We start from the raw sequence: 56,304 nt of genomic DNA on the forward strand, positions 1-56,304 counted from the left end.
ACGTCGAAGGCGTTGGTCACGGCGCCCATCCTCGAATCCTTCGATCGGCATGCCGAAGAGCTCACCGCGCAGAGCGCCGAATTGTTCGTCTCCGAAGAGGCCCGCGAAGGCATGCTCGCTTTCCTCGAGAAGCGCCAGCCGAGATGGGCGCGCTCAGACGAGTCTTAGGACACCGCAGACTGTTCGGGTGACTGACCCGACAAGCGGTTGGCTTTCCATCGCGTGGGGAGGCGCTCGATTGTCTCGCCGGGAACGAACGCCAGATAGAGCACGAACATCGCGACGCTGAAGAACGCGACGTTCAGGTTGACCATGATCGTCAGGTGCATCACCACGCCCGCCGCCAACACCCAATACCGCCAGCGTCTGCTCCAGACGAGTATCGCCAGCGCCAGTTCGATCAACAGGGTGCCCCACGTGATGAGGTTGACCAGAATCGCGTTGGCGGCCAACCATTCCGGAGCGGGCAGCAAAGCCCATCGACCGTCGGTACCCCAGGCGTAGAAGACCGCTGAGCCGTCCACCCAGGTTTTGTTCGCCAGCTTCGCCTGGACGGTCACCAGGTAGATGATCGACAACTGGATCTGCAACAGCCGCACGGGCCATACCGCCCTGGTCTGGGCGGACCAGAACGCACCGGCTCGCCGTCGCTGGTCCAGCGACAGCGCTGCGCCGCACGACGAAAGCGCCAGAACCAGGGCGATGACGGTGAGGATGGAGTCCCCGGCGTTGAAGTAGTGCTCACCCCGCCGCAGAAACGATTGCAGCAGAACGAAAACGAGGACCGCCGCCACGCGGCTGTGCCATCCCACCGTCAACGCGATGGCCGACACCACCAGCAGCACCCACCCGGCGAGAAGAGCGTTGTCGCCCGGCCATATCTGGAAGACGCTCCACTGGAAGTCGGCGCGGGGATGCTCGGGCTCCACCCCTTGAGTTCCGAACACCGCCAGAAGATCGGGGATGAGCGTCAAACACCAGACCACGACGACCGACCCGAATCCCATCCGCACCAGACCCAGCGGGTAGACGGGCGCAGCGGTGAAGAAGAAGGCGTTCCAGCGGTCGACGCAGGAACCAAGCCCCGACCGCAACCGCTCACCCGCGCTCATCGAGCCCCCGCCAAATTCTCTTGGTACAGAAGTTTCGAGGCGGTCGGGCGTCGCGTCTCGCCCGACTCCTCACCCGGCGCCGTCAACGTCTCCGTCTTCAGCAGCATGGTGACGGCGACGGCCCGATCGTTCGGCTGACTCACCTCGCGGACCACCCAGTGCGCCAGCTGCCGCCTGAAGTCGGAGTCCAGTACGGCGGCATACCGCAGCAGCAGCCAGCGATCCCACCACCCGACGCCGCTGGCGCCGGGCTCGAAGGTCCACACCCGCGACTGGCCATCGGCGAAGCGCACCTGCACCTCGACGGTGTCCTGGCGCCTGCTCGGGTTGGCGTACATCGCCCAACTCTGGTCGAGTGCGGCGGGCACCGCGATCGGCTCGACGATCGGCAGCAGCTCACGCTTAATCGGAGAGTCGGGCAGGTTGCACACGACCCCGACGAGCACGAACAACACGATGCCCACGCTGATGGCCACCCTGCCCGCCGGTGAACTCTCGAACCGCTGCTGAAGGGAGTACGACCCGCCCAGGCTCGGGCGACGGTCCTGCTGCTCCTGCTGTTCTGGCGTCGCCGTCACCCATTCCCGCCCTTCCGTCGGAAACACCCTAAGTTCACCGTGCGGTTCTCGCCACGGCGCCGTGTCACCGGAAGGACCCCAAGCCTTGACCGCAGGCATAGTGTGAGGGCTGATGGCACGTACGGTTCTGGTCACCGGGGCGACGGGCACACTGGGCCACCGCGTCGTACCGGAGGCGATCGACGCGGGCCACGATGTCCGGGCGCTGAGCCGCAAGAGCCATGTCGGGTACACGGGCGTGCACTGGGCCCAGGCCGACCTGCTGACAGGCGCTGGCCTGGACGCGGCGGTCGACGGCATCGAGGTCGTGGTCAACTGCGCGACGCAACCGATCGGCGACAAGGACGTCACCGCGATGCGCAACCTCGTCGCATCGGCCCGCCGCGCCGGCGTCGCGCACATCGTGCACGTGTCGATCGTCGGCGTCGACCGCATCCCGCTGCCGTACTACCGCACGAAGCTGCGCGCCGAACAGGTCCTCGAGGCGTCCGGTGTCGGTCACACGGTGTTGCGGGCGACACAGTTCCACGACCTGATCCGCACGATGTTCGCACTGCAGCGGTACTCCCCCGTGATGTGGGCTTTTCGCGGGGTCCGGTTTCAGCCGATCGACACCGCCGACGTCGCGACGCGGCTGGTGGAACTGGTCGACACCGAACCCGCGGGGCGGGCGCCGGACGTCGGCGGCCCGGCGGTGCACACCCATGCGGAGTTGGCGCGCATGTATCTCGAAGCCACCGCAAGCCGACGCCGGGTCCTGGCGGTACCCGTGCCGGGACGAATCGGGAAGGAGCTGCGGTCGGGCGCCAACCTGGTTCCGCAGAACCCGGTGGGCACGGCCGGGTTCGCCGAATTCCTGGCGTCCCGAAATTAAGTTTGCCCGTCTAGATTCTTCGCCCCAGCGAGTCAGGGCACAGTTTGGCCTACTTGCTTGCATGTGCCACGGTTCGTCGTACGCTCGTATCCGATGAGCAATCCAGCGTCGCGGAGCGGTTCGATGCGTGCTGCTGACACCGATCGAATTCAGGTGGCACAGCTGCTCACTGATGCCGCCGCCCAGGGCCGACTTCAACTCAACGAGTATGAGGACCGTCTCACCAGGGCATATGCCGCGCAGACGTATGACGAGCTGGACCGTTTGTCGGCTGATCTGCCCGGCGCGATCACCCGGGGCCGCAGCGGCGGCCCGTGCCGGCCGGCGCCGTCGACGATGCTGCTGGCGATCATGAGCGGCTTCGAGCGCCGCGGCCGCTGGAATGTGCCCAGGCGGATGACCACGTTCGCCCTCTTCGGCGGCGGAGTGGTCGATTTGCGGTACGCCGACTTCACCTCACCGGAGGTGGAGATCCACTCGTACTCGATCTTCGGCGGCCAGACGATCCTGGTGCCGCCGGAGGTCAACGTCGACCTGCGCGGCGTCGGCGTCATGGGCACCTTCGACCGGTCCGTGGAGGGTGAGGGCTCGCCCGGCGCGCCGTGCGTGTGCATCCGCGGCTTCTCCCTGTGGGGGCGCGTCGGGGTCAAGCGCAAGAAGCGCAAGGCCGCCTGATTCGCACCGGCGCTCAGCGACGTCGGCGCGACCGCAGATAGTCGCCGACGACCGCGGCGCCCAGCCCGTCGAGGTCCGGCACCACCACGCGGCCCTCCACCCGCCGCGCCACCTGGTCGATGAACCGCGCCAGCCCCGGATCGTTGCCGAGCCGGAAGATCGTCACCTGCGCGCCGAGCGCGGCGACCTCGTCGAAGCCCTTGACCGTGTGGGCGATCGTCCGTGGATGCGGCGGGTAGTCAAAAAACACTGCCGGCCCGCCCTCGTCGCGGGGGTGATGTTCGAGGTGTGCGGTCGGCTCTCCGTCGGTGACGACGAGCACCACCGGCTGGGCGTTGGGATGACGACGCAGATGCCGCCCGGCCAGGGCGAGCGCATGGTGCAGGTTGGTGCCCTGCTCGTATACGCCTTCCAGGCCGGTGAGTTCGGCAGCCGTCACGGTTCGGGCATAGCGTCCGAACGCGATGATCTGCAACGCGTCCGATCGGAACCGGGTGCTGACGAGATGGTTGAGCGCCAGCGCGGTGCGCTTCATCGGCAGCCACCGGTTCTCCATCACCATGGAGAACGAGGTGTCGACCAACAGCGCCACCGCCGCCTGGGTGCGGGTCTCGGTCTCGGAGACCTCGACGTCCTCGACCGTGATGCGAATCGGCCGCTCGGCCACGCCCGTCCCGGCCTGGCGCAGCACCGCGTTGGTCAGGGTGCGCGTCACGTTCCACGGCTCGGTGTCGCCGAACGCCCACGGCCGGGTCGCGCCGGTCAGCTCGCCGGCCGCGCCGGCCCTGCGGGTGTCACGCTCACCGTGCCTACCCGAAAGCTGTTGCGCCACATCGCGTAGCGCCGTCTGTCCGAGCTGGCGCATCGCCTTGGGCGACAGCCGCCACTGGCCGTCGGACCCGCGGTCCAGGAACCCCTGATCCATCAGCGCCCGCTCCAGCTCGGCCAGTGTTCGCGCGTCGACGGCGGCGTCCTCGCCCAGCTGGCGGGCCAACATGTCGAGGTCGACGTCCTCCATCGTGGCGCCGGCATAACTCTGCGACAGCGCCTCGGCCAACTGCTCGAGTTCGGCGATGTCGGCCATCGCCTGAGCGCCGTCGCCCATGCCGAGCGGGTTGTCCCCGGAGAAGTTCTCCGAACCGCTCCAGTCCTCGCCGGGCCGGGCAGCCTGCAGGTGGGAGTCCAGGCGGTTCAACGCATTCATCAGTGAGGGCGAGCCGAATGCCTGTTGCGCCAACGCATCCAGTTCGGCGCGCTGCTCGGTGCTCAGGCTGTTGCGGAAGCGTTGGGCGGCCGCGGCGCGCTGGGCCAGCGAATCCAGCAGTTCGTCGACGTTGCGCGGGTTCTCCGGGAAGAACTCGCCGTGCTTCTTCATGAAGTCGTCGAAGTCCTCTTGGGAGTCCTCGCCCCTGGCGTGCTTGTCCAGCAGGTCGTTGAGGTCGTCGAGCATCTCGTTGACCCGCTGCCGGTCCTCGTCGGTGGCGTTCTCCAACGCCTGCTTCATGCCCGCGAATCGCTGGTCGAGCATCTCGCGGCCGAGCAGATCCTTGATCTGCTCGTATTTTTCGCGCCCCTCGGGGCTTCGCCAGTCGTAGTCCGACAACTCCTGGACGGCCTTGGCCGGCGACGGCGGCAGCGACTCGATGCGCATCTCGTTGAACCGGGCGTCGTCGTCCAGGGCACGGGCCAGTTCCTTGCGCTCGGCGAGGACAGCCTCGTCGAGGAGCTTCTTGACCTCCGCCAGCGTGCCGTCGAGGTTGTTGCGCGCCAACAACTCCCGGCGACGACGGTTGGCTTCGGCCGCGAGTTTGTCGGCGCCGCGCATGTTCTTGGTACCCCGCCGCAGCATCTCCGACAGCGCCCGCCGCGGCGAACTGCCCTCCATCACGTCCTGACCGATCTGCTCGAGCGCCTCGCGCAGGTCGATCGGGGGCGCCAGCGGGTCCGGCCCGCCGGTATATCGCGAATACCGCGATGTCCGTTTAGTCATGCCCCCACACTCCAAGTCGCCTCGCGTGTGAATCTGACGACGTTTTCCGGCTATTTCCGTCGTCAGATTCACATTTGGTGCCGCGCCACCTCGGCGGGCCATGTTCAGCCATAGGTTGTTTCGCCCTCGTCCGAGACCTTGTCGATCCGCTTGGCCAGATACAGCGCCTCGAGCGCCAACTCGACTGCGGCGGCCCGCTGTCCGTCGGTCTTCGCGTCGAGCCGCTTCTGGATCTCGGCGATCGCGGGCACTTCGGGCACTGCGGCCAGCACGTCACGCGCCGAGACCCGCTCACCGGTGGTGACCGCCGAACCGTTCTCGATCGCGACCACCAGCGGTCCGACGTCGATGCCGCCGAGCAGCCGCTGCGCGGTGTCCGCGGTGGCCCGCCGCAGCAGATGTTCGAGCACCGCCTGCTCGCGACCCTCCTCGCCGGACTCGAACTCCAGCTTGCCGCGCAGCACATCGACCACCGTGCCGAGGTCCACCACCCGGGCCACCGGCTCCTGCTCACCGAGTACCGCCGACCGGTGCCGCGCGGCCGCGGCGACGGTTTCGGCCGCGGCGATCGCGAAGCGCGCCGAGACCCCCGACCGCTGATCGATCGACCGTGACTCGCGCAGGTAGCGCGCGAACCGCGCCAGCACCTGGATCAGGTACTCGGGCACCTCGGCGGCCAGGTGCGCCTCCTGGGTGATGACGCCGACCTCCGCGTCGAGCTCGATCGGGTAATGCGTGCGGATCTCGGCGCCGAACCGGTCCTTGAGCGGGGTGATGATCCGGCCGCGGTTGGTGTAGTCCTCCGGGTTGGCGCTGGCGACCACGAGCACGTCGAGCGGCAACCGCAACGTGTACCCGCGGACCTGGATGTCGCGCTCCTCCATCACGTTGAGCATCGACACCTGGATGCGCTCGGCGAGGTCGGGCAGCTCGTTGATCGCGACGATGCCCCGGTGCGCCCTGGGGATCAGCCCGTAGGCGATGGTCTCCGGGTCGCCGAGGCTGCGACCCTCGGCCACCTTGATCGGGTCGATGTCGCCGACGAGGTCGGCCACGCTGGTGTCGGGGGTGGCCAGCTTCTCGGTGTAGCGCTCACTGCGGTGTCGCCATGCGATCGGAAGGTCGTCACCCGAGTCCGCTGCACGCCGGATGGACTCTGGGGTGATCGGGTCGTACGGGTGCTCGCCCAGCTCCGAACCGGCGATCACCGGGGTCCACTCGTCGAGCAGACCCGTCAGCGCGCGCAGCAGTCGCGTCTTGCCCTGACCGCGTTCGCCGAGCAGCACCACGTCGTGGCCGGCGATCAGCGCGCGCTCGAGCTGAGGAATGACGGTGTCCTCGAAGCCGAGGATGCCCGGCCACGCGTCACGTCCCTGTGCCAGAGCGGCCAGCAGGTTGTCCCGGATTTCTTGTTTGACGCCCCGCTCGCGATGGCCCGAGGCCCTCAGCTCGCCGACGGTGCGGGGTAGATCTTGGGGTTGAGTCACCACTCCAAGCTACGACTTGTCTCGCCCGCGTGCGGGTTCCCCATGCCAAGCCGCGTCCACTCAGCCCTTCGACGGAGGCAGGAGTTGGAACCCGTCGAGGATCGACTCGCTGTCGCGCTGATACGTCGGGTCCTCCGGGACCAGGGTCTGCACGGTCACGCTGACCGCGAAAGTCCGGTTCTGGGTGCGCATGACCGCGCCGAGGGCGACGGCCGGGTGCGGCGCGACGTTACCCATTGCGGGCATCTGGTAGTTGAACGTCCTGGCGGGCTCCCCACACAGCGAGCGCTCGGTCTCGCGCACGGCGGTGGCGCCGATGCCCGACTCGAGTGCGTCGCGCATGTTGGTGAATATCAGGCCCGCGTCCTGCGCACCCGGCGCGCTCTCGAGCGTCACCACGACGTTCGGCGTGAAGCCCTGGGCGGTCAGGTCGTCGTTGCGCATGGCGAAGCGGATCAGCTCCGAATCCATCATCGTGGTCCGCACCCAGCCCGGCGGCGTGGGGATCCTCATCACCGGCTCGTTGTCGTTTTTCGCCGGGATCGTCGTCAAAGGGTCGTCGACGACTTCGCACCGCGAGGAGTCGAGTCCGCCGGAATCGGCCGCCGCCGAGAGATCGTCACCCGCGACCGCGCGCGCGTCGTCGATGGTCCGCGTGCAGGAGACCAGCAGACCCGTCGCCAGCAGGAGAGCGATGGCGGCACGCGACGCAGTGGGCATGCTGTGCAACATAACCACCTCCCGACGTCTTCGGCGGAGATCAACCAGACATCAGTGCGCGAAGTGACGCGCCCCACTGAGGTAGAGCGAGATACCCGCTCTGGCAGCGGCTTCGGTGACCTGCTCGTCGCGAACGGAGCCGCCCGGGTGGATGATCGCCTTCACGCCGCCCTCGGTCAGCACCTCCAGCCCGTCGGGGAACGGGAAGAACGCGTCGGAGGCGGCGACCGCGCCGCGCACCCGGTCGCCGGCGCGCTGCACCGCGAGCCGAGCCGCGTCGACGCGGTTCACCTGGCCCATACCGACGCCGACGGTGGCGCCGTCCGCGGCGACGACGATCGCGTTCGACTTGACCGCCCGGCACACCCGCCACGCGAACTTCAGGTCCGCCAGTGTCGCCGGATCGGCGGGCTCGCCGGTGGCCAGCGTCCAGTTGAGCGGGTCGTCGCCGTCAGCGGTGAACTCGTCGCGCTGCTGTACCAGCAGGCCACCGCTGACCTGGCGGAACTCGGTGCCCCCCGGCTGCGGTTCGGACGCCACCAGCACCCGGATGTTCTTCTTCCGGGTGAGCACCTCCACCGCGCCGGCTTCATAGGCGGGCGCGATGATCACCTCGGTGAAGATGTCGGCGACGGTTTCGGCCATCTCGACCGACACCGCGGTGTTGGCCGCGATCACGCCGCCGAACGCTGAGAGCGGATCGCATTCGTGGGCCTTGCGGTGCGCATCGGCCACCGACCGCGACGAGATCGCGATACCGCACGGGTTGGCGTGCTTGATGATCGCCACACAGATCTCGGGGTGGTCGAAAGCGGCCCGCCAGGCGGCGTCGGCGTCTGTGTAGTTGTTGTAGGACATCTCCTTGCCGTGCAACTGCTCGGCCTGCGCCAGGCCCGGCCACCCGGCGTCGTCACGGTAGAGCGCGGCCTGCTGGTGGGGGTTCTCGCCGTAACGCAAGACGGCGCTGCGCCGCCAGGTGCCACCCACCCACGCGGGCAGCTTCTGAGCCGGCTCCTCCGGCGCGAGAACGGCGCCCATCCAGGAGGCAACGGCGACGTCGTATTCGGCGGTGTGCCGAAATGCCAGAGACGCCAGGATCTTTCGTTCGGCCAGGGTGAACCCGCCGGACCGCACCGCGGCGAGCACGCCGTCGTAGCCCAGCGGGTCGACGGCCACCGCGACGCTGGGGTGGTTCTTCGCGGCGGCCCGAACCATCGACGGACCGCCGATGTCGATCTGCTCGACGCATTCGTCGATGCTCGCGCCGGAGGCGACGGTCTCGGCGAAGGGGTACAGGTTGACCACGACGAGTTCGAAGGCCTCGACGCCGAGATCGGCCAGCGCCGAGACATGTTCGGGCTTGCGCTGATCGGCGAGCAGTCCGGCGTGCACGCGCGGGTGCAAGGTCTTGACTCGACCGTCGAGAACCTCGGGGAAGCCGGTGACCTCCTCCACGGGTGTCACCGGAACACCGGCGGCGGCAATGGTTTTCGCGGTCGATCCGGTGGACACGATGCTGACCCCGGCCTCGTGCAGACCGCGCGCCAGCTCGGCGAGGCCGGTCTTGTCGTAGACGCTGATCAACGCCCGCCGAATCGGCCGCTTGCCTTCGGTCATCCCAATGTCGCCTTTCGTCCCGTCCAGGTCACACCGCGGACAGCCACCGCGGCCAGTACTTCGGCCAGAAGCCGTCGTTCGACGACTTTGATCCGCTCGTGCAGTGTCGCCTCGTCGTCGTCATCGAGGATGGGCACCGCCTCCTGGGCCAACACCGGCCCCGTGTCGGTTCCCGCGTCGACCAGATGCACGCTGCACCCGGTCACCTTGACGCCGTACGCAAGCGCATCGGCGACCGCATGTGCGCCCGGAAAGGCGGGCAGCAGCGCCGGATGTGTGTTGATGATGTGGCCCATGAACCGCGAGAGGAAGTGCGGCCCAAGGATTTTCATGAAACCAGCCGAGACGATCAGGTCGGGCTCGTGCGCAGCGGTGGCTTCGGTGATCGCGGCGTCCCACGCAGCCCGGTCCGGGTAGTCGCGCAGGCGCACGGTGAAGGTCGGAACCGATGCGGCCGCGGCGATGTCGACGGCGGCGCAGTCGCGGTCCACACCGACGGCGACGATCGATGCGGGATAGTCGCCCGCGGTGGCGTCCAGCAGCGACTGCAGCAGCGACCCGGTCCCCGAAGCCAGCACCACGACCCGTGCAGGAACCTTCGGCGGTACGCGGAGGGGTTGCTGCACGCCTGGCAGCCTAATGGGTGCCGGGCGGGCCGTCGTCGTCCGCCATGAAGTGCTCTTCAGGGTCCTCGACGACGTCGTTCGCGGCGTCGTTCGCGGCGTCGTTCGGCAGGTCGGCGGGGGCCTCGACCTGGTCGGCTTCGGTGCCCGCGGTATCCGTGGTTTCGGCTTCGAGGGGTTCGTCGCCGACGACCTCGGTGGCGAGTTCCGGTTCGACATCGTCGGATTCCGGTTCGGGTTCGGGTTCGGGTGCCGCATCTGCCTCCGCCTCGGCCTCCGCGTCAGGGTCGACGTCGGAGTCGGGGTCGACGACCGCCTTGGGCGCGCGCGGCCTTCGGGCGATACCGCCGGCCATCACCACCGTCAACGCTCCGATCCCGGCGAACCAGAGGAACACCGCGGGCCCGAACGTCGTCTGGTCGACGCCGACGTCGCCGAAGTTGCCCAGCCGCCCACCGCCGGCGTAGCCGAGTAGCGCCATGGTGAGCGCCGCCAGAGCCGACGCGACGACCAGCTTGCCCAACGCCGGGCCCAGCGGAAGCGGACGTCGTGCGCACTGCTGCCCGACCGCCACCGCCGATGCCGCCGCGACGATGAGCAACGCCACCCAGACCGGGCCCAGCGGCGGCGAGGGCACCGCCGCCAGCACCGGAAGCGCCGGAATGTCGCCGCCGAACACCGTGAAGGAACTGAACGTGGCGAGCCCGACGTGTGCGCTGGAGCCGACGGCCACCGCGGCCGTTCCGACCAGTACGTTCGGGATGTACAACACCGACAGCACGGTCAGGCTGAACTGTCCGAACATGGAGTCGGTGATCGAGTAGAGCTCGTCCATCGTCGACCAGTGCACGATCAGCGAACCCGCCATCACCACACCCGACAGGCCGACGAGCGCGAGCACACCCGCGACCGCGGCGCGGAAAGCGTCCGGCAGCCAGGCGGGCAGCGAGAACCGAAGCGAGGTCGGAGCCATCAGCCGCGTGCCGACCCGGGACCCGACGCCCACCACGGCGCCGATCGCGTGCACGGCCAGCACGCCGCCGAAGGCCCGCAACGCGTGCGGGGTCTGCAGTTCGGTGAGCACCGAAGCGGCGTCGTGCACGACGGCCAGCGCGATCGCCGCGATCAGCAGCGGACCGCCCAACGCCGAGGCCACCACCCAGCGCGTCACGAACCACGAGGCGTTCGGGCCGGTCGCCGCGGCGGTCGTGCGGGCCGTGCCCCATACCATCGCCAGAGCGGGCATCAGCGGCATCACCCCGAGCTCGGCGCCGCCGATGGACACGGGCACCAGGTGTACGCCGAGCCACATGCTCGCGGTGGCCCCGAGCGCGCCGGTCATGTCGCTGTTGGCGATCAGCAGTTGCAGCAACACGATCGCCGCGATGACGACAAGCGCCACCAACGACGGCCCGAACGCGACCCGAAGCAGCTCACGCGCCTGGCGTGCGCCGACTGGCCGTTGATCCACTGGTTGAGCCGCTCCTGTGTCAGGCTGCCGTGCGGCGGTGACGCACGCGCGGCTCAGACTACTGGCTCACCTCAGGAAGGCGGCGGACCCGACTGCGAGGAAGACGACGGTTGTTGGGAAGCCTGAGCCGTCGCCTCCGACGCCTGCGAAGACGACGACGGCGGTTGACCGTAGGCGGGGAACCCGGTCGGCGGTGTCGGCGGACCCTGTTGACCCTGCTGACCCTGCTGCCCTTGGGGGTGGCCCTGCTGCGGGGCTCCGGGGTAGCCGCCGGTCGACGGGCCGCCCGGATAGCCACCCGGGTATGTCGACGGATATCCCGGCCGCTGCTGCGGTCCGCCGTGCTGCGGCTGGCCCTGCTGTCCGTAGTACGGGCTCGGTGCGCCGTACTGCTGATGCCCATAGGACTGGTCGTACTTCGGACGCGGCGCGGGCGGAGTGATGATGCCCGACTCGAACAACAGCGCGGCCACCGCGGTGATCGCCTGGAACAGCGAGAACGCGATGATCAGGTACAAGCCCCAATCGATCGCGGCACCGCTGGGCCGGTTGATCACTTCGGCGATGACGAGGAGGAACGCCGCGACCGCCAGCACCGCGTACACCGAGGTGTGGACGCCCTGCCGGGGCAGGAGCGCCGTTCCGGCGAGCAGTCCCGCGACGAGTGACGCCGCGACGGCGAGCACCAGACCGAACGAGCTTCCGCTGATGCTGCCCAGCCCCGGGAAATCCGACGCGGAGATGGTGAACAACGGCGCAAAGCTCGCGAGGTACACCGCCAGCCCCAGCAGCGCCACGGCGACAGCCAGGTACATCGGAAGCTTGCTCGCGACGTCGGACGCCGTCGATGAGCTCTCCGGCGCCCTGCCGAACTGTTGCGTCGGCGCCGAGAACTGGGTGGTCGGCTGGTGTGCTTGCGGGTATCCCGGGCTACCGGGTGGTCCTTGGGGGTACGACATGGCCTCTCCTGTGCTCGGGCGGGCTTTGAAAACCACGCTAGCGCACAGCGGCTCACGCAGAGACCAGCACCGGTTCGCCCACAGTGTCCTGTTCGGACCGTTCGATCTCGCGGACCAGCGGCAACACCTTCGCGCCGAAGTATTCGATTTCCTCCTGGAAGTGTAAAAAGCCTCCGAGGATCAGATCGACTCCGCGTTTGCGGTACGCCGCAATGCGTTCGGCGATCTGCTCGGGTGTGCCGATCAGCTGCGTGCGGAAGCCGTCGTTGTACTGCACCAAGTCCTCGAACGTCGAATCCGCCCACATGCCGCGCTTGTCCGCGGTCGAGTTGCCGGCCTGTTGGACCGCGGCGCGAAATCCCTCCACGGCGGGTTTGTTGGCCTTGGCGATGATCTCCCGCAGCGTCTCCTTCGCTTCTTTCTCGGTGTCGCGGGCGATGATGAAACCGTTGAGCCCGAACCGCACCTCGCGGCCGACCGTGCGGGCGTGCTCGCGGACGTCGACGATCTGCTCGGTCACCCCGTCGTAGTCCTTGCCGTTGGAGAAGTACCAGTCCGCAAAGAGGCCGCCGTTGCGCCTTGCGGCCGTGGAGTTACCGCCTTGGAACAGTTCCGGATTGGGCCGCTCGGTGGTGTTGAGCGGTTTGGGTTTGAGCGTGAAGTCGTGGATGCGGTAGAAGTCGCCGCGGAAATCAACGTCGTCCTCGGTCCAGATCTTGCGCAGCACCTGCAGGAACTCCGCGCTGCGCCGGTAGCGTTCGTCGTGCTCGAGCCACGGCTCACCGAGGTGGGTGAACTCGTCTTTGAACCAGCCCGACACCACGTTGACCGCGAACCGGCCGTTGGACAGCTGGTCGGCCGTCGCGCCGAGCTTGGCCAGCACCGCGGGCTGCCACAGCCCGGGATGCACCGCGGCGATCACCTTCAGTTTCTGGGTGGCCAGCAGCAGCGCCAGGCTGAAGCTGGTGGATTCGTGCTGATACTCGGCCCCGTAGCTGGCCTCGTAGCGCACCTGGCTCAACGCGTACTCGAACCCGTTGTTCTCGGCGGTCCTGGCGAGCTTGGCGTTGTACTCGTAGTTCCAGTCGGTGCGCTGCTCGATGTCGCTGGTCACCAATCCGCCACTGACGTTGGGCACCCAGTAGGCGAACTTCACGTGATCGGCGATGCGTTCGGTCGTCATGGTCTGACATGACAACAGCGACCTGCTTGCACGTCGCCGGTATCGCTCGCGGTGATGCAAACCCCGTGCTTGCCCCCCAGACTGAAACACGTTCTAATTCTCGGCATGGATTACGGGCTCGTACTGTTCACCAGCGATCGCGGGATCACCCCGGCGGCGGCGGCCAAGCTCGCCGATGACCACGGTTTCACCACGTTCTACGTGCCCGAACACACCCACATCCCGATCAAGCGCCAGGCCGCGCATCCGACGACGGGCGACGAGTCGCTGCCGGACGACCGCTACATGCGGACGCTCGATCCCTGGGTCAGCCTCGGCACCGCGGCCGCGGTGACGTCGCGGGTCCGGTTGTCCACGGCCGTCGCGCTGCCGGTCGAGCACGACCCGATCTCGCTGGCGAAGTCGATCGCCACGCTCGACCACCTCTCCGGTGGGCGAGTCAGCCTCGGGGTCGGGTTCGGCTGGAACACCGACGAGCTCGCCGACCACAATGTGCCGCCCGGTCGGCGGCGCACGATGCTGCGCGAATACCTCGAGGCGATGCGGGCGTTGTGGACGCAGGAGGAAGCCTCGTACGAGGGCGAGTTCGTCAACTTCGGACCCAGCTGGGCGTGGCCCAAACCGATCCAACCGCACATCCCCGTCCTCGTCGGGGCGGCAGGAACCGAGAAGAACTTCAAGTGGATCGCCCGGTCCGCCGACGGCTGGATCACCACACCGCGCGACTTCGACATCGACGAACCGGTCAAGCTGCTGCAGGACACGTGGGCGGCCGCCGGGCGCGACGGAGCACCGCAGATCGTCGCGCTCGACTTCAAACCCGACCCCGAAAAGCTTGCCCGTTGGGCCGATCTGGGTGTCACCGAAGTGCTTTTCGGCCTTCCCGACAAGTCGCCCGACGATGTCGCCGCGTACGTCGAACGGCTGGCAGGCAAGCTGGCCGCCCTGGTCTGATCAGGGTTTACCGAAGCCGGCCGCGCCGAGTGCTCGCTGTCCCGCGTCGCCGGTCACCGCGTCGACGAAGGCTCGCGCGAGTTCCCGCCGTGTCGAATCGGACAGCGTCGCAATCGGATAGACGTTGACCACGTCGGCGGCTTCGGGAACCGGCACAGCGGTGACGCGCGTCCCGGCGTCACGGGCGTTGGTGACATAAACGATTCCGGCGTCGGCCTGACCGCTGGTCACCTTGTTCAGCACGTCGGTGACCGACGACTCCTCGCTGACCGGGTTGAGATCGACACCAGCGGCCTGCTCCACTTTCCGTGATGCCGCCCCGCACGGGACCGCAGGGGCGCACACCACGGCGGTGATCCCAGGTCGGGTGAGATCACGTATTGCCTTGATCTTCTTGGGATTTCCCGGCGATACCACGATGACCATGGTGTTGGACGCGAAGTTCACCGGGTCACCGGCGAGCAGTCCGGCGTCTGCGACCTTGTCCATGTTCACGGTGTCGGCGGAGGCGAACACGTCAGCCCGCGCCCCCTGCGTCAACTGCGTGGCGAGGTCGGAGGAGCCGGCGAAGGAGAACTCCACCCGAGTGCCGGGGTGGTCCTTCTCGAACTGCGTGCCGATCTCGGTGAATGCTCTGTTCAGCGACGCCGCGGCGAACACCATGAGCGAATCGCGCTGCGGCCCTTGTCCGCATCCGGTGGCCAGGGTCAGCAGCAGTGCGGCCAGGAGCGAGAGAGGCCTCACGGCTGCTCCTCCCTGTGGTCAGGCCAGGCTGGCGCGGTTGATCTTCTCCGTCGGACGCACCGTGATCGCCGCGCCGAGCGGATCGCCGTCCGACATCAACGCGACGAGATCCTCATCCTCGGAGATGGCCAGGAACCGTGAGTCATCCGAATCGAGTCTGCCGACGATGATCCCGGTGCGGACCGGCCAGTCGTAGCGCACAGAGTAGGTCTCGATCGTCGCGCGCCCTTCCGGGCGCTCGGTCACCGGGACCGTCGGCAGCGCCGCGACGTCGGTGTCGAGGTGCTCGCTGTTGTTCGTCCGCCAGTCGGTAGGCAGCGTCGAATAGATGCCGACGGAGTATTTGCTCATCGTGCCGCCGTTGGCGCCCACGAAGCCGAAACATCCTGGCCGATCGCGCATTTGGGTGACGGTCTCGGCGATGGCGTGCAGCGAGTAGCTGTTACCCGGGCCACCGAAATACGGAAGGCCGCCGGTCACCGTCAGGCCCCGCGGGTCGTCGCCGTCGATGCCCAGCGCCTCGCAGGCGACGAACACCGGGAACGGGAAGCAGCTGTACAGGTCGAAGGTGGCGATGTCGTCGACGTCGATCTGCGCCACCCGCAGGGCTTCGTGTACGGCGTGCACGGTCGCGGGACTGGCCCCGAGGTCGACGCGGTCCAGCAGGTCCTGCTCGGTCATATCCGAATGCCCGTGCAGATACACCCATTTCTCCTCGGGCACACCGAGTCGGCGTGCGGCCGCCACCGACATCATGATCGCGGCGGCGCCCTGGTTGACCTGATCGCGCGCCACCAGCAGCCGGGGGTAGGGATCACAGATCATCCGATTGTCGTCGGTGACGGTGAGGATCTCCTGCACCGACCGTTCGACCGGTGACGATGAAAACGGGTTCTTCGCAGCGACTTTGGACAGTGGTGCGAAGAGCTCGGCCATCTGCCTGCGATATTCGGCAACGCCGAGTCCCAACCGGCTGCGGCGCGCGTTGTCCAGCAGTCCGTACTGCACTGCGGCGCCGGTCAATCCGTGCGATGCGGTGTACTCGGTGAAGTATCTGTGGATCTGGTGTCCGCGGTCCTCGAGCTGGCCCTCGACGTGTTCGGTGAAGTCGGGCTTGGCTTGTCCCTGTTCGGCGGCACGGCGCCAGTAGCGCGCCGTCGAACCCGGTTCCGAACCGATCACCATCGCCACGTCGAACTCACCCGCCGCGATGGCTTTGCCCGCTTCGGTGACGAGCTTCTGCGGCCCCTGCCCGCCGACCGGTTCGAGCACGACGCGTGCGGGATCGCCGCCGACGCGCCCCATCACCGAGCGCGGGTAGTTGTTCGACTTGCCCAGCGTCGCGGGCATCGGCCCGGAGATCTCGAACTGGCGCAGCGCGTACACGGTCTCGATGGCCTTGGCGGCCGCCGTGGCGTCGAGCCCGGTGTCGGCAAGCGCGGCGCGCACCGCCTCGGTCGCGAGGTCGACCGCCGACATGCCCCGATAGCCGGGATCGTCGATGCGCTCGGTGAACTGCCCGACGCCGACGATGACCGGGGTCCGGGAATCGACCATTACAGACCTCCTGACGACTGTTAATTCGTCAGGCTAATCGAGGACTAGAACGTGTTCCTAATCCTGCGGCCCACTTCACACCCCGCGTGGGCCCACCACAAGCCTCGCGTCGGCCGCCCACCACAAGCCGCGAGCGACCGCTTTTGTACGGCGAACAGCGGCGTGTCGACGTGCAGACGCGGTCGCTCGCGCAACGAAGGAGAGGCCCCCGAGGGGCTTCCCTAGAGGCTCTGCAGGATCTCCCGGGCCAGGTTCGCGGTCTCCGACGGGGTCTTGCCGACCTTCACGCCCGCGGCCTCCAGCGCCTCCTTCTTCGCGGCGGCGGTGCCCGAGGAACCCGACACGATGGCGCCGGCGTGGCCCATCGTCTTGCCCTCCGGCGCGGTGAACCCCGCGACGTAGCCGACGACGGGCTTGCTGACGTTGGCCTTGATGTAATCGGCCGCGCGCTCCTCGGCGTCGCCGCCGATCTCACCGATCATCACGATGACCTTGGTGTCGGGGTCCTTCTCGAACGCCTCGATCGCATCGATGTGCGTGGTGCCGATGACGGGGTCGCCGCCGATGCCGATCGCGGTCGAGAACCCGAAATCGCGCAGTTCGAACATCATCTGATACGTCAGCGTCCCGGACTTGGACACCAAGCCGACCGGACCCGGACCGGTGATGTTCGCCGGCGTGATTCCGGCCAACGCCTCACCGGGCGTGATGATGCCCGGGCAGTTGGGCCCGATGATGCGGGTCTTCTGCCCCTTCTCGACGTTATAGGCCCACGCATAGGCGGTGTCCTGCACCGGGATTCCCTCGGTGATGACGACCAGCAGCGGGATCTCGGCGTCGATGGCCTCGATGATCGCGTCTTTGGCGAACTTCGGCGGCACGAACACCACCGACACGTCGGCGCCGGTTTCCTTCATCGCCTCGGCGACAGTGCCGAACACCGGCAGCTCGACATCGTTGTCGTCAGAGTCCTTGTGCGACACCGTCGTTCCGGCCCTGCGTGAGTTGACGCCGCCGACCAGCTGCGTGCCCGCCTTGAGCATCAGCGCGGTGTGCTTGGTGCCCTCGCCGCCCGTGATGCCCTGGACGATGACCTTGGAGTTCTTGTTCAGAAAGATCGACATGGGTTGCGTCCCTTACTTGTTCGCCAGCTCGGCGGCTTTGTCGGCTCCGGCGTCCATGGTGTCGGCCTGGATCACCAGCGGGTGGTTGGCCTCGGCCAGGATGCGGCGGCCCTCTTCGACGTTGTTGCCGTCGAGACGCACCACGAGCGGCTTGTTGGCCTCGTCACCGAGGATCTTCAGCGCGTTGACGATGCCGTTGGCGACGGCGTCACACGAGGTGATGCCGCCGAACACGTTGACGAACACGCTCTTGACCTGCTCGTCATTGAGGATGACGTCCAGACCCGCGGCCATCACCTCCGCCGAGGCGCCGCCGCCGATGTCGAGGAAGTTGGCCGGCTTCACGCCGCCGTGCTTCTCGCCGGCGTAGGCGGTGACGTCCAGCGTCGACATCACCAGTCCCGCGCCATTGCCGATGATGCCCACCGAACCATCGAGCTTGACGTAGTTGAGGTCGTGCTCCTTGGCCTTGAGCTCCAGCGGATCAGTGGCGTCGCGGTCCTCGAACTCGGCGTGCTCGGGATGGCGGAAGTCGGCGTTGCCGTCGAGCGTGACCTTGCCGTCGAGCGCCAGGATCTGATCGTCGGGCGTGCGCACCAACGGGTTGACCTCGACCAGCGTGGCGTCCTCGGCGACGAAGACCTCCCAGAGCTTGGCGATCGTCACCGCCGCGGCGTCGAGCACCTCCTCGGGCAGGTGCCCCTTCTTGGCGATCTCGCGGGCGAACGCTTCGTCGACGCCCTTGGTCGCGTCGACGGGCACCCTGGCCAGCCGGTCCGGCTTGGTGGCGGCGACCTCTTCGATCTCCATACCGCCCTCGACCGAGCACATCGCCAGGTAGGTGCGGTTCGCGCGGTCGAGCAGGAACGAGATGTAGTACTCCTCGGCGATGTCGCTGGCCTCGGAGACCAGCAGCTTCTTGACGATGTGACCCTTGATGTCGAGGCCGAGGATGTTCTGGGCGTGGGTGAACGCGTCGTCGGCGGTGGCCGCGTACTTCACGCCACCCGCCTTACCGCGGCCGCCGGTTTTGACCTGCGCCTTGACCATCACCGGCTTGCCGATCTCCTCGGCGATCGTCTTGGCGTCCTCGGCGGTGTCGGTCACCCGACCGGGTGTGGTGGGCACGTTGTGCTTGGCGAAGAGCTCTTTCGCCTGGTATTCGAAGAGGTCCATTGGCTGTGGAACGTCCCTGTCTCTAGCGCGTCGATTGCGGAGTTGTTGGGCCGAAGGCTCGGAGGAACTTTATCCACACGCCCAGAACGCGTTGGCACCGCCCACCGGTCATGTGGTAGATCTCACCGCCCGGGTCCAGTGATACAAATCACAATCCTCCGCGGAATAGGCTCTCGGCTTGCAGCCGTCGTCGCGAGTTGGTTAACGTGCCTCTGGTCTCGATAACGCTTTGGTCACGACAGGCTTCTCGACAGGCATCCGAAACGTAAGGACACCCCAGGTTGGCTTCGCACCGTTCGTCCGGATCTCATCGCAGATCGTCGACGAACCGGCAAATCAGCCGCCGTGCAAGCGAATCGCCCGCCGAAGTCACCGACATCATTCCGTTCAACGAGTTCGGTGATCTCGATGACGTCGACTTCCGCGAGAACAGCGCTTTCGACCGCGAAGCCCAGGTCATCCACGCTCCCGAACTCGACGACCTGACCGACACCGACAACCTCGTCCCACTGCGTCTCGCCGTGCCCTCCGAGTTCCAGTCCGGACCCCGGCACGCGCGCCGTTCGCACGCCTACCGCGACAGCCACACCGACACCAGCGACGGCATGGACGCGACCGACGTCATCCGGATCGGCAGCCGCACGCCTGCGCACCGCAAGCAGGAAGTGCCCGTCAAGGGCCGCCTGATGGTCGCCGCGATGGCCGTCGGCGCCACCGCCGCGGGCGCGTACTCGATGGCCAATGCCGCGCACGAGAAGTCCTCGGAGACCGTCCTGGCCGTCGAGGGGTCCGCGATCGCCAACCCGCTCGGCGAGACGTCGGGCGGTATGCAGGTGGTCGCCGTGACGCCCGCCGCCAGTTCTGCGCTGCACACCGAGGAGATCCAGAAGGCGGCCGCGTTCGCCCAGGAGCGCGCCGAACGCGAAGCCCGGCTGCAGCGGCCGATGTTCGTGACGCCCACCACCGGCGTATGGACGTCGGGCTTCGGTTACCGCTGGGGCGCCCTGCACGGCGGCATCGACATCGCCAACTCGATCGGCACGCCGGTGCTCGCCGCCTCCGACGGCGTGGTCATCTCGGCCGGCCCGTACGCCGGTTACGGCAACATGGTCAAGCTCCGGCATTCCGACGGCACCGTGACGCTCTACGGTCACCTCAGCTCGTGGTCGGTGGAGGTCGGTCAGCGGGTCTGGGCCGGTGACCAGATCGCCAAGATGGGCAACACCGGTAACTCGACCGGGCCGCACCTGCACTTCGAGGTGCACCTGAACGGCACCGACCGCGTCGACCCCGTGGGTTGGCTGGCCAAACGCGGCCTGTCTTTCGGCAACTAGTCTGGCTGAGTGGCCGGCGACGACGACTCCGATCTGACACGTCAATCACCGTCGAGCGCGGAAACGGGCATCATCCGGCGCCACCCTTCCGGCGAGATCCCGACCGGCCAGGACCCCCAGACGAATATCATCCGCCGCCATCCGACCGGTGCGATCCCGGTCGCCGGCCCGCCCACGCAGATGGCGGACGGAGGCGCGACACAGATGTCGGACCGTCCCGCGCCCGAGACGAGTTATATCCCCCGGGCCAGGCCCGTGGCCGTGTCCCCGGCCGGATCGCCGCCGGCCAACCCGAAGACCGCGATCGCCACCGCGGTGACCAGCATCCTGACCGGTTGGGCCACCGCCGTCATCGCCACCGACCTGATCACCGGCTGGTGGCGCTCCGATCAACTGTTCTGCGTCGCGGTCGGCTTCCTGACCGCGATATCGGCGGCCGCTCTCATCGCCGGGCTGATCGGACTTCTGTTGCGCCGCTGGGTTAGCCGCCTCCTGGTCATGGTGGGGTCGATGGTGGCGCTGCTGATCTTCTCCAGCCTGTTTGTCGCCGGGGCCAAGCTGCCCGCCGTGGTGTACGCGATCCCGGTGCTGCCACTGGCCAGCATCGTGCTCGCCGCGCTGCCGGCCACCGGACGCTGGGAACGCTCCGGTTAGAGCTTGGTGATCGGCGCGTGGTTGTGCATGAGCTTGACCCGACCGGAGCTGCCGAAGTCGATCAGCGACATCGCCGACTCGCCCACGCCGCTCACCTCCTCCACGCGGCCCAATCCGTACTTGTCGTGCGTGACCCGGTCGCCGGGCTCGAGCACCAGCAGTGGGCGCTTGCCCGCACCCGACCGCGTCGGCGACGGTCTCGGGGTGCCGAACCGGCCCGCCCCGCTCACCGGTGCGCTGAACGACGGTGTCGGGTCGGTGCGCCGCCAATCGATCAGATGTTGCGGAATCTCCTTGAGGAAGCGGGATTCCGGGTTGAGCATCGGCTGGCCCCATGACGAGCGGACCTTGGCCCGGCTGAGGTAGAGCCGCTGCCGGGCACGGGTGATGCCGACGTAGGCCAGCCGGCGCTCCTCGGACAGCTCGGCGGGGTCGCCCAGCGCCCGCATGTGCGGGAACATGCCGTCCTCCCACCCGGTCACGAAGACGACCGGGAACTCGAGGCCCTTGGCGGTGTGCAACGTCATCATCGTGACGACACCGGCACCGTGCTCGGGAAGCTCGTCGGCGTCTGCCACCAGTGAGACCCGTTCCAGGAACTGAGCCAGCACTCCGGTCTCGGGGATGTCCTCGTCCAGCTGCTCATCGTCGAGCGCCTGCGCGTTGGCCAGGTCGGTGCTGAATTCGTGTGCGACGCTGACCAACTCGTTGAGGTTGTCCAGCCGCGCGAGATCCTGCGGATCGCTTGACGACTCGAGTTCGGCGCGGTACCCGGTGCGGTCCAGCACCGCCTCGACCAGTTCGCCGAGTTCATCGTCGAGGCGTCCGCGCAGATCGTCGAGTATCTCCACGAACGCCGAGATGCACTTCTCGGCACGGGTGTTGAGCATCGGCACCTTGCCCTCGGCGGCCGCCTGCAAAGCGTCGTTGAAGCTGCACCCGGTGTTCTCGGCGTACACCGCGACGCAGGCTTCGGCGCGGTCGCCGATGCCGCGGCGCGGAGTGTTCAGGATCCGGCGCATGCTCACCGAGTCGCCGGGGTTGTCCAGCACCCGCAGGTACGCGACGATGTCGCGGATCTCCCGACGTTCGTAGAACCGTACGCCGCCAACGACTTTGTAGGGGATGCCCGCGCGGATGAACACCTCTTCGAGCGCACGCGAGGAGTTGTTGGTGCGGTAGAACACCGCGACATCTGAGTAGCTGCCACCGCCGTCGACGAGCGCATCGATCTCCTGCGCGACGAATCGCGCCTCGTCGTGCTCGTTGTCGGCGACGTAGCCGACGATCAGCTCGCCCTCCCCCTCGTCGGTCCACAGGCGCTTCTCGCGTCGGCCGGCGTTGCGGGAGATCACCGCGTTCGCGGCGTTCAGTATGTTCTGCGTGGAACGGTAATTCTGTTCCAGCAGAATGGTTGTCGCATTCGGATAGTCGCGCTCGAAATCCTCGATGTTGCGGATCGTCGCGCCGCGGAACGCATAGATCGACTGGTCGGCATCGCCCACCACGCACAGTTCGGCCGGCGGCACCGCGGCTGGATCATCTTGCGAGTCCGCCGTCCCGACCAGTTCACGAACCAGCACGTACTGGGCGTGGTTGGTGTCCTGGTACTCGTCGACCAGGATGTGCCGGAACCGGCGCCGGTAGTACTGCGCGATCTGCGGGAAGGCCTGCAGCACGGCGACCGTCTCGCCGATCAGGTCGTCGAAGTCGAGCGCGTTGGCCGCGCGCAGGCGGCGCTGGTACTCGGCGTAGACCTCGGCGATGATGCCGGGCAGCTCCTCGCCGGCCTCCGAGGCCTCGGCGGCCGCCTGCTCCGGGCCGACCAGCTCGTTCTTGTGGTTGGAGATGGCGTTGGACAGCAGCCGCGGCGAGTACCGCTTGGTGTCGAGCCCCATGTCCTTGCCGATCATGAGCAGCAGGCGTCGCGAGTCGTCGGCGTCGTAGATCGAGAAGTTCGAGTTCAGGCCAGGCAGCAGCGAGGCCTGGTTACGCAGGATCCGCACGCAGGTGGAGTGGAACGTCGACACCCACATGCTCCGCGCGCGGGGGCCGACCAGGCCCACCACCCGCTCGCGCATCTCGGCGGCGGCCTTGTTGGTGAACGTGATGGCCAGCACCTGCCCGACGCCGACGTCACGGGCGGCGAGCAGATAGGCGATCCGGCGGGTGAGCACAGCGGTCTTACCGGAGCCGGCACCTGCGACGATGAGCAGCGGCGAGCCCTCGTGCAGGACGGCTTTACGCTGCTGCGGGTTGAGCCCTTCGAGCAGTTGGTCGGATTCGGTGGCCCCGTTCGGTGCGATCAGGTTCGGTGCGCTCATGTCGGTATCGAACTTACCGCCGTGCGGGGACACGCCCGCGGTCGAATCGCGCATCGGCTCCGCGGTCGAACCGCTGCACGGCTTTGCGCTGTCACAGCCTTTGGTGGCACACTTTGTCCCGTGCTCAGCAAACAGCGATACATCCACGGGTGCCGGTCCGCGGTGCCCGTGGTCTGCTGCTTCTGCGAGAGCTCCGCGGTCCGCTTCGGAAAGACCCGCGGCTCGTCTCCTGTGTGAGGCCAAGGACCGGACGAGGACGAGACCTCGAACCCACACCAGAGGCGGTGAAACCCATGACGACCGGAACCGAGACTGTGCCCGATATCGATGACCTGCGCCGGGAGATCGACCGGCTGGACGCCGAGATTCTGGCGGCCGTGAAGCGCCGCACCGAGGTGTCCAAGATGATCGGTCAGGCCAGGATGGCCTCCGGTGGCACCCGCCTGGTGCACAGCCGCGAGATGAAGGTCATCGAGCGCTACAGCGAACTCGGCCCCGACGGCAAAGACCTCGCGATGCTGTTGCTGCGGCTGGGCCGCGGTCGCCTCGGCCACCAGTGACTTCGGTGTCCAAACAGTCGCTGAGCGACTGCTAGAGCACCGAAACCGCCGCTTCAGCGCAGCGCGTCGGTCAGCCACGGCGTCAACCACTCGACCGCTTCGGGCGTGGGATGCACACCGTCGCTGCGGATGCGGATGCCGTCGATCCAGTTGGTGTACCCGCCGTTCGGGCCGAGCTTGCGGTTCAGGTCGAGCACGGTGACGTTCGAGCGGTACTTGACGGCGCTGCGCAGCAACGCGTTCCAGTCGTCGACCCGATCGGGATCGTCCTCGGGATACAGGCTGCCGTCGCGCTTCTCGGCGCGGCGGTTATAGGGCTCGGTCGTGACGACGACGCGCGCGCCGGTCGAGGACAGGATGTCGAGCGCGCGGTTGAGTTCGGCGCGCAGATAGGCGTCGTACGTCGGCTCGCCGATGTGGGTCCACACGCCTTCGTTCATCCGGTCGACGACTTCCCACCGGCCCACGATCAGCAGCACCACGTCGGGCCGGTCGTGTTTGACCCGCTCCGACCACCTGCTCGGCCACGAATCGCAGGCGGGCTTCTGGTTCAGCGTCTGACCGACATAGCGGTACGGCCCGCCGCGCGCGATGCCGCATCCGATCGTCGTGTAGTCGGTGAATCTGAGCCCCGGCGTCTCCGGCAGGTAGCGCATCAACGTCCATGCCACCGAGTCGCCGAACACCGCGACGGTCCTGGTGTTCGGATCGCGACTGGTGTGGCGCTGCACCTGGATCGGCACCTCCGGCGCGACCAGTGCCGCGGAGTCGATGCTCGGATCCTCCATCGGCGGCCCTGTCGGTACGCCGACGGGCAACACGGTCATCGTGATCACCGCGGCGGTCGCCGCCGTCGCACCGGCCAACGGCAGCATCGGCACGATCACCGGCCGCCAGCGCCGGATCGGCTGCTCGAGCAACCACCACGACAGCGCCGCGACCGCCAGCGTCGCCGCACACCGCAGTGCGAACAACGACCAGCCGGACCACCCGGTGCGTTCACCGTTGAGCGCCAGGAAGATCGGCCAGTGCCACAGGTAGACGCCGTAGGAGATCGCCCCAAGCCAGACCAGCGGCCGCCACGCCAGCACGCGCGCGACCGGCCCTTCCTGATCCATCGCCGCCGCACCGATCACGCAGGCGGCGGCGAGCGCGACGACGATCAGCAGGCCCTTGCGGAAGTCGCCGGCGCTGCCGGTCGCCGTGTGCACCGCGTACCCCAGGACGACGACACCGACGACAGACACCGCGCGGGCGACCCCCCGTAGCCATCGCGTCCTGATCACCGGCCCGGCCAGCGTCACCGTGGTCCAGTCCCGCACCAGCAGCGCCGCCGCCGCCGCGCCGACCAGCAGCGCCTGCGCGCGGGTGTCGGTGCCGAAGTAGATCCGGTTCAGCGTCCCGTCGTCGACGAAGACGATCGCCGCCGCCGCCCCCGCCACCGCCCCCGCGCCGGCAACGCCCAGGACCGCCCATCGCAGATGGGTCGGGTCGCGACGACAGAAGACGAACGCGACGGCGATCAGCAGCAGCGGCCACAGCAGGTAGTACTGCTCCTCGACCCCCAGCGACCAGGTGTGCTGCAGCGGCGAGGGTGGCGCCCCCTGGGAGAAGTAGTCGGTGCGCTGGGCGACGAACGCCCAGTTGGCCACCCAGAAGAACGAGGCGACGGCGTCGTCGCGCAGGTTCGCGACCGCCTCCGTCGAGAAGAACTCCCGCGCCGCCACCACCGCGAGCACCATCAGCAGCAGGGCGGGCAGGAGTCTGCGGGCGCGACGTATCCAGAAGTCGCGCAGCCGGATTCGCCCGGTGCGGGCGTGCTCGTCGAGCAGCAGCGAGGTGATCAGGAAGCCGCTGAGCACGAAGAACACGTCGACGCCGAGGAAGCCGCCGTCGACGCCGGGGATGCCGCCGTGGTCGGCGAGCACGAGTGCGACGGCGACGGCGCGGATGCCGTCGAGGGCGGGGATCTCGCCACGCCGACGCGCACGCGAGGAGGGATGTACTGACAGCGGGCGGCGATCAGCGGGCGCGACGGAGCGACGCGCGTTCACTTGCGAAATCTTGCCCGTGCGAGCGGACCTGCCGCGGCAGGCGCGGCGGCGTGTCGACCTACTTCGTCAGTGCGATGTATTTCACCTCGAGGTACTCCTCGATGCCCTCGAAGCCGCCCTCGCGCCCGAAGCCCGACTCCTTGATGCCGCCGAACGGCGCCGCCGGGTCGGAGACGACGCCACGGTTGATGCCGACGATGCCGGACTCAATGCCTTCGGCGACGCGCAGCGCGCGGTCCAGCGACTGCGTGTAGATGTAAGCCGCCAGCCCGTACTCGGTGTCATTGGCTGCGGCGACACCCTCCTCCTCGGTGTCGAATCCGGTGATCGGCGCGACGGGCCCGAACACCTCCTCCTTGAGGATGCGGGCGTCGGCGGGCACGTCGGCCAGCACCGTGGCCGGGTAGAAGTTGCCCGGACCGCCGGGCGCCACCCCGCCGACGGCCACCTTCGCACCGCGCGACACCGCGTCGGAAACCAGGTCCTCGACCGTGGCGACCTGTTTGGCGTTGATCAACGGTCCCAGCGTGGCCGATTCGTCGACTCCCTTGCCGAGGGTGAACTCGCTCATCCGCTTGACCAGCTTTTCGGTGAACTCCTCGCGCACCGAGTTCGCGACGTGGAAGCGGTTGGCCGCGGTGCATGCCTCCCCGCCGTTGCGCATCTTGGCCAGCACAGCGCCCTCGACGGCGGCGTCGACGTCGGCGTCGTCGAACACCACGAACGGGGCGTTGCCGCCCAGCTCCATCGACGTGCGCAGCAGCTTGTCGGCCGACTGTTTGACCAGCGCCTTGCCGACGCCGGTGGAACCGGTGAACGTCAACTTGCGCAGCCGGCCGTCGTCGATCAGCGCGGCGGTGACGTCGCCGGGGTTCTTCGTCGGCAGCACCGACAGCACACCCTTGGGCAGGCCGGCCTCGTCCATCAGCTTGGCCAGCAGCAGCATGGTCAGCGGCGTTTCCTGCGCGGGCTTGACGATCATCGTGCACCCGGCGGCGAACGCGGGCCCGATCTTGCGGGTGCCCATCGCCAGCGGGAAGTTCCACGGCGTGATCGCGTAGCACGGCCCGACCGGTTGTTTGGTGACCAGGACACGTCCGCTGCCCGCGGGGCTGGGCGTGTAGCGGCCCGCGATGCGCACCGCCTCCTCGGCGAACCAGCGGAAGAACTCGGCGCCGTAGGTGACCTCGCCCATGCTCTCGCGCAGCACCTTGCCCATCTCCAGGGTCATCAGCGTGGCGATGTCCTCGGCGCGTTCGGTGATCTTCTCGAACACCGCGCGCAGAATCTCGCCGCGTTCGCGCGGAGCGGTGGCCGCCCACTCGGCCTGCACAGCGCAGGCGGCGTCGAGCGCGGCAATCGCATCGTCGGCGGTGGCGTTGGCGACGGAGGTGATCACCGAGTCGTCGGATGGGTCGAGCACATCGAAGGTGGACGCGCCGTCGCGTTCCTCACCGCCGATCCACAGTCCGGTGGGCACTGACGACAACAGCTTCGCGGTATCCATAACTCTTCTGTACACCTTTGGTCTTTTCGTCGCACTAGGGTCATGTTCATGAATGCCGACCCCGACCAGATACCCGATATCACCTCGACTCCGGCGTGGCAGGCGTTGCAGCGGCATCACGACGAGATCGGCGCGAAACACCTGCGCGAGTTTTTCGCCGAGGATCCGGCCCGCGGCACCGAGTTGGCCACGACGGTCGGCGACCTCTACATCGACTACAGCAAGCACCGGGTCACCCGCGAAACGCTGGACCTGCTGGTGGATCTGGCCCGCGCCGCCCGCCTGGAACAGAAACGTGACGCCATGTTCTCCGGCGCGCACATCAACACCTCCGAGGACCGCGCCGTACTGCATACGGCCTTGCGATTGCCGCGCGATGCCGACCTGGTGGTCGACGGGCAGAATGTCGTCGCCGACGTGCACGAGGTGCTCGACAAGATGGGCGACTTCACCGACCGGTTGCGCGGCGGCGAGTGGACCGGCGCGACGGGCGAGGCCATCAAGACCGTCGTCAACATCGGCATCGGCGGGTCGGACCTCGGACCGGCGATGGCCACCCTGGCGTTGCGGCACTACGCCGACGCCGGCATCTCGGCGCGGTTCGTGTCCAACGTCGACCCGGCGGACCTGGTGGCCAAGCTCGATGGACTCGACCCTGCCACAACGCTTTTCATCGTCGCATCGAAGACGTTTTCGACGCTCGAGACGTTGACCAACGCGACGGCGGCGCGCCGGTGGCTGACCGACGCGCTCGGCGATGCCGCGGTGTCGCGGCACTTCGTGGCGGTCTCGACGAACAAGAAACTGGTCGACGATTTCGGCATCAACACCGAGAACATGTTCGGGTTCTGGGACTGGGTCGGCGGACGGTACTCGGTCGACAGCGCAATCGGTTTGAGCGTCATGGCTGTGATCGGCCGCGAGCGGTTCGCCGAGTTCCTGTCGGGCTTCCACATCGTCGACGAGCACTTCCGCACGGCTCCGCTGGAATCGAATGCGCCGGTGCTGCTGGGGCTGATCGGGCTCTGGTACAACGAGTTCTTCGGCGCGGAAACCCGTGCGGTGCTGCCCTATTCGAACGATCTGGCCCGCTTCGCCGCTTATCTGCAGCAGCTGACGATGGAGTCGAACGGCAAGTCGGTGCGCGCCGACGGTACGCCGGTCACCACGAGCACCGGTGAGATCTTCTGGGGCGAGCCGGGAACCAACGGCCAGCACGCGTTTTATCAACTGCTGCATCAGGGCACGCGTCTGGTGCCGGCCGACTTCATCGCGTTCTCCCAACCGACCGACGACCTGGCGACCGCAGATGGCAAGGGCAGCATGCACGACCTGTTGATGAGCAATTTCTTCGCGCAGACGCAGGTGCTCGCATTCGGCAAGACCGCCGAGGAGATCGCCGCAGAAGGCACACCGCCGAATGTGGTGCCGCACAAGGTGATGCCGGGCAACCGGCCCAGCACGTCGATCCTCGCGACCCGGCTGACCCCGTCGGCGCTCGGACAGTTGATCGCACTGTACGAACACCAGGTGTTCACCGAGGGAGTCATCTGGGGTATCGACTCGTTCGATCAGTGGGGTGTCGAACTCGGTAAGACCCAGGCCAAGGCGCTGCTTCCGGTCATCACCGCCGACGGCTCTCCCGCCGAACAGTCGGACTCCTCCACCGACGCGTTGGTGCGCAGATACCGCAGCGAGCGCGGCCGATCCGCCTGACTCAGCGTGCGGCGCGAGCCTTCACGAACGAGCGCACACCGACGATCAGGTACACCAGCAGCAGAACGAACATGATGGTGCTGGTGATGACGGCCGCGGGTCGCTCGGCCGTGCCCGCGAACACATCGCCGAGACCGAACACGTTGCGTAGCGCACCGAGCGCGGCGAGCAGCGCGATCGCCAGGGCCGCATGCGTCGCGTGCTGGCGGGCCCGGTCGGAGCGACGCCCGATGAGCGCGGCGATGAGCAGCAGGACGCCGACGAATGCCGGGATCAGCGCGGTGATGCTGACCGCTCCGCTGGCGATGTACGCGATCACCCCTGTCGCGACGAGCAGTCCTCCGGTCCAGGTGGTCAGGGCGAGCATCGGGATCCTTTCTACGGCTGTCGCCGACGACTCTACCCACGCAGCGAATCTCAGCGCGGTTCAGGCGTCGGGGTCCGGCCGGGTCCAGCCCAGGATCATCGCCGGCGCGCAACCGCCGAACACCAGGACGGCCAACGACATCAGCGCGCCCGAATAGGCCACGTCGGCGTCGGTGTCCTGCAGATAGATCGACGCGACGAGCAGGTAGCCGATCGGGATCAGCATGAGGTACTGGGTGATCGTCAGACCGACCGAGCGGGCGCTGTTGCGCTGCTGCACTTCGTACTCGTCGAGGGCCGCCTCCGGGGCGTCGCCCTGCCTGCCGGACACGATCTGCAGCATCGTCCATAGCGGGAGGAAGACGATGCACGCCGCCAGCCATAGCACGGGCGCCCACCGCAGTCCGAATGCGCTCAAGACGCTCACCACGAATAAGGACGCGAACGTGATGGCCAATCCCACGACGAGAATCCGGCGGCGGGACCGCGTGCGCCACCCGGGAAGCAAATTCGCGTACGTGCGCTCTCGCTTGAGAAACCGCCGGGTGCGCGATTCCTGATAGCGGTCGAGCAACGTCGGGTCAGCCTGCCGGGTCGACGGGGACATCACGGTCTCCTCCTTGCGATCGGGTACTCGTGCGGTAGAGCTCGGTGGACAACGGGGTGAACTCCGTTCGGGAGAACACGGCCTCGACGGGGAGACCGAAGACATCGCAGATCCGGAATGCCAGGTCCAGGCTCGGATAGTGGTCGCCACGTTCGAGCGCGCCGACCGTCTGGGGGTTCACGTCGATCAGCGCCGCGAGCTCGGCACGGGTCATACGACGCTCCGCGCGTAGGACACCGATTCGATTGTGGATGGGGAGTGTTTTGCCCCTTCTCACCGGACTCACACAACATAGTGTTGGGAAAACACAACAAAAAGTCAAGCCATTAGGACGTGTGCACCGGCGCGATGGTGCGAATTCATACGCCACACGCCGTCGGCGGGGGACCAAACCGCACGGTCGGCGTCGAGCCCCGGGGCCCCACGGAAAAAGCGACGCGGCGCACGCTCGACGAGGAGCGTGCGCCGCGTGGCCGGGCGCTGGATCGAGCTGCTAGTCGTTACGGGGCGGGGATGTTGATGCAGCCGACGTTCGGCAGGCAACCGCTCGCGCCGCCGGGGCCGGCAGTTCCACCGGGTCCGTTCGGAGCCAGCGACCCGCTTGCACCGCCGGGTCCGGCCGTACCGCCGGGGCCACCCGGGATCACACCCGAGGCGCCGCCACCGTCAGCGGTGCCTTGGGGACCACCGGGGACGTTCACGTCCGCACCGCCACCGGGAGAGGCGTCGATGTTGCCGGTCACGGCGCACGGGGTGCCGTCGGCATTCAGACACGGAGGAGGTGCCGGCTGCGCACCGGCCACCGGCGCGACGGCGATCGCAACTGCCGCGGCGCCCGAGAACAACAGGGGCATCATCTTCGTCAGTTTTACGTTCATGTTCTGAGGGCTACCACGTCAGCGGTTTACTAAAACCTTCAAACTTTCTCCGCCGGATGAGGCTCCTGTCACAGCCTGCCGACCTGCTTGAGTCCGGAAACGGTGTCCGCCAGCGTTTCCTGCGGATCGCGGTACGAGATTCCGAGTTCGGTTTCGCTGGGCGAATCGTCAGAGGCCGGCATCTGCGTGTAGTACTGCATCGCCGCCGCGGTGACCGGCGCGTCGAAGGGCAGCAACGGGCCAACCACGTCGACCACCCTCCCGATGTTGCGCAACACCGTATCCGGCACCGGGTACACCCGCAGCGACTTGTTCGCCGCCTTTCCAATCATCGACGCCAAGTCGGCGATCGGAACTCGCTTGCCGCCGGCCATGTATCGGCGTGGCCCCTTGCCGGGTTCGAGCAGCGCCGCGTGCAACGCAGCCAGGTCTCGAACGTCGACCACGATCCATGCGGCGCCGCGGCCCGGCACCCCGCGCATCTGGACCGCGGCTTGAACACCTTCCGCCGCTTCACCGAATTGGTCACCCGCGGGCGGTCCCAGCACCATGCCCGGGTACGTGATGCTCACCGGCGCACCCGCATCCTGTAGGCCTCGCGCGTACTTCTCCACCTCCGCCTTGGACTTCCCGTAGCCGTCGGTCCCTCCCACGACTGGAAGATCGGCGTGCAGCACACTGCGATCCGGGTCGAACAGTGCCGTGAAGCTGGAGACGTGGATGATCGGGTCGAGGCCACGCTCGGCAGCCCCACCGAGCACGTTGTGGGCGCCGTCGAGGTTGGTCCGCAGCATCTTGTCGGCCTGCCGAGGGTCGACTGAAACCATTGCCGCGGAGTGGATTACGGCATCGCAGCCGTCCATAGCCGCGGCCGTCGACTCAGCGTCGGCGATGTCGCCGACGGCGTAGTCGTCGGTCGCGACACCGATCTGCGCGGCGCTCGTCTTCAACCGTGCCGCATCGCGGACCAGAAATCTCACCTGATGGCCCGCCTCAGCCACGGCCTTCGCCGTCCACGCCCCGACAAAACCGGTACCCCCGGTCACCAGCACCCTCATGAAAACCTCCTCTAGGAACTAGCGCTGCGGGTTCCCCCAAGCGCCAGCCTCTACACGGAGGCCTACGCGAACGGCTTCGTCAACCGCGGCGGCAGCACCCGCAGCACTCGAACCAGCGGGGCCCACGGCCACCACGGAACAGCCGCGCGCCCACTTTCGCGTTCGATCACGGCGACCATTGCCCGGACACCGGTTTCGTTGTCCACCATCAACGTCGTCGACTCGGATCTGGCCGTCATCTCGGACTCGATGTAACCCGGCTCGAGCACCGTGACCTTGATCGGCCCGCGCGCATACTCCGCGCGCAGGGACTCCCCGAGTGACGACACGCCGGCCTTGCTGGCGGCGTAGGCGGCCTTGACGCCGGGCACGCCCTTGTTACCGAGAACCGACGAAACCAGTACCAGGTGTCCGCCGTCGGCCTTCTTGAACATCTCCAGTGCGGTCTCGATCTGAACAAGCGCCGCAACGAGATTCGTTTCGATGGTGGCCTTGTTCGCCCACAGTTTGCCCGAGCCCAGCGGCGCACCCTTGCCGACACCGGCATTGACGATGACGCGGTCGATCCCGCCGAGTTCGTTCCACAGCTCGGCGAACACCTTCGGGACCTGCTCGTGATCGTTGACGTCGAGCGCGGCCACAGCGACGTTGATCCCGCGATGCCGCTCGAGCAGCTCGGCCTTTAGCTCATCGAGTCGGTCGACGCGCCGGGCACACAACGCCAGGTCACGACCCTTCGCGGCGAATGCGCGGGCCATCCCGGCGCCCAGCCCCGAGCTAGCGCCGGTGATCAGGATCTTCTGGCGAGTCACCCCGACAGACTAGGCGAGGCGATCGCCGTCAGAATGGCCACATGGTTCTCCTGCGGACAGTGACATTCCTGCTCGCCGCGCTCTGCGTCGCGCTCTCCCAGACGGTCGCCGCCGCCCAACCGGCTTCTGACCTGTACCGGCTGGTCGATACGGCCGCGCAGCGCCTGGCCACGGCCGACGCGGTCGCAGCCGCCAAGTGGATCAACGGCGGGCCGATCACGGACGCACAGCGCGCCGATGCGGTTCTGGATGCGGTGGCCGCCGACGCCTCTGCGCGCGGCATCGACCCGGGGTACGTGCGCGCAATATTCGCCGACCAGATCGACGCCACCGAGGGCGTCCAGTACACCCGATTCGGCCAGTGGAAGTTCGACCCGGCCACCGCGCCCCACACCGCTCCGGACCTCTCCGAGACACGTTCGCAGATCGACGAATTCAACAAAGCGATGGTCGACCAGATTGCGCTGCAGTGGAATTCGTTGCATAGTCCGCACTGCGCAGCCATGCGGGAGGATGCGACAGCCGCCGTCGCCGATGCCCGGCGGCTGGACCCGCTCTACCGGCACGCGTTGTCGGCGGCCACCCGATCGTACTGTCGCGCCGGCTGAACAGACGTAGGATGAGCGCATCGACGAACCCCGGAAACGACCCCGCCAGAACCGGTCCCGAGACACCGTGGAGGTGCTGCTCGAGGCCGCGGCTCAGGTTTTCAATCGCGAAGGCCTGAAGGCGACCACGAACCGGATCGCCGATCGCGCCGGCGTGTCGATCGGCAGCCTCTACCAGTACTTTCCGAACAAGCAGGCGTTGATCCGGGCGTTGGCCGAACGCCACGTCAACGAGGCTCGAGCGCGCATGGATGCGGTCTTCAAGCGGCTGCGTGACGAGGAACCGCCGTTCGAGGAGTCGATGCGCATGATTCTCGAGGCGGTCGTCGACCTGCACCGCGACCGTCCGGGTCTGCACCGGCTCATGCACCGCCTCGGACCGCGCCTGCCGTCCGACCTCGACGCGCTGGGGTCGTTCGAGGACGACATCTCCGGCGAGGTGGCTTACCTCTTGGGCCGGTGTGGCCGCGGCGGCGATGACGCGGAATTGACCGCCCGGACCGTGGTTCACATGGTCGACGCACACCTTCACCGGGTGATGACCGGCCGCGATATGGACGTCGAGCAACTGGTGGCGCTGGTGGACCGGCTGGCGCCGCCGTCTTAGCGCCCTCTGTCCGCCGAACCGGACAGCACGTCGTCGCGAACCGCGCGTAGCGTCGCCACCATCTGGGTGAGGCCGGGTTCCTCGATCGGGTAGTGTCCGCAGTTCTCCAGCAGCACAAGCGATGTCGGCGCGGCGATGCGGTCCAGGAACCGGGTGCTCAGTTGCGGCGGAGTCCAGCGGTCCGCCGCCGGGTGCACCAGGGTGACCGGTGCCGCACGGAACGCCTCGGGTGCCGCGTGCCGGAAGTTCAACCAGCTACTGAGGAATCCGAGCGGGACCCGCACGCCGCCGCCTTTGGGGTCGGTGACACACAGCCGGGTCAACTCCGGGTCGTGGCTCATGTTGTTCATGTCGACCAGCCACCGGATCGGCACCCGGATGCGGCCGAACAACGGGTCGACCGCCTTCATCAACGCCGGCGCGATGGGCCCGATCGCCGAGGTGCGCGCGGCCGCCCGTCGGGCTTCGGGGTCGGCGGGATCGAGCAGACAGGTCGCCACGACGTGCGCGACTTCGCCTGTGCGCGCGGCCACCTCGTAGGCCATCATCCCACCCATACTGGCGCCCAACAGGACGAGCGGTCGCCGGTCGTCGGCGCGTTCGGCGGTGACGAGATCGGCGAGCATGTCCAGCCAGTCCGGATAGTGGACCGACCCTGGATCAGGCTCGACGGTGTCGCCGTAGAGCGGCATGTCCGGCGCGAGCACTTCGACCCCCTCCCGTGCGGCGGCCGCCGCGATCGGCCACAGCGCGCCCGAGTAACCGCCACCGCCATGAACGACCATCAGTCGCATCGCGGCGTCCGGTGCGCTCGCGCGCGCGACGTGGATTCTGCGGCCGCGCCAGGTCCACCAGGTCGACGTCGGGTCGATCGGTGGGTCGGGGCGGTGGCGGGCGGGGATGAACGATGCGTATCGGGCGTATTCCATGCCTATCAGCGTCGGGCGGCGATCACCGGCTGACAACTCGCGTTAGCGGACCGCGCTGCCTGCAGCGACGCGCGGCTGCTCACATTTACTTGAGCAGCCGCGACAGTCGCCGGTCGGCGAGCACCTTGCCACCGGTCTGACAGGTCGGGCAGTACTGGAAAGACTTGTCGGCGAACGACACTTCGCGCACGGTGTCCCCGCACACCGGGCACGGCAGGCCGGTTCTGGCGTGCACCCGCAGCCCGGAGCGCTTCTCCCCCTTGAGCGTCGCGGCCTGCTGTCCGACCGAGCGAGTCACCGCATCGGAGAGCACACCGATCATCGCGTCGTGCAACGCCGACAGTTGCGCGTCGGTCAACTTGGCCGCCGTCGCGAAGGGCGAGATCCGCGCGACGTGCAGGATCTCGTCGCTGTAGGCGTTGCCGATACCGGCGATCACCTTCTGGTCGGTGATCACCGTCTTGATCCGACCGCTGTTGCCCGCGAGCAGGCTTGCGAGGTCGTCGGGCCCGATCGACAGGGCGTCGGGCCCCAGCGTGGCGATGCCGGGCACCTTGGTCGGATCGTCGACGACCCACACCGCGAGCCGCTTCTGGGTCCCGGCCTCGGTGAGGTCGAAGCCTGCCCCTTCGCCCGGAGTCCCGAGGTGCACGCGCAGCGCGATCGGCCCCTTGCCCGGCTTCAGCGGCGCTGCGGCCAGCTTGTCCGACCACCGCAACCACCCGGCGCGCGACAGGTGGGTGATCAGGTGCAGGTCGCCGACTTGCAGCCCGAGGTATTTGCCCCACCGGTTGGCGTCTGTGACGGTCTGACCGTGCAGCGCCGTGATCGGCGGGTCGAAGGTCTTGAGCACCGAAAACGCCGAGACGTCGATGCGCGCCACCGTGCGGCCGACGGCATGGCGGCGCAGGTGGTCGGCGAGTGCTTCGACTTCGGGGAGTTCGGGCATGGTTCCAGTGTGCCGGTCAATCGCTTCGCGAGGCACCGCCGGCGATCAGCGACAGCAGCCAGCTCACGACGGACAGCACGATCGCGGCCCAGATCGCCGTCCACCAGAAGTCGTCGATGTAGAGCCCCCAGTGCGTGGTGTGCTCGGTGATCCACGACGTAATCCACAACATCAACGCGTTGATGACGACGTGGATCAGCCCGAGAGTGAGGATGTAGAGCGGGATCGAGATGATCTGCACGATCGGCTTGATGAACGCATTGACCAGACCGAAGATCACCGCGACGACGAAGATGATGCCGACTTCCTGCAGTCGCGAGTCGGCCCCCACGAACCTGATTCCGGGAACAACCAGTGTCACCACCCACAGCGCGAGACCGGTCAAAGCGGCCCGCAGGAGGAACGACATCGCATTAGCCTAAACCAGTCGACGCACCGGAGGGGCAGCCGTGGATTTCATTCAGCGAACCATCGACCTCGCACGGCGAAACGTCGAAGAGGGTGGTCGCCCGTTCGCCACGGTCATCGCCAGGGACGGACAGGTGCTGGCCGAGAGCGCCAATCAGGTTGTCCAGACACATGATCCGACCGCGCACGCCGAGATCCTCGCTATCCGGCAGGCGTGCACAATGCTCGGCACCGAGCACCTGGTCGGCACGACCATCTACGTTCTCGCCCACCCCTGCCCGATGTGCCTGGGCTCGTTGTACTACTGCTCCCCTGACGAAGTGGTCTTCCTGACCACCCGCGACGACTATGCGCGCTACTACGTCGACGATCGAAAGTACTTCGAGCTCAACACGTTCTACGACGAGTTCGCCAAGAACTGGGCGCAGCGGCGGCTACCGATGCGCTATCAGCCCGAAGACGCCGCCATCGACGTCTACCGGTTGTGGATGCAACGCAACGCTGCCGGACGCCCCTAGTCCGGCCCAGTAGCGCTCTTAAGTGGTTGATTGCACGCACCCGATACGTGCGATCAACCCGTTAAGCACCTCCGGTCGCCGACCGCAGCAGATAGGTGTCCATGATCCAGCCGTGACGGGCCCGCGCGTCGGCACGCACCCGGGCGATCTCCTCTCCGACGTCGCCGACGGTGCCGGCCATCAGCAGCTCGTCGGGCGTACCGAGATATGCGCCCCACCAGATGCGCGTGTCGGGCGGACACGTCAGGAATGAGCAGTCGGCGTCGAGCATCACGACCGCGCTTCCGGTCAGCCCGCGGTCGCGCAGTTGCCTGCCGGTGGTGATCAGCACCGGTTCGCCGACGTCGTTGAGCGGGATGCGATGTCGCGCGGTGAGCGCCTGGATCGCGGTGATGCCGGGAATGACGTCGTACTCGATGTCGACGTGAGTCGCGACGACTTCGAGGATGCGCAGCGTGCTGTCGTACAGCGACGGATCGCCCCACGCCAGGAAGCCGCCAACGCCGTCGGGTGCGAGTTCGGCCTCGATCGCGTCGGCCCATAGCCGTGCCCGCGCGGCGTGCCAGTCGGCCACCGCCTTCCGGTACGCCGGCCCGTCGGCAGCCTCCCTGACCCGCGGCGGGTCGCGCAGTTCGACGAACCGGTATCCGGGCTCGCGGATGAAGCGTTGGCAGATGTGCCGCCGCAGCGCCACCAGGTCGTCTTTCGGGGAGCCCTTGTCCATGACGAAGAACACCTGCGTGTCGTTGAGCGCGGCCACCGCTTGGGCCGTGACGTGGTCGGGGTCGCCCGCGCCGATGCCGATGACGTGAATTCGACGGGTCACGCCCGCGAGTATGCCTTCAGTGTTTGCGGCCGCGCGAAAGCCGGAGCCGCCTGGCCCGCTTGGCGTCCTTCTTCTCGGCGGCCTCTTCCTTGCGGATGTTGTGGTCGTCCTTGGGCGGCAACTGCAACTCGTGTTCGGCGGGCAGACCGGCCTGCAGTTGGCGGCCTCGCTCGATCTCGGCGTCCACCTCCGCGCCGAACAGCAGCGCCAGGTTCGTGATCCACAACCACAGCAGGAACACGATGACACCGGCCAACGCGCCGTACGTCTTGTTGTAGCTGCCGAAGTTGGCCACGTAGAGCCCGAATGCCAGCGACGCGAGCAGCCACACGACGATCGCAAGCGCCGCGCCGCCGCTGATCCATCGGAATTTCGGCTGCTGGACGTTGGGTGTGACGTAGTACAGGATCGCGACCGCAATCACGACGAAGAGCAGGATCAGCGGCCACCGAACCACGTTCCACGCCGTGACCGCCGCATCCCCCAACCCGATCGCATCGCCGAGCGCCTGGGCCACGGGTCCGCTGACCGCCAGCATGAACACCACGGCGGCCGCCATCACCAGACCGATCAGCGTCAGCAGCAGCTGCACCGGTCGCAGCTTCCACACCGGTCGGCCCTCGTCGATCTCGTAGATGCGGTTCATCGCACGGCCGAACGCGCCGATGTAACCCGACGCTGTCCACAACGCACCCACGATGCCCGCCACCAACGCGAATCCGGCGGTCGGTGCGTTGACGAGTTGTTCGATCGTCGGCCGCAGAGTGTCCAGCGCCGACGCGGGCGCCACATCGGAGGCGATGTCGAGCAGCGCATCGACCGTGCGCCTGCCCTGACCGAACACGCCCAGCAGCGACACCATGACAACCAGCGCGGGGAAGATCGACAACACCGCGTAGTAGGTCAGCGCTGCAGCCAGATCCGTGCACTCGTCCTTCTGGAATTCGCGCACCGCCTTGCGCATCGAATACAGCAGGGACGGTCGGGTGAGATCGGTCGGCGACTCGGGTTTGCGGGGATCATCCGGGTCAGGAGCCGCAGCGGTCCTGTCGTCCTCGTCGGTTCGCATACCACCCGATACCCCGGACCGTCTCCGGCAAACGCATCCGTTACCGCAAGTATGCGGTACCGCCGGTATTGACATACGTCTGCGGCCTACTTACCTTGAAGCCATGAGGACGCCGGTCAGCAGCTCCCGTCCGACGCGCGAAAACTTCGCCGACCGCCTGCTCAAGGGCTCGGCCAAGAAGTCGTATGCACCCACCGTCGACATCGACTGGGATGCGCCGCTGGACCCCGACAAGTTCTTCCTGCCGCCGCACACCGTGACGCTCTACGGCACGCCGATCTGGGACGCCATGACCCGCGAGCAGCAGATCGAGCTGTCCCGTCAGGAATTGGTGAACATCCTGTCGGCGGGCGTCTGGTTCGAGAACATCCTGAATCAGGCGCTGTTGCGCGATCTGATGCACAGGGATGTGACCGCGGCGTCGACGCACTACTCGCTCACCGAACTCGGCGACGAGACGCGCCACATGGTGATGTTCGGCAAGGTCATCGAACGGATCGGCGCAGAGCCGGTGCAGCCCCGCCGGTACCAGCGGATGATCATCAACGCGCTGCCGCTGCTGTTTCGCGGACCGATCCTGTGGGGAGCCGCGCTGGTCGGCGAGGAGATCTTCGATGCGCTGCAGCGCCAGATTCTGGAGGATCCCGACCTGCAGCCAATCGTGTTGCGCCTCATGCGCATCCACGTGACCGAGGAGGCGCGCCACATCCAGTACGCGCGCGACGGATTGCGCCGGACCAGGCCGCACATGGGTGTTGTCCAGCGGTTCGTGCTGAGCAACCTGCACGGGGTCGGTGGACCGTTCTACCGCTACCTGCTGACCATTCCCGTCCCGTACCGGCGCATCGGGCTCGACCCCCGTGCGACCCGCCGGATCGCACGGGCCAACAAGCACCATCGCGATGTCAAGGTGGCCGGCTTCGCACCGCTGGCAGCCTTCTTCGAAGACGTCGGCCTGATGGGACCGATCGCCCGCAGGATGTGGCGGCGCAGCGGGTTCCTACCTCGATGAGCGACGTGTACGACGGGGTCGCGGCCGTACGGCTGCACGAGGAGGATCACGGCGTACGGGTGCGCCTTACCGGTCACCTCGACCCGATTGACGGCAGATACCACTGGCGCGGAATGGTTTTCGATCTGGCCTCCGATATGCGGCTGCCCCAGACCGTGCACATCTCGATCGGCGACCGCACTGCCGAGGGCCAGCTGACCGAGGTGACGCCGTGGGGCACACACTGCGTGGCGGGCGTCGGCGCCCCGCCGTACCCACTGGACTGCTAACCCGCGGCGACGAACTCCGTCACTTCACCCCGCCGTCACGTCGCTCCGCCGCTACTCGGGGTTCTCCGACGTCAGCGCCTGGAAGCTCTTGGCCTGGCCACGGGCCAGCGCCGCCCGCACCACACCGATGAGCAGACCCTGGATCGCCGCGGCGATGAAGACCTCCCGCGTCGCGCGGCTGAGGTCCTCCGGATCCGGCTCCTCGTCGTCCGGGTGCATCCGCTGCCAGATCTCGGTGAAGATCTTGCCGGCGATGAGACCGCCCACGACGCTGCTGACCATCGACAGGGGTTTGTATATAGCTTTGGCCGCACTCACGGCGTCCAGATTCCCGGTGTGCCAATACCTAAACCACGAACTAGAACACGTTCTAGTATTACCGGGTGCGGTTCACCTATGCCGAAGCCATGACCGACCCGACGTTCTACATTCCCCTGGCGCAAGCCGCGGAGGCGGCCGGGTACCACGCGATGACGATCGCCGACAGCGTGGCCTATCCGTTCGAGTCGGACTCCAAGTACCCCTACACCCCCGACGGCAGCCGCGAATTCCTCGACGGCAAGTCGTTCGTCGAAGCGTTCGTGCTCGCCGGGGCGCTGAGCGCGGTCACCACGACGATGCGGTTCAACTTCTTCGTCCTCAAGCTACCCATCCGGCCGCCTGCGCTGGTGGCCAAGCAGGCCGGCTCGCTGGCCGCGCTGTTCGGCAACCGCCTCGGCCTGGGAGTCGGCACCAGCCCGTGGCCCGAGGATTACGAACTGATGGACGTGCCGTTCGCCAGGCGCGGTAAGCGCATGGACGAGTGCATCGAGATCATCAAGGGTTTGACGACCGGCGAGTACTTCGAATTCCACGGCGAGTTCTACGACATCCCGAAAACGAAGATGACGCCGGCGCCCACCAAGCCGATACCGATCCTCATCGGCGGGCATGCCGACGCCGCACTGAGGCGAGCGGCACGCAACGACGGTTGGATGCACGGTGGCGGTGAGCCCGAGGAATTGGATCGACTCCTCAAGCAGCTCAAGCAGTTCCGTGAAGAAGAGGACCGCGGCGGCCCGTTCGAGATCCACGTCATCTCCGCCGACGCCTACACACCCGACGGCATCAAACGGCTCGAGGACAAGGGCGTCACCGACGTCATCGTCGGATTCCGCGTTCCCTACATCAAAGGGCCCGACACCGAACCGCTCGACGCCAAGATCCGCCACCTCGAGAAGTTCGCCGACAAGGTCATCGCCAAGCTCTGAACCGTGCCATCGACCCTGACAAGGCGTAGCGTCGACGTCAGGAAGGGGTTACCAGCGGGGGCTATGGGTAACCGGTGCGCAATGCAAAGCACAGAGTCTGGGCAACAATTCCCGCTGTCGGTCGTGGCGGTCGGCGCCTCCGCCGGGGGTGTGGAAGCGTTGACGCAGCTTGTCGGCGGCATGCCTTCAGACCTGCCGTGTGCGGTGCTGATCGTGCTGCACATGCCGCCGAACGCACCCAGCGTGCTGGCCAAGATCCTCGACCGCTGCGGACCACTCCCCGTGGAGACCGCCACCGACGGCGCAGTGATCGAACCGGGCCGGGGATACGTATGCGCACCGGATCACCACCTCCTGGTCGCCGACGGCCACGTGATGCTGTCGAGGGGTCCCACTGAGAGCGGCCACCGGCCGGCGATCAACGCTCTGTTCCGTTCTGTCGCACTGAGTTTCGGCCCGCGCGCCATCGGAGTCCTGCTCTCCGGCGTCCTGGACGACGGCGTGCTGGGCGCCGCCGCCATCCGTTCCCGGGGCGGCGTCACCGTGGTGCAGGCGCCGAGCGACGCACTGTTTGCAGCCATGCCGCTCAACGCAATCCATGCCGGCGTCGCCGATCATCAAGCCGCGGCAAGCGACATCGGCGGCATCGTGACGAAGCTGCTCGAACGAGAGATCGAGGTTCAGGATATGGAACCTGACAAAGCCATGGAACTGGAGAACCGCATCGCGATGGGGCGCCGATTCTCGACGAACATCGATGCCGAGGATCTGGGCCCGCATTCGGGTTACATCTGCCCCGACTGCAACGGCTCGCTGATCGAGGCGGGTCCGGGCAGCTATCGATGCCGCGTGGGGCACGCCTGGACCGCCGACGCGCTGTTGAAGGCACGGGACGACGAAATAGAAAGCGCCATCTGGGTGGCGCTGCGCAGCCTGCGGGAGAAGGCGAAGATGTCGCGCAGACTGGCCGACACCGTCGGTCCAGGCACGACCCAACGGCGCTATCTGGAGACCGCAGAGGAGGCCGATCGCGCGGCGACAGTGCTCGGTGAGCATCTGTCGGCGTCGCCGGGGGAATCCGGTGTCGGCTGACTCCACCCCGCTGACCGTCCTCGCCGATCCGTTGGGTGATGTCACCACGGTGCGCGCGCGTGGTGTGCTGGACAGCCGCACGTACCGGCCGCTGCGCGACATGATCATCAAGACGGCACTGGAAGAACCGCGGGCCGTGATCGTCGACATAAGCGACCTCGAGGTGCCCGCGGAATCTGCATTGGCCGTCTTCACCAGCGCCCGTTGGCATGTCGGCCGCTGGCCGGAAATACCGATCCTCCTGGTGTGCGAACATCAGGCGCTGCGGTGGGCGCTCGCGCGAAACGGCGTCACCCGCTATGTGCCCTCTTACGACAGCATGCAGGCCGCGATCGACGCAGTGGCCGACGGCACCACCGTTCAGGTGCGGCACCGGGCGAGGGCCGAGCTACCCAGGACAGTGGCCAGCCTGCAACGTGCGCGAGAGTTGGTCGTCGAATGGCTGACGGCTTGGTCCGCACCCGAATTGATTCCGACCACCAAGGTGGTGGCCACCACGCTCGTCGAGAACGTCTTGCAGCACACAGAAGGCCGGCCCGGGTTGCGGATCGAGTCGAAGGACTCGACCGTGACGGTCGCGGTGAGTGACGCCAGCAAGCAGCCCGCGGGACCACGTGAAGACTTTGCGCACAGCCCGACGCCGTGGGGTCTGCGGATCGTGGCAGCCTTGTGCCGCGCGTGGGGCAACGCACCCGACACGGCGGGCAAGACCGTTTGGGCGGTCATCGGTCCGGAGAACGCCCTCTAGTGAGTATCTTCGGATCTGCGGCTTCAGCGAGCGGACGGACACGGGTTGAGCGAACAGACAGAAGAGGCGTTCGAGGCGCTTCTGCGCTATATGCGCGATTCGCGCGGATTCGACTTCACCGGTTATAAGCGCACGTCGCTGATGCGCCGGGTGCAGCACCGGATGCGCCAGGCGGGCGTCGAGTCCTACGAGGAATACCTCGACCACCTTCAGGCCGGCTCCGATGAGTTCAACGCGCTGTTCAACACGATCCTCATCAACGTCACCGCGTTCTTCAGGGACCCGCCGGCTTGGGAATATCTCTGTGACGAGGTCATTCCCGCGATGTTGGCCGAACGCGGACCCAACGATCCCATCCGGGTGTGGAGCGCCGGATGCGCTTCGGGTCAGGAGGCCTACACGCTCGCGATGGTCCTGGCCGACGCCTTGGGCCCGGACGCCTTCCGGCAGCGGGTCAAGATCTACGCAACCGACGTCGACGAGGATGCGCTCGCCGAGGCACGGATCGCGGCGTACGACCAAAAGGCAGTCGAGTCGGTACCCGCGGAGTTCCTGAACAACTATTTCGAGCGCGTCAACGGCCGGTATGTGTTCCGCAAAGATCTGCGCAGGGCGGTCATCTTCGGCCGCAACGACCTGGTCAAGGATGCTCCGATCTCGCGGGTGGACCTGCTGGTGTGCCGCAACACACTGATGTACCTCAACGCCGAGACACAGCGAAACGTGTTGAGCCGCTTGCACTTCGCGCTGGCCCCGCAAGGGACGCTCTTCCTCGGTCACGCGGAGATGCTGTTGAGCCACACCGACCGCTTCACTCCGCTCAACCTCAAGCACCGCATCTTCCGCAAGGCGGTCGGGTCGCACAACGGCGTCGAGCGACAGCAGAACTCGGCGCCCGTCAACGACCCGCAGGGCGACCTACCGGGGCTGGACCCGATCCGCGAGCTCGCCTTCCGCGCCGGACCGGTCGCCCAGATCGTCGTCACCAGCGATGACACCGTCGCGATGATCAACCAGCAGGCGGAGTCCACCTTCGGCTTGTCGGCTCGCGATATCGGCCGGCTCCTGCGCGACCTCGAGGTGTCCTACCGCCCCGTCGAACTGCGCGCTTATCTCGAGCAGGCCAAGGTCGAGCGGCGGTCGGCCCGAATCCAGGATGTGCAGTGGCATCGTCCCGGCTCAGACGTGGTGTGGTTCGAGATCCACGTCAACCCGCTCGTCGACAGCGCCAACGGACTACGCGGTGTGTCGATCGTCTTCTTCGACGTGACCGCGACCCGCGCGCTTCTGGACAAGGTGGTGGAGACCAACCGTCAACTGGAGACGGCATACGAGGAACTGCAGTCCACCAACGAAGAACTCGAGACCACCAACGAGGAACTGCAGTCAACGGTCGAGGAACTCGAGACCACCAACGAAGAACTGCAGTCCACCAACGAAGAACTCGAGACCATGAACGAGGAGCTGCAGTCCACCAACGACGAGCTGCACACCATCAACGACGAACTGCGCCAGCGCAGCCTGGAGGTGGATGAGACGAAAGCCTTCCTCGATTCGCTGGTGAATTCGATCCACTTCGGCCTCATCGTGGTGGACCGGGAGATGCGGGTCATGTTGTGGAATCGAGGTTGCGAAGAGCTCTGGGGTCTGCGCGCCGACGAAGCCCAGGGATCGGCGCTCGCGTCGCTGGACATCGGACTGCCCACTGACGACGTCAAGCCGTTGATCGGCCAGGCCTTCGTCGACCCCGGCGTCACCACCGAAGCAATCTTGGACGCGGTCACCCGCCGGGGCCGACAGGCCCGCGTGCGCATCGTCTGCAGTGGCTTTCGCGCTCCCGAGGAAACCACCAGCGGGGCCTTGCTGCTGATGGAGGTCCAAGGCTAGCGACGCGTGTCCTCCTCCTCCAGCACCTGCTCGTCCTGGGCGGCCTGGTGATGGCGGAGCGCCGCATCACGGTGGCGTTCGGCGGCGTCCTGATGGAGACCGACCGCTCGGGCATCAGCGCGCAGGGCGGCCTGCTCGTGCGCGGCCGCCGCCCGTAGGTGTGCTTGTTCGGCGTCGTCGTGCCGGCTGGCCGCACTGTGATGTGCTCGGCGTGCGCGGTCCAACGCCTCCTCCGCACGCCGCCGCGCGTGCGCCGCGGACTCCGGAGTGGTGGAAAGCCCTCTCTCCAGTTCGCTCTGCCGCTGACGCAGCTCATCGGCCCGCGCGCGAGCCACTTCACCCCGCGCGACGGGATCGAAGGTGTCCTCACCACTCATGGGCCGCTCCGGAGGGTCAACTCTGCCGCCGAATTTACGCCGTCTGTCGTCGGGGCGTCCGCGCTCGCGACTATCCACGCAGCGTGGTGTGCGGGCTCTGCCCATAGGTCTGGCGGTACAACACCGCGAAGCGTCCGGTGTGGGCGAACCCCCACCGCGCGGCGATCTCGGTAACCGTGTCGTTGCTTCGGTCGGCGGCCAGCAGCTGTTGATGCGCGTAATGCAGTCGGAGGCGACGTAGGTACTGCAACGGAGTGGTGTCCAGGTGATGCCGGAACATGTACTGCACCGCCCGCGGCGTGACGTGGACGGCCTCGGCGATGTCGGCGAGAGCGATGTCGTTGGTGGCGTTCGCGTCCATGAACTCAATCGCGCGCCGCAACAACTCCGGTTTGTGGTCGGTGCGGTCGTGCGGTCTCGGCTCGGTGGCCGCTGTGTTCGCGAAAGTCGCCAGCGTCACCGCCGCCAGCAGTCGACTCGCGTGCCCGACAACCAACGGTGTAGCGAGGGCCTCGTCGGACAGCACGGCGTCCCTGACGTAGCGGACTGTGCTCTTCCACGTCTGGGCCGCGGCCGCGTCGACGGGCGAAAAACTGTTGAAACGGATCGGCAGCGGCGCCTGTCCCCTGGGAAGACCGGTAGCCACACCCGCCACGACCGCGGGATCGATGAAGACCGCCGTGACGCGCGCATCCTCGGAATGGGCCCGGTACGGGAGGTGGGGTTGTGTCAGCATCCCAATCTCGCCGGTCGTCACCTCGGATCGCACCCCCTCGCAGGCGCTGGCCACCCGACCGCCCGTAGGCCAGATGGCGGCCACCTGATTCAGCGGATCGGGGCGGACCTCGATCTGGCCCGCGACGAAGATTTCGTCGAGCATCAGCGGACCGACCCGTACGCGGGAATGTGTGAGAAGCGGCCCCTCCCGTCGAGGTGACGGTTTGCGGGAAAGCCTCAACTTCACGCCGTAGGCGTCTTCGAGGTACTCGTCCGCGTCGGCGAGATCACTGATCTCCACCTGTATGCGTTCAGGCCGGTGCGCTTCGAAAGCTGCGGTGCTGATCGGGATCACCTCATCGAGACGAGGCATTGCGAAGCTGTCATCTCAGCCCCAGTGCCAGCAGCGTACCCAGTCGCAGGGTCCCGGAAACGAAAGCCGAGCCGTTTTCGGCGCGTCGTTGCGCGTTCTTACCCGACAAGCAGGAAAGCCTTCTCAACCATCGGCCGTGAGCGTTTGTCGGCCGGGGACCTGCCATCTGCGCCAGAATTGCACCGGTAGGAGGTCCCATGTCGTCGCACCTGGAAGTCTCGAAGCCGTCGGGGCGGGAGCTGGTGCCGCTGCACGGTCAGCGGGTGACGCTCGGCAAGGCCTCGACCAACGCGGTGTCACTCGAGCACGACGAGACCGTCTCCCGGTTGCACGCCGTGCTCGAGAACCTCGGGTTTGCCTGGTCCATAAGGGATCTCGGGAGCCGCAACGGTACCTATCTCAACGGCGAGCGGATCACCGCCGAACGGGTGCTGCGGTCCGGTGACGAGGTGCGCCTGGGCAAGTCACGCTTGATCTTCTGGGAGGTCAGGGACAGCGGGGACGGCAGGCTCGACGAAGAGACGGTCACCGCCCAGCCCGTCGAGCCCCCGCCACGGCTGACCCGGCGCGAACTCGACGTGCTCGTCGTGCTGTGCCGGCCGCTGGTCTCCGACGACCCGTTCCCCGAACCCGCATCGGTCCGCCGGATGGCCGGTGAACTGTTCGTCACCGAGGCCGCGGTCAAACAACACCTGCAGAACCTCTACGACAAGTTCGCCGTCCCCGCTGAGGGTGACCGCCGGGTGCGGCTGGCCAACGAGGCACTGCGGCGCGGCGCCGTCACCCTCGCACAACTGCGATCTATGTGAACTCGAGGACCTCCACGGTCGCGACGGGTCCTTCGTGGGTCGGCCGGTCGGCGCCACCGATGCAGTACACCGCCGAGCCGACCGCGGCCACCACGTGGCCGTGCACCGGAGTTCCGATGGGCGCCGCCGTCGTCCACTTCCCGTTGGCGATGTCATACATCTCGACCGTCGGCAGCACACGTGTGGGCTCCTCGCCACCCACCGCGACGATTCGGCCGTCGATGTAGGCGGCGCCGTAGCTGCCGCGCGGAGTCGGCATGTCGGGCAACGTGTTCCATTCTCCCGAGGAGGGATCGAACCGTTCGAAGGCGGCGGTGTTCTCGTCGGCGCTCAATGACCGCCCGCCCACGGCGTAAACGTAGCTGCCGTCGGACACCGCGGCCAGATGTTCACGCGGCGTGGGCATGTCGGCGCCCTGCGTCCAGGACTCTCCGTCGAACACCTCCGTCGGCACGACAAGCTGTTTGTCGCTTTGACCGCCGACCACGACGAGTTTGTCGCCGACGACTGCCGCCGCCGCTCCCGCCCGGCCGTGCTGCAGGGCAGGCAGTTCGGTCCACGTGCCGTCACGCAGGGCGAACACCTTGTCCGAGGGTTCTGCGATGTTGTCGGTGGCACCGCCGAGGACGACGACCTCCCCCTTGTAGGTGGCGGCTGTCGCATGGTGCAGCGGGATCGGCAACGACGGCTGAGGCTGCCAATCCTCCGTCCGCGGATCGAAGCTTTCGACGGTGTCGAGGGTTTCGCCTTCGCGGATACCACCGGCGATCCAGATCTTGTCGTCGAGCACCGTCCAGGCCATCATCAACCGCGGGGTCGGCGCATCCGGCAGGACACGCCACTCGGCAGCCGGTTGCGGTTGGCGCGCAGGAAGTTTCAACGTTTCGGCTGACGCGGTGATCTTGTCGTCGCCGACGCCCGTCGACCCGCCGATGGCGTACACGCGATTACCCACCGCGGCCACCGCCATACCGTGGCGGGCGGTTCCCATGTCGGGCAGACCGGACCACGTCGTCGTCGACAGATCGAACGCGAGCACGCTCTTCAGGGCCTGCCCTCCGGATGCACCGCCGACCACCACCAGACGCTCATCGGTGGCCGCGATGCCGAAATCGCTTCGTGGTTCGGGAATTTCGGGCAGGTTCGTCCATGTGTCGGCGGCCGGGTCGTACGCCTCGACCGTCGCCAGGTCGGCGGTTCCGGTTGTGCCGCCCATCGCGTACACCAGCTTGTCGTCGGACGCCGCACTCAACATCTGACGTGGCGTCCGGATCGGAGCGCCGAGCCTCCAGGAGGTGCCGTCGAAGACCTCCGTGGTGTTGAGCAGCCTGCCCGCGGAGTCCACGCCGCCGGTGACGACGATCCGGTCACCGACCACCGCGGCGGCCCCGGCGGCGCGGGGCTGCAACAGTGGCGGCAGTTCGGTCCAGCGACTGTTGACCACCCGCCACACCCGATCGGTCGCGATCTTGGCGTCGTTTCCCTCGGTGCGCCACCCGCCGAGTACCACCGGGTTCTCCCGCCATGTCACCGTCATCGCGTGCTGCACGGGGACGGGCAGATCCTCGCCGCTCTTCCAGCTGTCGATGGCGGGGTCGTAACCCTCGTGCCTGCCGCTGACGCGACCATCGGCGCCCAGGCCGCCGAAAACCCAGATCGTGCCGTCGGCCTCGGTGGCGGCCACCGCGTCGCGGGCGACGCGTGCGTCGGCGATCGGCCGCCAGGCCGCTTGCGCTTCAGCGGCCGGTTTTGCGGGGGCCGCGCTCTGGCCACCACCGGAATCCCGCGAGGCCATCACGAAGACACCGCCGGCCACCAGCAGCAGCACCGCCACCACCGCACCCGAGACGAGCAGGACCCGTTTCCGATTGCGCGTCCTCGGTGGGGCGGGCTCCGCCGGATCGGGTCGTGTGTCCGGCGGCACCTGCCGAGGCGGGCTCGACTGGCTGATCGACGCCGTGTGCGCGAACATCCCCGGCTCGGGCACGGGCGCGCCGGACGTGTCGGGTTTGCGCGGTGCGGCCGGTGGGAGCGGTTGCGCGTGAGCGGAAACGGACGGTTCGACAAGCTCGGAAATCGGCACCGCCTGCGTACCTTCCGGTTGCTGGGGCGGAGCGCTCGGCTCGCTGAGAGCCATCACGTCCGCGGTCAACCCGTTGTGTCGCTGCGCCACCTGCAGCTCGTGACCGAAGTCCCCCGCGGACGCGTAGCGGTCGGCGGGTTCGCGGGCCATCGCCTTCTCGACCACGGCGCACACATCGGCGGGAATGCCCTGGGGGCGCAGATCCGGTATGGGAGTCGAGGTGATGCGCAGGTAGTGAGCGATCAGATCCTCGTCGGTCTTGCGCTCGTGCGGCGGCTTGCCCGCGATGAGCGCGTAGATCGAGGCGCCGAGCGAGTACACGTCGGCCTCGACGGTCGGCGGGTTTCCCTCCAGCACCTCCGGCGCGGTGTAGGACAGCGTGCCGGTGAAAAACCCGGTCACCGTCTTGTATCCGCCCGCGATCCGGGCGGTTCCGAAGTCGCTCAGCTGTGGTTCGCCGTAATCGTTGAAGAGCACATTGGCGGGTTTGATATCGCGGTGCAGGGTGCCGGTCCGATGCGCGGTTTCCAGTGCGCCGCAGAGTTTCACGCCGATCCGCAGCGCCTCGGGCCACCCGATGCGGCCCTCGCGGCGCAGCCGCTCCGCAAGGGATCCCTCACGGTGGTAGGGCATCACGATGAAGGGCCGGTTGCCCTCGGTGACACCGACCTGCAAGATGTTGACGATGTTCGGGTGCCCGGAGAGCGCGCCCATCGCGTAGCCCTCGCGCAGGAACCGTTCCCGGTCGTCGTCGTCGAGATCGGATGCGAGCACCTTGATCGCGACGCTCCGCGCCAGTGACTGTTGATAACAGCGGTAGACGACGCCCCCGCCACCCCGGCCGATCTCGACGGCGTCGGTGAAGCCGGCGGCCGCTAATTCAGTCGCTATCAGCCCGGCCATGTGCCACCGCCCTCCGGTGAACTGCGGAATGCGTGCTCTCAACGTACCGAGCAAGCGCTCCGGTGACGTCCGATTCCGCAGTTCTGAAAGGAATGCCCGTAGTGGGATGTACAGCCGGCGACGAGGCAGAGTGTTGCGGCGGATGCCGCCGACGGGTTCGGTGCCGACGCTGACCGGCGAAAGTCATACTTCAACGGTGTCATCGATCGCCGTCACCGTCGACGAAATCGTGGTCGCCGATTCGACCGAGGCCTGGGCTCGAGCCGGCTTCACGGTCGACGAGGATGCCACCTGCCGAGTGGGCGGCGTGCGCATCCGGTTGGTGGGCTCCGACGGGGGCAGCGGCATCGTGGGATGGTCGCTACGCGGATTACGCTGCGAGAAGGCGCTTTCCGAGGTCGACGGCATCCCGACAACGGTGTCGGATGCCGCTTTCGCGACGGGGGCCACGCACGCGAACGGGATCACCGCGATCGACCACATCGTGGTGCTCTCCCCCGATCTGGACCGGACCGTTCAGGCCCTCGCTGCGGTCGGCGCCGCACCGCGGCGGGAACGCGACGGTGAACTCGGCGGCAGGCCGATCCGGCAGATCTTCTTCCGGTTCGGCGAGGTGATCGTCGAGGTCGTCGGCTCACCGGGAACCACGAGCGAAGCACCGTCCACGCTGTGGGGGATCACCTACGTCGTCGCCGACATGGACGCGACCGCGGCGTTCTTCGGTGACCGCACCGGGCCGGTCAGGGACGCGGTGCAGCCCGGACGCCGCATCACCACACTGCGGCATCAGGAGTTGGGGATGTCGGTCCGGACGGCGATGATCTCGGCGCCCGCGCGTCGCTGAGCCGACGTCTCGGGCTCGATGCTTATCCTCGTCGGGTGAGCCAGGACCCGGTCGTCATTCACACCGACGGCGGCTGCCGGCCCAATCCGGGTCCCGGCGGTTGGGGCGCGGTGCTGCGTCAGCGCGGCCACGTGCGGGAGATGTGCGGCGGCGAGGCGCAGACGAGCAACAACCGGATGGAGCTGACTGCGCCGATCATGGCGTTGGAGGCCTTGACGCGGCCCGTCGTGGTGCACCTGTTCACCGACAGCACCTATGTCCGCAACGGCATCACCAAGTGGGTGCTCGGCTGGGAGCGCAACGGCTGGATGACGGCCGCCAAGCAGCCGGTGAAGAACGTCGATCTGTGGCAGCGGCTCCAATTGGCGTGTGCGGGACACCGAGTCGAATGGTTCTGGGTGAAGGGACACTCGGGGGTGGCCGACAACGAGCTGGCCGACCAGCTGGCGACGCGGGGGATGCTCCAAGCGGTCGAAGCCAGGACTACTCTGGCCTGACTACTCCCACACGACCTCGCCGGGCTCCTTGTCGGGTCGTAACCCACGCCAACTCGCTTGGCGTAGACGGTTATCGGAGGTGCGTTCGCTGTAGCGCACCTCGCCTACCAGTTCTGGTCGCACGAACGTCACACCCTTCGCGTCCTGGCGCGGCAGCCGTTCGTTGAACGGGCTCTCTTTGGTCTCGAGCGGTTTGAGGGTCTTCTTCAGTTCGGCCAACGCCTTGTCCGTGAATCCCGTGCCGACGCGGCCCACGAACTGGAGCCCGCCGTCTGCCGGTATGCCGAGCATCAGCGAGCCGATGCCGCTCGAGCGTCCGCCCTCACCCTGTCGCCAGCCCGCGATCACGACTTCCTGTGTGTTCCAAACTTTGTCCTTGATCCAGGCCTTCGACCGCCGGCCCGGCTGATAGGTCGAGTCGCGCTTCTTCGCGACCACGCCCTCCCAGCGCATCTTGCGTGCGTACTCCATCGCCTCGGGGCCGTCGCCGGGCAACTGGTCGGGCACGATCAATCCGCCGCCCTCGGCCAGTGCCTCGAGTATTCGGCGCCGGTCGGAGTACTTGGCGCGCAACAGCGAGCGACCGTCGAGGTGCAGGATGTCGAACGCCCAGAACTCCACCCGGGTGGAGCGGGCGCGGTTCTGCATCTCCGAGAAGCTGGGCACACCGGACTCGTCGAGTGCGACCGCCTCGCCGTCGAGGATGACATGGTGGTCGGCGAGATCGGCCGCCACCGCCTCGAATTGGGGAAATTCACCGGTCACGTCGCGGCCACGCCGGGAGCGGACCGTGAGCCTGCCCCGGTCCGCGTCGACGATCACGCGGTAGCCGTCCCATTTGCCCTCGAACGCCCACTGGCTCGCCTTGAGCCTGGCGACCGAGCCCTCGGTCGACAGCATCGGCGCGAGATCGCCTGCGTGCGGGCGCTTCTGGTCCTTCATGCGATGCGCGAGCCAGTTCTTGCCATCGGTCTGGATCAACGCGTAGCGGCCGTCGACCTTCTCGCCGCGCAGGTTGATGATGACCTCGCCGCCCTCTTTGGTGCTGTCGGGCGGCACGTCGTTGAACTTCTCTGCCTCGTAGGTGCCGGTGTCCCAGATGATCATCTTGCCGCCGCCGTACTCCCCCTTGGGGATCTCGCCGTGGAAGGTCAGGTACTCCAGCGGATGGTCCTCGGTATGGACGGCGAGGTGGTTGACCGACGGGGTGTCGGGCAGGTTCTTGGGCACCGCCCAGCTCACGAGCACGCCGTCGCGTTCGAGCCGCAGGTCGTAGTGCAATCTGCGGGCGTGGTGTTCCTGGATGACGAACTTGTCGTTGTTTCCGGTCTTGGGCGCCTTGTTCGGCACCGGCTCGGGGGTTTTCGACGCGTCACGCATGCTGCGATAGGTGGTCAGCCGGTCCGGTACGGGCACCGCCTCGTCGAGCGGTGCCAGCAGGTCCCCCATCTCCTGCACCCGGTCAAGCACCTCGTCGAAGTTCAGGTGTCGTAGTTTGGGGTCTTCGATCTCGTCCCAGGTGCGCGGTGCGGCAACGGTCGGATGTTCGCGTCCGCGAAGCGAATACGGCGCGATCGTCGTCTTGGCGCCGTTGTTCTGGCTCCAGTCAACGAAGACCTTGCCGGTGCGCGCGCTCTTGGTCATCGTCGCGGTCACCCGTTTGGGCATCGTCTTCTCGAGCTGTTGTGCGATCCGCCGCGCGAGCACCGATGCGCCCTGGGAGCTGATCGGCTCCTCGAGCGGGACGTACAGGTGCAATCCCTTGCTACCGCTCGTGAGCGGGAAGGTGGTCAACCCGATGTCGGTGATGAGGCCGCGGACCTCGTGGGCGACCTCGCAGAGCTGGCGGAAGGACACCCCCTCCCCGGGGTCGAGGTCGAAGACGATGCGGGTCGCGGGACCGGGCGTCGGCGGGCCGTCGTCCGTGGAGACGAACCGCCACTGCGGGACGTGCACCTCGAGTGCGGCCTGCTGCGCGATCCACGCCAGGCCCTCGGCGGTGTTGATCAGCGGATAGGTCGCCGTCCCGGAGCGGTGGGTGACCGACGCGCGCTCCAGCCAGTCCGGTGCCGACGAGGCGAGTTGTTTCTCGAAGAACGACGGTTCCTCGACGCCGTTGGGCCAGCGCTTGCGGGTCACGGCGCGGCCCGCGATATGGGGGATCATGGCCTCGGCGATGCCGACGTAGTAGTCGAACACTTGACCTTTTGTGACGGCCTTCGGCCGATCGCCCGTTGCCGGGTACAGCACCTTGTCCGGGTTCGTCAGCTTCACCCGGCCGAATCGATCCACAGTGTGAACGTATACCCGCTGCTACGTTGAACCCGTGGCGAGAATCTCCTCGGCGGTGCTGGTCGCGGCGGCGGGTCTGCAAGCGGCGCTGATCGCGGCCGCCGCCCTGCTGGCGGCACCGCAGGCCGCGGCGGATCCGCAGGATCTCGTGCCCTACTGCTCGGGCGACCAGACGCCGATGGACAACAACTGCCGCCCGCCGGCGCACCAGGAGTTCACCCACTCGCCCAGTGGACTCGACCCGAATCTGGCCGACGGCCTGGACCCGGGGAATCCACAAGTCGTGGGGTGACTGCTCGTCCGAGAGGTCGAGCAGTCGCGGCGCCGCTGCATCAGGCCGCATCGGGTTCCGGCCCGTGTGTCTCGCTGCTGGCCGAAGCCGAACTCGGGTCCTCAGCGTCGACTTCCGGCACTTCGGGGTCTCCATCCGGTGGACGGTGTAGTCGTTCCGGACGGTGGAAGTCGTTGACACGGGCTTGTCCGGTGTCGAGGTGCGGGGGCGGTATCCACTCGACATCGTTGGTGTCGTTGACCCGGGTGGTCCAGCCGTCGGGGCCGACCATGCGGTTGTCGGGCCCACACGCCAAGCCGAGTTCGTCGACGTTGGTTTGCCCGTCGTTGCCCCAGTCGCAGGCGGCGTGATGAACCTGGCACCCGTACGCCGCCACGGTGCACCCCGGCTTCGTACAGCCGCCGTCGCGGGCGATGAGCACGATTCGCTGGGCCGGCGAGGCCACGCGGCGGGCTCGGAACAAGTCCAGCGCCGATCCGGTGGCCTTGTCGAACACCGCCAGGTAGTGGTTGGCGTGGGTGCCCATGCGGATGACGTCGGCGATGGGGATGACCGTGCCGCCACCGGTGACGCCAATGCCCGCAAGCCTCTCGAGTTCTCCCAAGGTGGTGCGGACGATGACCGAAGTCGGTAACCCGTTGTGCTGACCCAATTCACCGCTTTCCAGCACGCTGCGCCCTATCGCGATCAACGCATCGTGCTGACGTTGAGCCAGACTACGGTGGTCCTGGTCGATCTGCTCTTGTGTCGGTGTACCGGAGACACAGGGATTCTCGTCGTCGGGGTTGCACATGCCCGGCGCGGCCCACTTGGCGAAGACGGCCTCGAATATCGCCCATGCTTCGGGAGTCAGCGTGGCCCTCACCGGGATCATCTTGTCGGGACCCTGCGGCCCCTTCCACAACCCGCGGCGCCGTGCGCGCTCCCTGTCGTCGGGTTCGGGGCCGTCCTGGTCGAGCAAGAACAGGATGCGGTCGGCGTTGTCCTTCAATACCTTTGGGCCAACGCCGGCGGCGCAGCGGGCCAGGTCGACTTCGATCTGCGCCCGGGTGAGGGAATCGACCGCTGCCGGAATGCGGCCCATCGCCTCCCGTACGACCTTGACGTGTTCACGGTTGATGAACCCGTGCGCCTGGGCGATCGCGGTCGCTGGCAGCACCGGCTCGAGTGGTTCTCCGGTCAGTGTGCGCCGTGGCGCCAACAATGCTGCCTCATCGAGTCGGCGGCGCGCCTCGCTGGCAGAGATACGCCACCGGATGGACAGAACGTCGCACCACGACTTGGCGCCCATCTCCTTGGCGGTCTTCTCGACCTGCAAGCGCGCCAGCAGGCGGTGGCTCTGCGCGGGCATCTGGCAGGTGAGGGTTTCGAGCTCGTCGAGCACGCCGACCAAATCCGTGGCCGGGAGCGTGTCGATGGGCAGCGCGGCCAGTTCGTCGAACGCGGCGCGCAGCGTGGCGACCGCTGCTCGCACCGCTTCGGAGTTCATACGATCGAACATATGAGCGAACTCTAAGGACTTGGCGACGTATCTCCGAAGAATTCTCTAAGAAGCTTCGTCGATTGCTTTAAAGTGTTGTCACACAAGAGGTTCAGCCTTCCTCGAGCTTCCAACAACGGCTCTGCCGGCCCGCGTTCGGATGACGCGCGAGGCAGATTCCCGGAGGAGGCGCCATGAGGGCCCTGGTGATCGGGGAGGCCTTGATCGACGTCGTCGAGCAAGGCGGGCGCGTCACGGGTGAACACGTCGGCGGGAGCCCGCTCAACGTGGCGGTCGGACTGGCCCGCCTGGGCCGCGGCGTCGACTTTCTCACCCACATCGGCGACGACGAGCGTGGTCGGCGCATCGTCGACTATGTCAAAGATGCTGGGGCGCAACTGGTTACGGGAAGTACGAATGCGACCCGAACCCCGACGGCGTTGGCCACGCTCGACGAGCAGGGCTCGGCACACTACGAGTTCGACATCGAGTGGCAACTGACCGGCACACCCGAAGCCGGGCCGCCGCTGGTGATGCACACCGGTTCGATCGCCGCGGTGCTCGAACCCGGATGCCGTGCCACCGCCGCACTGGTCGACACCTACCACCCCTCGGCCACGGTGACGTTCGATCCGAATGTGCGGCCGGCGCTGATCGAGGACGCCGACGCCGCGCGCGCCCGCATCGACCGGCTCATCGAGCGCTGCGACGTGGTGAAGGCCAGCGATGAGGACATGCGGTGGCTCGATCC

General features: G+C 67.3%; 56 protein-coding genes (2 of these 56 running past the window's edge). 22 read left to right on the plus strand and 34 right to left on the minus strand.

Features of this window, described 5'->3' with window-relative positions:
• Window positions 1-168 carry the final stretch of an enoyl-CoA hydratase family protein gene (locus AU072_RS01705; protein WP_064412117.1) on the plus strand. It extends 612 nt beyond the left edge of the window, so only the last 168 of its 780 coding nucleotides appear in the window; the start codon falls outside the window, past its left edge; it ends in the stop codon at window positions 166-168.
• Here the strand turns inward: AU072_RS01705 and AU072_RS01710 are convergent.
• Window positions 165-1,112: an HTTM domain-containing protein gene (locus tag AU072_RS01710; RefSeq protein ID WP_064412118.1), complete on the minus strand. Its 948-nt coding sequence runs from the start codon at window positions 1,110-1,112 to the stop codon at window positions 165-167. The genes AU072_RS01705 and AU072_RS01710 overlap by 4 nt on opposite strands.
• The gene (locus tag AU072_RS01715) at window positions 1,109-1,717 is read right to left on the minus strand and encodes a hypothetical protein (protein WP_133147257.1); all 609 of its coding nucleotides are present in this window, start codon (window positions 1,715-1,717) and stop codon (window positions 1,109-1,111) included. The genes AU072_RS01710 and AU072_RS01715 overlap by 4 nt, the downstream gene beginning before the upstream one ends.
• 85 nt (window positions 1,718-1,802) lie before the next feature.
• Here AU072_RS01715 and AU072_RS01720 point away from each other — a divergent pair, with 85 nt between their 5' ends.
• Together AU072_RS01720 and AU072_RS01725 are read left to right on the plus strand one after the other, a co-directional pair.
• The gene (locus AU072_RS01720) at window positions 1,803-2,564 is read left to right on the plus strand and encodes an SDR family oxidoreductase (RefSeq protein ID WP_064412120.1); all 762 of its coding nucleotides are present in this window, start codon (window positions 1,803-1,805) and stop codon (window positions 2,562-2,564) included.
• Between the two features lie 93 nt (window positions 2,565-2,657).
• A complete protein-coding gene (locus tag AU072_RS01725) occupies window positions 2,658-3,239 on the plus strand; it encodes a DUF1707 SHOCT-like domain-containing protein (RefSeq protein WP_064412121.1) in 582 nt (193 codons plus the stop codon).
• 13 nt (window positions 3,240-3,252) lie between these two features.
• Here the strand turns inward: AU072_RS01725 and AU072_RS01730 are convergent, their stop codons facing one another.
• From AU072_RS01730 to sfnG, 8 genes are all read right to left on the minus strand, one after another.
• On the minus strand, window positions 3,253-5,229 hold the full coding sequence (locus AU072_RS01730) for a VWA domain-containing protein (RefSeq protein WP_064412122.1): 1,977 nt from the start codon (window positions 5,227-5,229) through the stop codon (window positions 3,253-3,255).
• Window positions 5,230-5,333: 104 nt separating this feature from the next.
• Window positions 5,334-6,716: a sigma 54-interacting transcriptional regulator gene (locus AU072_RS01735; protein WP_064412326.1), complete on the minus strand. Its 1,383-nt coding sequence runs from the start codon at window positions 6,714-6,716 to the stop codon at window positions 5,334-5,336.
• Between the two features lie 60 nt (window positions 6,717-6,776).
• Window positions 6,777-7,436, minus strand: a complete 660-nt coding sequence (locus AU072_RS01740; protein WP_064412327.1) for a hypothetical protein — start codon at window positions 7,434-7,436, stop codon at window positions 6,777-6,779.
• Between the two features lie 51 nt (window positions 7,437-7,487).
• Window positions 7,488-9,053: a bifunctional phosphoribosylaminoimidazolecarboxamide formyltransferase/IMP cyclohydrolase gene (gene purH, locus AU072_RS01745; protein WP_064412123.1), complete on the minus strand. Its 1,566-nt coding sequence runs from the start codon at window positions 9,051-9,053 to the stop codon at window positions 7,488-7,490.
• A complete protein-coding gene (gene purN, locus AU072_RS01750; RefSeq protein ID WP_064412124.1) occupies window positions 9,050-9,679 on the minus strand; it encodes a phosphoribosylglycinamide formyltransferase in 630 nt (209 codons plus the stop codon). The genes purH and purN overlap by 4 nt, the downstream gene beginning before the upstream one ends.
• Window positions 9,680-9,689: 10 nt before the next feature.
• Window positions 9,690-11,147 carry a cell division protein PerM gene (locus AU072_RS01755; protein ID WP_064412125.1) on the minus strand — a complete coding sequence of 486 codons (1,458 nt, stop codon included), beginning with the start codon at window positions 11,145-11,147 and terminating at the stop codon, window positions 9,690-9,692.
• Window positions 11,148-11,218: 71 nt separating this feature from the next.
• Window positions 11,219-12,106: a DUF5336 domain-containing protein gene (locus AU072_RS01760; protein ID WP_064412126.1), complete on the minus strand. Its 888-nt coding sequence runs from the start codon at window positions 12,104-12,106 to the stop codon at window positions 11,219-11,221.
• Window positions 12,107-12,158: 52 nt separating this feature from the next.
• Complete coding sequence (sfnG, locus tag AU072_RS01765) at window positions 12,159-13,289, minus strand: dimethylsulfone monooxygenase SfnG (RefSeq protein WP_064412127.1); 1,131 nt, start codon at window positions 13,287-13,289, stop codon at window positions 12,159-12,161.
• Between the two features lie 105 nt (window positions 13,290-13,394).
• Here sfnG and AU072_RS01770 point away from each other — a divergent pair, with 105 nt between their 5' ends.
• The gene (locus tag AU072_RS01770) at window positions 13,395-14,243 is read left to right on the plus strand and encodes an LLM class F420-dependent oxidoreductase (protein WP_064412128.1); all 849 of its coding nucleotides are present in this window, start codon (window positions 13,395-13,397) and stop codon (window positions 14,241-14,243) included.
• Here AU072_RS01770 and modA read toward each other — a convergent pair whose 3' ends face one another.
• The 4 genes from modA to sucC all read right to left on the minus strand — a co-directional run bounded on the left by modA (window position 14,244) and on the right by sucC (window position 18,844).
• Entirely contained in the window at window positions 14,244-14,987 is a 744-nt protein-coding gene (modA, locus tag AU072_RS01775; RefSeq protein WP_235629900.1) for a molybdate ABC transporter substrate-binding protein, read from the minus strand. It lies immediately after the preceding gene.
• Between the two features lie 18 nt (window positions 14,988-15,005).
• On the minus strand, window positions 15,006-16,544 hold the full coding sequence (locus AU072_RS01780; protein WP_064412129.1) for an acetyl-CoA acetyltransferase: 1,539 nt from the start codon (window positions 16,542-16,544) through the stop codon (window positions 15,006-15,008).
• Window positions 16,545-16,765: 221 nt separating this feature from the next.
• Window positions 16,766-17,668, minus strand: coding sequence for a succinate--CoA ligase subunit alpha (gene sucD / locus AU072_RS01785; RefSeq protein WP_064412130.1), 903 nt, complete (start codon window positions 17,666-17,668; stop codon window positions 16,766-16,768).
• Window positions 17,669-17,680: 12 nt separating this feature from the next.
• Window positions 17,681-18,844 (minus strand): ADP-forming succinate--CoA ligase subunit beta, encoded by a 1,164-nt coding sequence (sucC, locus tag AU072_RS01790; RefSeq protein ID WP_064412131.1) that lies wholly within the window; start codon window positions 18,842-18,844, stop codon window positions 17,681-17,683.
• Between the two features lie 281 nt (window positions 18,845-19,125).
• On the opposite strand from sucC, the gene AU072_RS01795 reads away from it, so the two are divergent.
• Window positions 19,126-20,178, plus strand: a complete 1,053-nt coding sequence (locus AU072_RS01795; RefSeq protein WP_064412132.1) for a M23 family metallopeptidase — start codon at window positions 19,126-19,128, stop codon at window positions 20,176-20,178.
• A gap of 9 nt (window positions 20,179-20,187) precedes the next feature.
• Window positions 20,188-20,832, plus strand: coding sequence for a hypothetical protein (locus AU072_RS01800; RefSeq protein ID WP_235629901.1), 645 nt, complete (start codon window positions 20,188-20,190; stop codon window positions 20,830-20,832).
• Here AU072_RS01800 and pcrA read toward each other — a convergent pair.
• Window positions 20,829-23,156, minus strand: coding sequence for a DNA helicase PcrA (gene pcrA, locus AU072_RS01805; RefSeq protein WP_064412330.1), 2,328 nt, complete (start codon window positions 23,154-23,156; stop codon window positions 20,829-20,831). The genes AU072_RS01800 and pcrA overlap by 4 nt on opposite strands.
• A gap of 293 nt (window positions 23,157-23,449) precedes the next feature.
• Here pcrA and AU072_RS01810 point away from each other — a divergent pair, with 293 nt between their 5' ends.
• The gene (locus AU072_RS01810; RefSeq protein ID WP_064350728.1) at window positions 23,450-23,716 is read left to right on the plus strand and encodes a chorismate mutase; all 267 of its coding nucleotides are present in this window, start codon (window positions 23,450-23,452) and stop codon (window positions 23,714-23,716) included.
• 53 nt (window positions 23,717-23,769) lie between these two features.
• Here the strand turns inward: AU072_RS01810 and AU072_RS01815 are convergent, their stop codons facing one another.
• Window positions 23,770-25,770, minus strand: a complete 2,001-nt coding sequence (locus AU072_RS01815; RefSeq protein WP_407937575.1) for an SGNH/GDSL hydrolase family protein — start codon at window positions 25,768-25,770, stop codon at window positions 23,770-23,772.
• A 58-nt stretch (window positions 25,771-25,828) separates the two neighbouring features.
• A complete protein-coding gene (locus AU072_RS01820) occupies window positions 25,829-27,277 on the minus strand; it encodes an NAD-dependent succinate-semialdehyde dehydrogenase (RefSeq protein WP_064412133.1) in 1,449 nt (482 codons plus the stop codon).
• A 48-nt stretch (window positions 27,278-27,325) separates the two neighbouring features.
• Between AU072_RS01820 and pgi the strand changes: the two genes are divergently transcribed.
• Window positions 27,326-28,993: a glucose-6-phosphate isomerase gene (pgi, locus tag AU072_RS01825; protein ID WP_064412332.1), complete on the plus strand. Its 1,668-nt coding sequence runs from the start codon at window positions 27,326-27,328 to the stop codon at window positions 28,991-28,993.
• A gap of 1 nt (window position 28,994) precedes the next feature.
• Here the strand turns inward: pgi and AU072_RS01830 are convergent, their stop codons facing one another.
• From AU072_RS01830 to AU072_RS01855, 6 genes are all read right to left on the minus strand, one after another.
• Window positions 28,995-29,360, minus strand: a complete 366-nt coding sequence (locus tag AU072_RS01830) for a hypothetical protein (RefSeq protein WP_064350617.1) — start codon at window positions 29,358-29,360, stop codon at window positions 28,995-28,997.
• A 60-nt stretch (window positions 29,361-29,420) separates the two neighbouring features.
• Window positions 29,421-29,966, minus strand: coding sequence for a hypothetical protein (locus AU072_RS01835; RefSeq protein WP_064412134.1), 546 nt, complete (start codon window positions 29,964-29,966; stop codon window positions 29,421-29,423).
• Window positions 29,941-30,252 (minus strand): helix-turn-helix transcriptional regulator, encoded by a 312-nt coding sequence (locus AU072_RS01840; RefSeq protein ID WP_064412135.1) that lies wholly within the window; start codon window positions 30,250-30,252, stop codon window positions 29,941-29,943. Before AU072_RS01840 ends, AU072_RS01835 begins: the two co-directional genes overlap by 26 nt.
• A 214-nt stretch (window positions 30,253-30,466) precedes the next feature.
• The gene (locus AU072_RS27860) at window positions 30,467-30,844 is read right to left on the minus strand and encodes a hypothetical protein (RefSeq protein ID WP_064412136.1); all 378 of its coding nucleotides are present in this window, start codon (window positions 30,842-30,844) and stop codon (window positions 30,467-30,469) included.
• A gap of 68 nt (window positions 30,845-30,912) precedes the next feature.
• A complete protein-coding gene (locus AU072_RS01850) occupies window positions 30,913-31,902 on the minus strand; it encodes an SDR family NAD(P)-dependent oxidoreductase (RefSeq protein ID WP_064412137.1) in 990 nt (329 codons plus the stop codon).
• 62 nt (window positions 31,903-31,964) lie between these two features.
• The gene (locus tag AU072_RS01855) at window positions 31,965-32,714 is read right to left on the minus strand and encodes an SDR family oxidoreductase (RefSeq protein ID WP_064412138.1); all 750 of its coding nucleotides are present in this window, start codon (window positions 32,712-32,714) and stop codon (window positions 31,965-31,967) included.
• Between the two features lie 41 nt (window positions 32,715-32,755).
• Between AU072_RS01855 and AU072_RS01860 the strand changes: the two genes are divergently transcribed.
• Complete coding sequence (locus tag AU072_RS01860) at window positions 32,756-33,322, plus strand: chorismate mutase (protein ID WP_082680898.1); 567 nt, start codon at window positions 32,756-32,758, stop codon at window positions 33,320-33,322.
• Between the two features lie 67 nt (window positions 33,323-33,389).
• Window positions 33,390-33,929, plus strand: a complete 540-nt coding sequence (locus AU072_RS01865; protein WP_082680899.1) for a TetR/AcrR family transcriptional regulator — start codon at window positions 33,390-33,392, stop codon at window positions 33,927-33,929.
• Here the strand turns inward: AU072_RS01865 and AU072_RS01870 are convergent.
• From AU072_RS01870 to AU072_RS01880, 3 genes are all read right to left on the minus strand, one after another.
• Entirely contained in the window at window positions 33,926-34,858 is a 933-nt protein-coding gene (locus AU072_RS01870) for an alpha/beta hydrolase (RefSeq protein WP_064412140.1), read from the minus strand. The genes AU072_RS01865 and AU072_RS01870 overlap by 4 nt on opposite strands.
• An 85-nt stretch (window positions 34,859-34,943) precedes the next feature.
• A complete protein-coding gene (locus AU072_RS01875) occupies window positions 34,944-35,807 on the minus strand; it encodes an Fpg/Nei family DNA glycosylase (RefSeq protein ID WP_064412141.1) in 864 nt (287 codons plus the stop codon).
• 16 nt (window positions 35,808-35,823) lie between these two features.
• Window positions 35,824-36,216 carry a phage holin family protein gene (locus tag AU072_RS01880; protein WP_064412142.1) on the minus strand — a complete coding sequence of 131 codons (393 nt, stop codon included), beginning with the start codon at window positions 36,214-36,216 and terminating at the stop codon, window positions 35,824-35,826.
• Window positions 36,217-36,256: 40 nt separating this feature from the next.
• Between AU072_RS01880 and AU072_RS01885 the strand changes: the two genes are divergently transcribed.
• Entirely contained in the window at window positions 36,257-36,733 is a 477-nt protein-coding gene (locus AU072_RS01885) for a nucleoside deaminase (RefSeq protein WP_064412143.1), read from the plus strand.
• A gap of 61 nt (window positions 36,734-36,794) precedes the next feature.
• Here AU072_RS01885 and cobF read toward each other — a convergent pair whose 3' ends face one another.
• Both cobF and AU072_RS01895 read right to left on the minus strand, forming a co-directional pair.
• The gene (gene cobF, locus AU072_RS01890) at window positions 36,795-37,559 is read right to left on the minus strand and encodes a precorrin-6A synthase (deacetylating) (RefSeq protein WP_064412144.1); all 765 of its coding nucleotides are present in this window, start codon (window positions 37,557-37,559) and stop codon (window positions 36,795-36,797) included.
• Window positions 37,560-37,575: 16 nt separating this feature from the next.
• Window positions 37,576-38,628, minus strand: coding sequence for a YihY/virulence factor BrkB family protein (locus AU072_RS01895; RefSeq protein WP_064412145.1), 1,053 nt, complete (start codon window positions 38,626-38,628; stop codon window positions 37,576-37,578).
• Window positions 38,629-38,731: 103 nt separating this feature from the next.
• Here AU072_RS01895 and AU072_RS01900 point away from each other — a divergent pair, with 103 nt between their 5' ends.
• Window positions 38,732-39,640, plus strand: a complete 909-nt coding sequence (locus AU072_RS01900; protein ID WP_064412146.1) for an AurF N-oxygenase family protein — start codon at window positions 38,732-38,734, stop codon at window positions 39,638-39,640.
• Entirely contained in the window at window positions 39,637-39,909 is a 273-nt protein-coding gene (locus tag AU072_RS01905; RefSeq protein ID WP_174523776.1) for a DUF4873 domain-containing protein, read from the plus strand. The genes AU072_RS01900 and AU072_RS01905 overlap by 4 nt, the downstream gene beginning before the upstream one ends.
• Window positions 39,910-39,960: 51 nt before the next feature.
• Here the strand turns inward: AU072_RS01905 and AU072_RS01910 are convergent, their stop codons facing one another.
• The gene (locus AU072_RS01910; protein ID WP_064412148.1) at window positions 39,961-40,227 is read right to left on the minus strand and encodes a DUF4235 domain-containing protein; all 267 of its coding nucleotides are present in this window, start codon (window positions 40,225-40,227) and stop codon (window positions 39,961-39,963) included.
• Window positions 40,228-40,292: 65 nt separating this feature from the next.
• On the opposite strand from AU072_RS01910, the gene AU072_RS01915 reads away from it, so the two are divergent.
• The 4 genes from AU072_RS01915 (at window position 40,293) to AU072_RS01930 (ending at window position 44,886) form a co-directional block, all read left to right on the plus strand.
• The gene (locus AU072_RS01915; RefSeq protein ID WP_064412149.1) at window positions 40,293-41,159 is read left to right on the plus strand and encodes an LLM class flavin-dependent oxidoreductase; all 867 of its coding nucleotides are present in this window, start codon (window positions 40,293-40,295) and stop codon (window positions 41,157-41,159) included.
• Window positions 41,160-41,240: 81 nt separating this feature from the next.
• A complete protein-coding gene (locus AU072_RS01920; protein ID WP_064412334.1) occupies window positions 41,241-42,251 on the plus strand; it encodes a chemotaxis protein CheB in 1,011 nt (336 codons plus the stop codon).
• Window positions 42,241-42,999 carry a sulfate transporter gene (locus AU072_RS01925; RefSeq protein ID WP_082680900.1) on the plus strand — a complete coding sequence of 253 codons (759 nt, stop codon included), beginning with the start codon at window positions 42,241-42,243 and terminating at the stop codon, window positions 42,997-42,999. The genes AU072_RS01920 and AU072_RS01925 overlap by 11 nt, the downstream gene beginning before the upstream one ends.
• Window positions 43,000-43,089: 90 nt before the next feature.
• On the plus strand, window positions 43,090-44,886 hold the full coding sequence (locus AU072_RS01930) for a CheR family methyltransferase (protein ID WP_064412336.1): 1,797 nt from the start codon (window positions 43,090-43,092) through the stop codon (window positions 44,884-44,886).
• On the opposite strand, the gene AU072_RS28485 is transcribed toward AU072_RS01930, so the two are convergent.
• A complete protein-coding gene (locus AU072_RS28485) occupies window positions 44,883-45,263 on the minus strand; it encodes a hypothetical protein (protein WP_064412150.1) in 381 nt (126 codons plus the stop codon). The genes AU072_RS01930 and AU072_RS28485 overlap by 4 nt on opposite strands.
• 70 nt (window positions 45,264-45,333) lie before the next feature.
• Complete coding sequence (locus tag AU072_RS01940; protein WP_064412151.1) at window positions 45,334-46,353, minus strand: helix-turn-helix transcriptional regulator; 1,020 nt, start codon at window positions 46,351-46,353, stop codon at window positions 45,334-45,336.
• A gap of 197 nt (window positions 46,354-46,550) precedes the next feature.
• On the opposite strand from AU072_RS01940, the gene AU072_RS01945 reads away from it, so the two are divergent.
• Window positions 46,551-47,162, plus strand: a complete 612-nt coding sequence (locus AU072_RS01945; protein WP_064412152.1) for an FHA domain-containing protein — start codon at window positions 46,551-46,553, stop codon at window positions 47,160-47,162.
• Here AU072_RS01945 and AU072_RS01950 read toward each other — a convergent pair.
• The gene (locus tag AU072_RS01950; protein WP_064412153.1) at window positions 47,155-50,148 is read right to left on the minus strand and encodes a serine/threonine-protein kinase; all 2,994 of its coding nucleotides are present in this window, start codon (window positions 50,146-50,148) and stop codon (window positions 47,155-47,157) included. The genes AU072_RS01945 and AU072_RS01950 overlap by 8 nt on opposite strands.
• A gap of 205 nt (window positions 50,149-50,353) precedes the next feature.
• Here AU072_RS01950 and AU072_RS01955 point away from each other — a divergent pair, with 205 nt between their 5' ends.
• Window positions 50,354-50,992 (plus strand): hypothetical protein, encoded by a 639-nt coding sequence (locus AU072_RS01955; RefSeq protein WP_064412337.1) that lies wholly within the window; start codon window positions 50,354-50,356, stop codon window positions 50,990-50,992.
• A gap of 35 nt (window positions 50,993-51,027) precedes the next feature.
• Entirely contained in the window at window positions 51,028-51,489 is a 462-nt protein-coding gene (gene rnhA / locus AU072_RS01960) for a ribonuclease HI (RefSeq protein WP_064412154.1), read from the plus strand.
• On the opposite strand, the gene AU072_RS01965 is transcribed toward rnhA, so the two are convergent.
• The gene (locus AU072_RS01965; protein WP_064412155.1) at window positions 51,490-53,781 is read right to left on the minus strand and encodes an ATP-dependent DNA ligase; all 2,292 of its coding nucleotides are present in this window, start codon (window positions 53,779-53,781) and stop codon (window positions 51,490-51,492) included.
• Window positions 53,782-53,815: 34 nt separating this feature from the next.
• Here AU072_RS01965 and AU072_RS01970 point away from each other — a divergent pair, with 34 nt between their 5' ends.
• Window positions 53,816-54,073, plus strand: a complete 258-nt coding sequence (locus tag AU072_RS01970) for a hypothetical protein (RefSeq protein ID WP_328586861.1) — start codon at window positions 53,816-53,818, stop codon at window positions 54,071-54,073.
• A 40-nt stretch (window positions 54,074-54,113) separates the two neighbouring features.
• On the opposite strand, the gene AU072_RS01975 is transcribed toward AU072_RS01970, so the two are convergent.
• Window positions 54,114-55,562, minus strand: a complete 1,449-nt coding sequence (locus tag AU072_RS01975) for an HNH endonuclease signature motif containing protein (RefSeq protein WP_407937579.1) — start codon at window positions 55,560-55,562, stop codon at window positions 54,114-54,116.
• A 185-nt stretch (window positions 55,563-55,747) separates the two neighbouring features.
• Between AU072_RS01975 and AU072_RS01980 the strand changes: the two genes are divergently transcribed.
• On the plus strand, window positions 55,748-56,304 hold the 5' portion of the coding sequence (locus AU072_RS01980; protein WP_064412157.1) for a carbohydrate kinase family protein. Its footprint extends 376 nt past the window's final position; only the first 557 of its 933 coding nucleotides appear in the window; its start codon is at window positions 55,748-55,750; the stop codon falls past the right edge of the window.

It is taken from the genome of Mycolicibacterium novocastrense, assembly GCF_001499835.1.
Classification (GTDB): domain Bacteria; phylum Actinomycetota; class Actinomycetes; order Mycobacteriales; family Mycobacteriaceae; genus Mycobacterium; species Mycobacterium novocastrense.

What these genes read in the sequence shown, in the direction of transcription:
- AU072_RS01725 (WP_064412121.1), top strand. Translation starts at nt 2,658, where the DNA reads ATGAGCAATCCAGCGTCGCGGAGCGGTTCGATGCGTGCTGCTGACACC.
- pcrA (WP_064412330.1), bottom strand. Translation starts at nt 23,156, where the DNA reads ATGAGCGCACCGAACCTGATCGCACCGAACGGGGCCACCGAATCCGAC.
- AU072_RS01770 (WP_064412128.1), top strand. Translation starts at nt 13,395, where the DNA reads ATGGATTACGGGCTCGTACTGTTCACCAGCGATCGCGGGATCACCCCG.
- AU072_RS01730 (WP_064412122.1), bottom strand. Translation starts at nt 5,229, where the DNA reads ATGACTAAACGGACATCGCGGTATTCGCGATATACCGGCGGGCCGGAC.
- AU072_RS27860 (WP_064412136.1), bottom strand. Translation starts at nt 30,844, where the DNA reads ATGAACGTAAAACTGACGAAGATGATGCCCCTGTTGTTCTCGGGCGCC.
- sfnG (WP_064412127.1), bottom strand. Translation starts at nt 13,289, where the DNA reads ATGACGACCGAACGCATCGCCGATCACGTGAAGTTCGCCTACTGGGTG.
- AU072_RS01975 (WP_407937579.1), bottom strand. Translation starts at nt 55,562, where the DNA reads ATGAACTCCGAAGCGGTGCGAGCAGCGGTCGCCACGCTGCGCGCCGCG.
- AU072_RS01810 (WP_064350728.1), top strand. Translation starts at nt 23,450, where the DNA reads ATGACGACCGGAACCGAGACTGTGCCCGATATCGATGACCTGCGCCGG.
- AU072_RS01950 (WP_064412153.1), bottom strand. Translation starts at nt 50,148, where the DNA reads ATGGCCGGGCTGATAGCGACTGAATTAGCGGCCGCCGGCTTCACCGAC.
- AU072_RS28485 (WP_064412150.1), bottom strand. Translation starts at nt 45,263, where the DNA reads ATGAGTGGTGAGGACACCTTCGATCCCGTCGCGCGGGGTGAAGTGGCT.
- AU072_RS01835 (WP_064412134.1), bottom strand. Translation starts at nt 29,966, where the DNA reads ATGTCCCCGTCGACCCGGCAGGCTGACCCGACGTTGCTCGACCGCTAT.
- AU072_RS01820 (WP_064412133.1), bottom strand. Translation starts at nt 27,277, where the DNA reads ATGGATACCGCGAAGCTGTTGTCGTCAGTGCCCACCGGACTGTGGATC.
- AU072_RS01945 (WP_064412152.1), top strand. Translation starts at nt 46,551, where the DNA reads ATGTCGTCGCACCTGGAAGTCTCGAAGCCGTCGGGGCGGGAGCTGGTG.
- sucC (WP_064412131.1), bottom strand. Translation starts at nt 18,844, where the DNA reads ATGGACCTCTTCGAATACCAGGCGAAAGAGCTCTTCGCCAAGCACAAC.
- AU072_RS01875 (WP_064412141.1), bottom strand. Translation starts at nt 35,807, where the DNA reads ATGCCCGAACTCCCCGAAGTCGAAGCACTCGCCGACCACCTGCGCCGC.
- AU072_RS01760 (WP_064412126.1), bottom strand. Translation starts at nt 12,106, where the DNA reads ATGTCGTACCCCCAAGGACCACCCGGTAGCCCGGGATACCCGCAAGCA.
- AU072_RS01895 (WP_064412145.1), bottom strand. Translation starts at nt 38,628, where the DNA reads ATGCGAACCGACGAGGACGACAGGACCGCTGCGGCTCCTGACCCGGAT.
- AU072_RS01780 (WP_064412129.1), bottom strand. Translation starts at nt 16,544, where the DNA reads ATGGTCGATTCCCGGACCCCGGTCATCGTCGGCGTCGGGCAGTTCACC.
- AU072_RS01920 (WP_064412334.1), top strand. Translation starts at nt 41,241, where the DNA reads ATGCAAAGCACAGAGTCTGGGCAACAATTCCCGCTGTCGGTCGTGGCG.
- AU072_RS01880 (WP_064412142.1), bottom strand. Translation starts at nt 36,216, where the DNA reads ATGTCGTTCCTCCTGCGGGCCGCTTTGACCGGTCTCGCGCTGTGGGTG.
- sucD (WP_064412130.1), bottom strand. Translation starts at nt 17,668, where the DNA reads ATGTCGATCTTTCTGAACAAGAACTCCAAGGTCATCGTCCAGGGCATC.
- AU072_RS01720 (WP_064412120.1), top strand. Translation starts at nt 1,803, where the DNA reads ATGGCACGTACGGTTCTGGTCACCGGGGCGACGGGCACACTGGGCCAC.
- AU072_RS01830 (WP_064350617.1), bottom strand. Translation starts at nt 29,360, where the DNA reads ATGCTCGCCCTGACCACCTGGACCGGAGGACTGCTCGTCGCGACAGGG.
- AU072_RS01900 (WP_064412146.1), top strand. Translation starts at nt 38,732, where the DNA reads ATGAGGACGCCGGTCAGCAGCTCCCGTCCGACGCGCGAAAACTTCGCC.
- AU072_RS01710 (WP_064412118.1), bottom strand. Translation starts at nt 1,112, where the DNA reads ATGAGCGCGGGTGAGCGGTTGCGGTCGGGGCTTGGTTCCTGCGTCGAC.
- AU072_RS01940 (WP_064412151.1), bottom strand. Translation starts at nt 46,353, where the DNA reads ATGCCTCGTCTCGATGAGGTGATCCCGATCAGCACCGCAGCTTTCGAA.
- AU072_RS01930 (WP_064412336.1), top strand. Translation starts at nt 43,090, where the DNA reads ATGCGCGATTCGCGCGGATTCGACTTCACCGGTTATAAGCGCACGTCG.
- pgi (WP_064412332.1), top strand. Translation starts at nt 27,326, where the DNA reads ATGAATGCCGACCCCGACCAGATACCCGATATCACCTCGACTCCGGCG.
- purH (WP_064412123.1), bottom strand. Translation starts at nt 9,053, where the DNA reads ATGACCGAAGGCAAGCGGCCGATTCGGCGGGCGTTGATCAGCGTCTAC.
- AU072_RS01860 (WP_082680898.1), top strand. Translation starts at nt 32,756, where the DNA reads ATGGTTCTCCTGCGGACAGTGACATTCCTGCTCGCCGCGCTCTGCGTC.
- AU072_RS01905 (WP_174523776.1), top strand. Translation starts at nt 39,637, where the DNA reads ATGAGCGACGTGTACGACGGGGTCGCGGCCGTACGGCTGCACGAGGAG.
- AU072_RS01870 (WP_064412140.1), bottom strand. Translation starts at nt 34,858, where the DNA reads ATGGAATACGCCCGATACGCATCGTTCATCCCCGCCCGCCACCGCCCC.
- AU072_RS01850 (WP_064412137.1), bottom strand. Translation starts at nt 31,902, where the DNA reads ATGAGGGTGCTGGTGACCGGGGGTACCGGTTTTGTCGGGGCGTGGACG.
- AU072_RS01740 (WP_064412327.1), bottom strand. Translation starts at nt 7,436, where the DNA reads ATGCCCACTGCGTCGCGTGCCGCCATCGCTCTCCTGCTGGCGACGGGT.